This window comes from Vibrio sp. STUT-A11 (assembly GCF_026000435.1).
Lineage (GTDB): Bacteria > Pseudomonadota > Gammaproteobacteria > Enterobacterales > Vibrionaceae > Vibrio.
The window spans coordinates 1786726-1844396 of the sequence record NZ_AP026764.1 but is presented as its reverse complement, the minus strand read 5'-3'; the positions used below and the strand labels follow the sequence as shown (position 1 = coordinate 1844396).

Here is a 57671-nt window from a genome sequence, read left to right as displayed (position 1 = left end):
TTTTAGAAAAACGATTCCAGTGGTGATGTTAGCTGGGGCTATTGGTGGGGCATTTGAAGCAACGATGAAAGTGAAAATGGTTGGTTTTGCATTCCACAGTATTCCAGGTATTCCTTTATTTGAGCCTGTAATCCCTTATGTCATCGGTATTTCAATCGGATTCGGCTTGTCGTTTATCGGCACACTGCTTCTAAATCCAGAAAAGCAGAACGGCACGAGTGCAGCCACAGCAAAAGCCTGAAACTAAATCCAACACAATTATTTTCGCGCAGCGAGGTAATCGACTTACCGAGGTCATTGTATCGGCCTCGCTGCCTTAAACAGGTGACGAGCGAAGTAAGCGCTAATCACTGATTTTTATAACAAAACAATGAGAGAGAGATCGTTATGAGTTTTCGTTTTCCAGATTCTTTTTTATGGGGCGGCGCGGTTGCTGCAAACCAAGTTGAAGGGTCTCACGTTACTGATGGTAAGGGGTTATCAACCTCAGACGTTCAACCTAAAGGCGCATTTGGTGACCCAGTAGAAAGGGTTGATGGAGACTTTAACATCAAGGATGTCGCTATCGACTTTTACAACCGCTATCCGGAAGATATCGCGATGTTTGCAGAAATGGGCTTCACGACATTGCGCCTTTCGATTGCCTGGACACGTATTTTCCCTAATGGTGATGATGCGGAACCAAACGAAGCGGGTCTGGCACATTACGACAAGTTACTTGACGAGTTGGAAGAACACGGCATCACTCCATTGTTGACCTTGTCGCATTACGAAATGCCTTTCCATTTGGCTAAAGAATATCAAGGCTGGGCAAGCCGTGACGTCATTCCAATGTTTGAAAAGTATGCACGTACGGTATTTGCACGCTATGGTCATCGTGTAAAACATTGGCTTACATTCAACGAGATCAATGTAACGCTTCACCAACCTTTTACCGGTGCTGGTCTTCCGCGCGAAATTGATGAGCAAACCCGTTATCAGGCGATCCACCACCAACTTGTAGCGAGTGCGAAAGCGGTGAAAGCATGTCATGAAATGATTCCTGACGCGAAAATCGGCAACATGATTTTGGGTGCGGTGTTGTATCCATATACCTGTCATCCGAACGATGTGATGAAAACCCTACAGCAAAACCGCGAATGGCTGATGTTTGGCGATATTCAGGCTCGTGGTTACTACCCAACTTACATGACTCGTAAGTTTAAAGAGCTGGGTATAGAAATCGACATTACAGATGAAGATAAAGAAGCCTTGAAAGAAACCATCGACTTTGTTTCATTCAGCTACTACATGTCTGGTTGTGCAAGTGCTGATCCGGCAATCTCTGATAAAGCGGACGCTAACATGCTAGAGATGGTTCCAAATCCACACTTGAAAGCATCGGAGTGGGGATGGCAGATTGACCCAGTTGGCCTGCGCTACCTGCTGAACTTCTTGTACGACCGTTATCAGTTGCCACTATTCGTAGTAGAAAATGGTCTGGGCGCGAAAGATGTGCTCAACGAAGAAGGCATCGTGGAAGATGATTACCGTATTCAGTACCTCAGTGACCACTTATACCAAATTGGTGAAGCGATCCAAGACGGCGTTGACGTGATGGGATATACCTCTTGGGGCCCTATTGACTTAGTTAGTGCATCAACCGCACAGCTGGCTAAGCGTTACGGCTTTATCTACGTGGACCGTGATGACAGTGGTAACGGCACATTAGAACGCAAACCGAAGAAGAGCTTTTACTGGTATAAATCGATTATTGAATCTCAAGGCGAAAAGCTGGTTCCTACTGAATAGTATTTATTGAATACCAGAAACACTTAGTAATAAAAATAAAGCATTAGGGACGATATAAATAATTAATTTCCCTGATCTAAAGCAGCAATAAATTATTAATCCCCCAGTGTTGAGAGAGCCCCTCCATGTTTATCCTGAGCATGGAGCGGGTTCCTTCAACCCAAATAAAGTGAAATTAAGTGGTAATAATATGAAATCATCTACTCCTTTATATTTGGTCAAACTCCCTCTAATTAAAGCTTTTACCATGACGGCTTTGACATTAGGTTTATGCGGTCATGCAATGGCAGTTGAATCTATGGGCTCTAAGCCGTTGCCAGAATTTACCAATTACGACAACGGAAACACGGTGTATTCAGGTTATTTTCGTGGTGGATGGTCGACGAGTACTCAGGGTTCGCCAAAGCAATACGCTATTGGCTCATTGGGTCGTTTAGGTAATGGTTACACCTTCGCGGGCTGGTATGATCTGCAGGTTGCACACCGTGTTTACAATGAAAATAACCGCACAGTAAAAGCCGTAGCCATGATTGATGGTAACGTTGGTCAGGAGTACGCGTGGGAAGGTTTTGGCTACGATAACCAAAGTATTCTACAATTCTCTGATCTCTATGTTGATGCAACCGGTTTTATTCCGGGAGCCCCGGACGTTTCACTTTGGGTAGGAAGACACAAACAGGTCGATTACGAAATTCAGCTTCTCGACTGGAAAGGTTATAAAGGGACCGGAGGCGGTGGTGTTGGCCTGGATAATATCGACCTCGGTTTTTCAAACTTAGGTATTTCTTTATTACGTGAAGATTTTGATGCAAGTAATAGCGTTATTGATCACTCTTATGTAGATATTAATAACGTTGTGCATGATGTGATGAGAACAGAAAAAGAAACGCTAAATACCAATGCGTTGGATATTCGTTTTAAAGCGATACCCGTTGCTGAGAATATGACTCTTGATTTCTATACCAAATATCAATTGCCTAATGACGAATCAAAAGTCGAAGAGTTAGTTGGCTACGAAGTCTCTGACGCGTTGAGTTCCGTATTAATGCTGACGCAAAACTTTGCTGAAGGTGGCTTCAATCAATATGGTTTGCACTACGCAACAAACTCCATCGCGAGTACTTTTGGTAGTATTGATGGTCCTAACCCAGAATATGTTTTGAATGACAGTAAAGGGGCGAAAGCGGTACGTTTTTTCTCGCAGGGTGAAATGTATTTTGCTGATAAGCAGTTCAGCATGGCACATGCGTTCGTGCTCACTCACGGGGACGATCTTTATACCTATGTTTCCAATGGCGGCGCAGCAAATGTTGAGACGGATAGTGTTCGAGCTGTCGTTCGTCCGGCTTATATCTGGGATCAATACAACCAAACTGGGGTTGAGCTGGGTTACTTCAAGCAGAAAAACCAGCTTGATGGGCAGGATTACCTTGAAAGTGGCTACAAAGTCACGGCTTTCCATACGTTTAAGGTAGCGACCAGTATGCTGCGTTCAAGACCAGATATTCGCTTCTACGCAAACTACATGGAGTCTTTGGATAACGAAATTTCTAACTTTACGTTCAACGATGGGGGTAAGGACCAGCTTAGCTTTGGCGTACAAGCTGAAATCTGGTGGTAATACACCATTAATTCACTACTTTTTATCTTGATTCTTTTGCCACACCAGTTCGGTGTGGCCTTTTTCGTTGATATCTTGCAAAGCTAGAGCAAGTTTTGCGTAGATTCACGCACGATCAACTTACCCGTTAATGATTCTTTTAACGTAGGTGGTGTGTCATTATCCATTAAGTTGAACAGCATGCTTCCAGCTGTATCGATAATCTCATCGACTGGCATGGCGATTGTCGATAGAGGGGGATCGATAAAACTGCTGACATCGTCGTTATCCAGACCAAAGACCGATACCTGTTCCGGTACGGCAATGCCTTTTTCTTTTAACGCTTTTATTGCTCCGATAGCGATTGCATCGCTGAAGCAACAGATGGCACTAAATGAAACGTCTCGCTCTACTAGGCTCTTGCACGCATCATACCCGCCTTGGTATAGGCAATCGAATCCTTCGGCAATCAAAAGAGGGTTGAGATCGATACCCGCGTTTTTGAGTGACTCTTGATAGCCTTGTAGTCTTAAACGAGAAGTTAATAGCTGATACTTACCTGCAATATACGCAATGTCTTTATGACCATGGTCGATCATATAGTCGACGGCCAATCGTGCGGTGGCCACCTGATCAAACCAGACACAATGATCGGGTTTATTGGTTAGATGATGGTTGAGCACAACCAGTGGAATCGGTAGCTCATCAATTAAGCTTTCTAACTTATCACCGATATCGCTGCCTTCAATGCGCGAGCTTTTGTAATAGATAATACCATCACAGCGGCGATCAACTAATTTGTGAATTGATTGAATACTGGATTCGATATCATTGCCATCAACTTGAGATATCATCAGAAACTTACCCGATTTATTCGCAAGTCGCTGAGTCATGTCGATTAAATTATTGATATATTGCGAGGAGTTATGCGCATCAGGAATAATAAGGCCGATCGTGTCGGTCGTCTGTTTTGATAGCGAACGCGCAAGTATATTTGGACGGTAATCCAACTCTTTTACAGCCTTAAAGACCGCTTTTTTTGTTTCTTCAGATACTCGTCCAGTACCATTTAGAACTTTGGAAACCGTGGATTTGGATACGCCAACCCGACGAGAAACATCCAGAATTGTCGCCATGCTGTTTTAGTCTCAAACAAGAAAAGTCACTATTAGATAATTTAAAGGAATACGACCTTAAAAACAATTTTCCATTTGTATCAAGTTGCTATCAAGCGCTTTGCGCTTTTTACGATTTGGGCTGGGGGAATAAAACAAAGAGTCCCCCAGTTATCCGATATTGATGTATTGAGGCGGGTGTTACTGTTTCCACCATTGAGAAAACGTCTGGTTGTTATCTTCCAAACCGACGATTTCTCCTATCATTGGTGTCATGAGGCGGTAATCTTGTCGCTGACTTTCCTGAGTGATGCGATCTAGCGGTTCATACCAGGCGTGTTTAGCCAGCTTGAATTTACTGTTGTGCGAAGGTAATAACGCCTCTGCATTAAGATCGTTAGCCGCCTGAGCAACTTCTTCTGGCATCATATGAATAAATGGCCAGTTTTCGTTGTATTGACCGGTTTCCAGTACAGCGATGTCGAAGCTGCCAAACTCATTAGCGATAGTCTTGAAATGCGCTCCATAGCCACTGTCGCCGCCAAGGTAAATCTTATGCTCACCGGAAACGATGGCAAATGAGGCCCAAAGCGTGCGGTTGCGTTTTAGCAACCGGCCTGAAAAGTGTTGTGCTGGCAGGATATGAATGCGGCCCGCTTGGGTTGGCAGTGAATCATACCAGTCGCCTTCTGTGATCTGATCAGGGCTGAATCCCCATTGAGTGAAATAAGAGCCGACACCGATTGGAGTCACAACCTGATTGATTTTTTCTTTAAGTGCGTTAATTGTTGGGTAATCGAGGTGGTCCCAGTGATCGTGAGAAATCAATAAGTAATCTACCTTTGGGATATCATCGGCGGTGTAAACATTGCTGCCAGGAAATGCCACATTGGTATAGGGAACCGGAGACGCATTGTCACTGAATACCGGATCAATTAAGTAGCGGATGCCGTCCAGTTGAATAAAGTAGCTGGAGTGCCCCATCCAGATCATGACGTTATCCCGAGGATTCAGGCCAAACAAATCTGATTTTACTGAAGGCAAATTGGTGACCGGAACGGCGTCGACAACGGGATCAGTTAAAAAACGGTAGAACCCAATCAAGGCTCCTTCGCTCGACGTTGATACCGGAACATCCTCAATATTGTGAAACTTTCCGTCTAGGTACTTTCCTTGGTAACTATCCACTTTCACGTGAGGGGAGGCGAACTGTGGTTGTAGCATATAGGTGTAGATACCCGCGGCAACAATAGCAAGTAAAGCAACAATAACCTTGAGTAACCTACGTAGTTTTGGCCAAGGCCTTTTGTTTTTTAGGTAGGATAGATCTATGGTTTGAGTTTCAGCTTGGCGCATTGGGTCTCCACGTTCTTAGGCGGTGTGTTTAAGGTGGCGTTACATTGAAATTGCATTGACTCTAATTTATAGATGTGACACTTAATCGAGCACAACTTAGATTCATATGCATAAATTTGAACCGCCTATTCTCATCAATTCACCGCTGAGAATAAAGACCCATTCTTATTTTATTTTTGCCTATTTGTTTTGATATGGCTGTGAACAAAAGAAACTTCATTAAAAAGTCACGGCCTTTAGTAAAAAAGGCCGTGACTACAAGGTTGGGAGTAAGACTCAGATTACAACGTTAATCCAGCTAAGTAGCCTTCCTCAACAGCTTCCATTGCTTTTCTTACCTTTTGCGCATCACCAATAGTGACAATTTCGGAGACATGCTGCTCTAGCTCTTCGACAGAAAAACTAACAGGGCGTGAACCAATTGCCATCACTACGTTATCAATAGCAGCCAGTGTCTGAAGTTGGCCGTTATTATCAACGACGACAGCGTCACTATGGATCTCTTTGACCTGCGTGTTAGTCAGAATGGCCACATTGTGATGCTGCAAATCCTTCATCAGGTAATGTTTGGTTGCTGATGGTGTACCGACAAAGATATCGCTGTTCATTTCAATGATAGAGACATCATGACCGTGGTTGGCTAAGTGTGCTGCGGTTTCAGAACCGACCAGACCACCACCAATCACCACAACGCGCTTACCTGCTTGAGCACTACCCTGGAGTATATCGTTGGCAGTAAGCACATGACCTAGCTCCTTGCCAGGAATATTCGGCACAAACGGTGACGCACCAGTCGCAATAATCACGCTATCTGGTTGGTTATCACGGATCATGTCCAGAGTAAGCTCTGTATTGAGATGAACGATAACCCCTAGCTTATTAAGCTGATTCACTTGCCAAACGGTAAATGAACCCAGTTCTTCTTTTGTTGGTGGGATTGCTGCCAACACCCACTGTCCACCTAAACGGCTATTCTTTTCGAAAATTTCCACCTTGTGACCGCGCTGAGCGGCAACAATGGCGGCTTCCATCCCCGCGATACCGCCACCGATGATGAATACTTTTTTCTCGCGCGATGCTGGTGTGATTTGTCGTTCCGACTCGTGACCTGTCATCGGGTTAACCAGACATTTGATCGGCAGTTGCTGCGCGTTACGCTGAATACAGCCTTGTAAGCAGCCAATGCAGCGAATAATGTCATCAAATTGACCTGCTTGGGCTTTGTTTGGCAGATGTGGATCCGCCAATGACCCGCGACCCATAGAGATCATATCAGCTTGCTTAGAGCGTAATACCGATTCTGCGATTAACGGGTCATTAATTCGACCTACCGCAATAACAGGAATCGACACCACTTTCTTTAATTCTTCACTGATATTTGCACTCCAGGCGTGACCAACAGCCGTTGGTGGTATAATGGTTTCCGTGCTGGCATAGACACCGTTAGAAGCGTGAATAAGATCAATTCCTGCGTTTTCGAGTAGCATGGAGATGACTTTACTGTCTTCGGTTGTTAAACCACCTTCGACAAACTCGTTTACCGACATGCGGTAGATAAGCGGGAAATCCGAGCCAACTTTGGATCTGATATTGGCGATGATTTCGAGCGCGAAACGAGCACGATTGAGAATGGTGCCGCCGTATTGGTCGATGCGTTTGTTGGAAAACGGCGACATAAACTGGTTCACCAGGTAACCATGTGCACCATGAATTTCGACCGCATCAAAACCAGCTTTTTTTGCACGTAGAGCGGTATCACCAAACTGTTCAACCAGCTGTTGAATTTCCTCGACAGACAATTCACGCGGCATGGCGTTGACGACAGGGTCGGGGATAGCTGAAGGAGCGACAGGCTGAACACCGGTGATTTCTGCACTGGTTTCACGTCCCGCATGATAAATTTGCGCCGCGATTTTAGCGCCATGCTGGTGGACACGCTCAGTCAGCTGTTTGTGGCTTTCGATTTGAGAGTCATCCCATAGGCCTGGCAGTTTCACAAAACCGCCTGCTTCAGGGTTAATTTTGTAGTCTTCTACAATAATCAAGCCCCAGCCACCTTTGGCTTTTTCTTCGTGATAGCTAATAAACTGCTCGGTACAAGTTCCGTCCTCGTTAGCGTAATTGGAAACCATAGGAGGCACAACAAGTCGGTTTTTTACCACCATATTACCGATAGAGATCGGTGAAAATACATGATTCAACATAGGATGTTCTCGTAAGAATTAAATATTAATTATTTTGTCTGAGATCAAAAAAAATAATTAATATCTAAAACGTAACAGTAAGAGGGAATATGTTCTTACTTACCCGTTGATGACGTTGACGTAGAAATAATATCCGGCGTCAATAAAACAATCCACATTAATTATATGGTTAAAAAGGAATGGTATTGTTGCTTGTTTGTAGGCGAATGTAATGTGTTAGCTTGTTCAGATTTAATATAAATCATTATTAAACAATATCTTGAGTTTGAATGGCTATCTTTCATAGCATTAACATTTTTGCTGTTTTAATGCTCATTGTGGAAAAATATTCCAGAGTGTTCATCTTTTTAGTTGGGATTAATGTGTGCTAGATGACTGCCTGGTAAATGAAAGATGGAGTGAAACTAGAATGATTTTCAATTAGGTCGTATTAATTTTTTATTATGGATTTTTATTCCAGACAGATAGGAATTTAATTCTCTTTATTTACTTATTAACAATGCTCATAGTGAGGTTAAATAATATTAAAGCGAATCCCATTGGTTAATACCGCAGGGGAGTGGGCTTGATATAGAAAAAGAAAATAACAAAGGATACAAAGAATGAACAACGTTGTTATGGTGACCGGCGGCACCCGTGGAATTGGCTTTGAAACCGCGAAAAAATATCTGACTCAGGGTGACAAAGTCGTCATCGCTAGTATTGATGCTCCAGAAGTGATTGAACAGGCAATGACCGAGCTCTCAGCAATGGGTGAAGCGGTGTTTATTGAGTGTAATATCGCCGATGCAGAGCAGTGTCGCCTGGCCGTGGAGCAGACGGTTGAAAAATTTGGCACCATTGATGTACTTGCAAATGTAGCAGGTGTTGTTGGGCAGCGTATCTCTTTGATCGAAGCTGAACTCAGTGACATTTTTAATACCATTCAGATCAATCTGATGGGTACCATTCAGCTGTGTCACTACGTTGGTAAAGTCATGGCAGCCAATAAGTCGGGTGTTATTGTGAATGTAGGTTCTATTTGTGGTTCGATAGCCAACACGGAAAATATTGGTTACCACGCGAGTAAAGGTGGGGTTCGAATGGTGACACAAGCCCTTGCCAGAGAATTGTCTCCATATGGTGTGCGAGTGGTATCTGTTGCTCCGGGCTGGGTTAAGACTGGCATGATTGACAAGCCTATTGAAGAAATTGGCAGCAAATTACATATGAAAGGGCGCATTATTAACCCGGTTGAAATCGCTAATGCGATATACCTAATGTCGTTACCGGAAGCGAGTGCGATTAATGGTTCCACCATCATGGACGACGACGGCTATTCGTCATTTAAAGGTGTGGATGGTTACCAAGCGTAGAACTGAAATTTCAATCCAGATAAACAAAAGCGGCGCTAAAATTAGCGCCGCTTTCAATTGGGTCGGAAGATTAATGACTTTGGTTTAGATTCTCAATCTAAGCCCATCAGGCTACGGTTTAGATTCTGTTCTTGTGCACCAGAAGCGAAGTCATCAAACGCTTTTTCGGTACGATTAATTAAGTGTTGTTGGATAAAAGGAGCACCCTCAGCTGCGCCTTGTTCCGAGTCTTTAAGGCAGCATTCCCATTCCAGTACCGCCCAACCAGAAAATCCATATTGAGTCAGCTTGCTGAAGATTTGCACGAAGTCGATCTGACCATCGCCCAATGAGCGGAATCGTCCGGCACGATCAACCCAGCTTGCGTAGCCGCCATAAACGCCTTGCGAAGCACTGGCGCGGAATTCGGCATCTTTAACATGGAAGGCTTTGATACGCTCATGGTAACGATCGATGAAGCCTAAGTAGTCCATGCCTTGCAGTAGCATATGGCTTGGGTCGTACAGAATGTTGGCGCGCGGATGGTAGTTAACGCTCTCCAGGAAACGCTCGAAACTGGTGCCATCGAACAGATCTTCACCCGGATGGAGCTCATAACAGACATCAACACCAGCCGCGTCAAATGCATCCAGAATTGGAAGCCAGCGTGCTGCTAGCTCCGCAAATCCTTCTTCAACCAGACCTTGTGGACGCTGTGGCCATGGGTAAACGTATGGCCACAGTAGCGAACCAGAAAACGTCGCATGCGCGTTCAGACCAAGGTTGGCAGAAGCTTGAGCTGCCAACATCAGTTGCTGCGTTGCCCACTCCGAACGCGCAGCAGAATTTCCGCGCACTGCTTCTGGCGCAAACTGGTCCATTAATGGCTCGTAGGCCGGGTGAACTGCCAGAAGCTGACCTTGAATGTGAGTAGAAAGTTCACTGATTTGCAGACCAAACTCAGCAAGAGTCAGTTCAATTTGCTTACAGTAGTCTTTATCTGTTGCCGCTTTTTCCAGATCGAAGATCTCCGGACTCAGCGTTGGCATTTGCAGCGCCTTATAGCCCTTGTCTGCTGCCCATTTTGCCAGCCCTTCAAGTGTGTTGAATGGTGCCTGGTCAGAAATGAACTGCGCGAGGAAAATAGCAGGACCTTTAATTTGTTGCATAATCAATTACCTTAAAATTTAAATTAGGCGTTTGCAGTTTGCGTTGAAGTAGAGCGCTTCTCTTTGAAGAACAGGATGAATAGCAGTGCTACGCCAGCCGCGAACATTGCTGGAATCCACCAGAAGCTTGCCCAGTTATCAGGTGTTAACTGATTTGCGCCTTGTAAGAATTCGTTGTAAACCATGCCGGCGATTTGCGCGCCAACAAGCATACCGACACCGTAAGTCACCAAAACAAGTAGACCTTGCGCCTGGCCGCGGTTGCTATCGTTACATTGTTTATCAATGTAGATTTGGCCAGTGACAAAGAAGAAGTCGTAACATACACCGTGTAGCGCGATACCAGCCATGATCATCCAAACCACTGAGTCAGGAGCGCTGATCGCGAATAATGCATAGCGAAGAACCCAAGCACCCATACCCACAACCAGCATCCATTTCACGCCAAGACGACGGAAGAAGAATGGCATCAGTAGCATAAATCCAAGTTCAGAAACCTGACCTAGTGTTTGAATACCAGCGATATTCGCCATGTCCATAGAGCTTAGGAAAAGCTGAGTAAAGTTGTAGTAGGCTGCTAGTGGGATACAGATTAGGAACGAAGCCAGCATGAAGACAAAGAATGCTGGGCTTGCTAGCTGTTTAAATACGTTGATGCCGGCAATTTCGCTGAATGATGTTTTTGTTCCTTTTGCTGCAGGTTGTGTATCAGGTAGCATGAAGCTAAAGATACCAAGAATCACACTGGCTGTTGCTGCTGTGTAAAGTGGCATTGCTGTTTGCTCTGCGGCTACTCCGAACACTCCGCTTAATCCAAAGCTGATAAACAGACCTGCAATGATCCAACCAATGGTACCGAACACACGGATCGTCGGGAATTGCTTCTCCTGGTCTTCGATATTTCTAAATGCCAAAGAGTTAGACAAGCCTAATGTCGGCATATAAGCCAGGTTATAAGCCAACAGTACCACTATAAACAGGGTTGGATTCTCAATGGTTTGAGGGGCTGCGAATAAAAATGCGGCGCCTAAAAGGTGTAGCGTGCCTAAAACTTTTTGCGTGGCGAAATATTTATCAGCAATCAGACCAATGAAAAATGGTGCAATAACCGCCGCCAGCGGGTTAACTGTGTACGGCCAGTGAGTCAGATCACTCATGCCTACCTGAGACATGTAGACCGCGATAGAGGTGTACCACGCCCCCCAGATGAAGAATTGCAAAAACATCATGGCGCGCAAGCGAGGCAGAATAAAATTGTTGTTTTTCATAATATTATCCTTTTATTGAAGTAGGGGTGTTTCACAAATTGGTATTACTTTTAGTCGATAGTCACCCAACGTCTTTCTTTGGTTGAAGTCAGAGCGGCATCGATAAGTTTGGCGGCGCGAAGACCGTCATCAAAAGTCGGTAAACCTTCTGGTTTCTGGCCGAGTAAGGTGTCATAGAAATCACTAATGAAAGCATCGAAACAGTGGCTGTAGCCTTGTGCATGACCAGCAGGGGTCAATGACAAGCGTTTTTGCTCGTCACTACCTTGAGTCGGATCGCGAACCAGTAAAGTACGCGAGTCACGTCGACCAACCCACAGTTGTTCTGGCGTTTCCTGGTCAAATTCAAGGCTGGCGTTGCTGCCATCAATTTCAAACCAAAGACGGTTCTTACGACCTGCAGAGACTTGGCTTATTGTCAGTGTTGCAGGTGTACTTTTATCGGTAATTAACAGCAAGTTCGCGATGTCTTCAGTGGTTACTGCAGCACTGTCACTGGGTGCTTCTGTTTCAGTACGTTCGCTGAATGTCTCAGTGGCGTTGGTTGAGCGCTCTTTTTGCGCTGTATGGAAATGGCTAGTTAAATCCGTAAAGCGTTCGCCTGTTACCCACTCGATTAAGTCACACCAGTGACTACCGATATCGGCAAACGCACGTGAAGCACCGCCTTGTTTTGGGTCAACACGCCAGTTGTTATCCGTTTGCTCAAGTAACCAATCTTGCAGGTAACTACCATGAATTAAATGCAGTAGACCAATTTCACCGCTTGCAATGCGCGCTTTAGCTTCACGCACCATCGGATGGTAGCGGTAAACAAATGGCACACCTGTGATTAAGTCTTTCTCTTGCGCCAACTGTTGAAGTTCAAGTGCATCTTCTAAGTTAGTCGCGAGTGGTTTTTCACAAATAACATGTTTTCCTGCCTCAAGTGCTTGTTTAGCCATTGGGTGATGAAAACGGTTTGGAGTGCAGATGTGCAGTACGTCTACTTGTTCACTTTGTAACGCTTGCTCTAAGTCGTCGAATACCATCACGCCCCATTTCTCTGCGACCGCTTGAGCTTGTTCTGGGTTGGCATCTACTAATCCAAGTACGTTCACTCCTGCAGTTTTTAGAGATCGGAAATGCACATGGGCAATCATTCCCGTCCCTACGATGACTGCATTAATACTTGATTTACTCATTCTACGCTCCATCTTTTGCTTTGTTGTGTAACATTACATTTGTTACATTAACGCTATATCAAAATGGAACTATGGCTAAATAAATCCAGGATTTTCTGTTTGTTTTTATGTCTTGAATCACAAACCAATAGGAGTTTGAGAGTTAGATCACGGTGGGTTATTGGCCTGAAAACATAGAGTGGAAATGCATTACGTGTTACATTTGTTTCATTACGTTTTATATAGGTATGAAGATCTATGCGTCCATCTGTCGCTGATGTGGCTAAATATGCTGGTGTATCCACAGCAACGGTTTCGCGGGTACTTAATGATAGCCAGTCGATTCGCCCACAAACCCGGGAAAAGGTGAAACAAGCCATTGAAACTTTGGGCTACCAACTGCCTGAAAGTAATCCGGTTATGAAACTGAGCGGGACAAAACTCGTGATGGTACTGGTACCTAATATTGAGAACCCGTTTTATAGCGGTATCGTAAATGGTATTGAAGCTGCTGCCCGTGAACACAACTTCTCTGTCATTTTAACCAATACAGAAGGGGATGGTTGGGAAGAACTCAAGTATCTCGACATGCTGGAACAGAAGCAAGTTGCTGGTGTCATTAGCCTTGATCCAATGATGGCACAGTTAGAGTTACCTGAGCGTATTGTGCACTTGCCTTGGGTTGCTTGCTCTGAGTATGTGCCAGATTCGCAGGTTGCTTACGTGAGTATTGACCACAAACAAGCGGCTGAAGATGCGGTTCTATACCTTGTATCTAAAGGGCATAAACGCATTGCGTTAGTGAACTCTGATGAACGCTATATCTATGCTCAACAGCGTCGCGAAGGCTTTATCAGTGCCATGAAATCATCAGGGTTAACCATCGAAGAAGGTTACGTTCAGTCGATGGGCGGCATTGATTATCCTCTGGGTGAGTTAGCGGCGCGACGCCTGTTGACGTTACCTTCACCACCAACCGCTATTTTTGCTGTTTCAGATATGCTGGCGATTGGTGTTATGAAAGCGCTGTTCCGAATGGGTAAAGCGGTTCCTCAAGATGTGGCTGTGGTTGGTTTCGATGATATTCCAATTTCAGATATGTTTGAGCCATCCCTGACGACCATTCAGCAGCCAACCTTTGAAATGGGCCAGGCGGCAATGAAAATGCTGACTCAACGTATTGAAGGCAACACTGCAACATCGAAAATCATCCACCATTCTCTGATGGTAAGACATTCAGCGTAACCTACCTGCTTCCCTCTGCTATATTTAATTGCAATTATTACGTTGCAACGCTCACGATTCCGGATTGTTGAGCGTTGACGAATTTGTGTTTTGTATGTAACGTTTCATGTTGTTACATTTGGTGTTTTGAGAGCGTTTATCGCCAATAAATACACGTGATTGTTTTTGAGTATTATTAAGGAGAAGTAATGTCGGAACAGTATGCCTTGGTTGGGGATATCGGGGGAACCAACGCTCGTTTAGCACTTTGCGAGTTAGCGACAGGGGCGATCAGCGATATCGTGACTTACCCTGCTGCCGAATATGAAACGCTGGAAATTGTGATTCGCAAATACCTTGATCGTCACGACACTCCAATCTCACCGGCCTGTATTGCGATTGCTTGTCCGGTCACCGGAGATTGGGTTTCGATGACAAATCATCATTGGGCATTCTCTATTTCTGAAATGAAACACAATTTAGGGCTGTCTGAATTAAAAGTGATTAATGATTTTACGGCGGTTGCTTTTGCTATACCGCAGCTAAAAGCGGAAGAGCGTATTCAGATCGGTGGGAAAGACCCGGTAGAAGGTAAACCGATTGCAATCTATGGCGCAGGTACCGGGTTAGGTGTTGCTCAACTGGTGAATATAGAAGGTTTCTGGCACAGTATTCCAGGAGAAGGTGGCCATGTTGACCTTGCGCCGTGTACGCCTGAAGAGGATGAACTTATCCAGTACCTGCGTGCGAATTTTGGCAGGGTATCAGCTGAACGTTGTTTATCAGGGCAGGGCATTGAAAACATTTATCAGTTTGTTGCTAGTCAGAATTCGTCTGCTTTACCGACTTTAGAAGCGAAGCAAATTGCTCAGCAGGCGCTAGATGCAAGCAACCAAGAGTGTGTCCGGACATTGCAGTTGTTCTCTATCCTTATGGGGCGCTTTGGCGGCAACCTGGCATTAACCTCTGGCGCATTTGGCGGTGTTTATATTGCTGGTGGTATTGTTCCAAGATTTATAGAGTTCTTTATTGATTCAGGGTTTCGTGAAGCGTTTGAAGATAAAGGACGTTTTGTTGATTATCTAAAAGATATCCCTGCTTATGTGGTCACGCACAAAGAACTCGGCCTTGTTGGTGCTGGTGCATATTTGAGACAGAGCCTGGCTGGTTCTCCAATGTAAAGTTTCTGATAAGCCTCAGTCAGAGCGTTCGAATCACCTCAGAATGCTAGGTGGGGCTTTTATAACTCCCTTCTACGTATAAAAAACGGTTTAGCGATGAATATTTTTCGCACTCCAACCCAAAATGTTGTGATCAACATATCTATTCCACCTTGTTATTTTGAGCCATTAAACCCTTAGTCCACAGTTTGCAAGGACGGTCATGTAGGGATGCAACAACCGTTATTACGGTATTTAATCGATGTTTTTATTATCTCACTATCGAGATGACTAGGCACTAGACAGTGCCTTTTGGACTCACTAACAATTAGACAGTTATTATAACTTATTGAAAATGGTCGGAATTATGAATATTGATACAAGCAAAATGCAGGATGGCTTAATGGCTGTTATGCAGAAAATCGGGCAAAACAGATATTTGCAATCCATTATGAAAGGCATGATGATGGTGCTGCCTGCTACCATTATGAGTTCTTTCGCAACGCTGCTAAAAGTCTTACCAATACCAGCTTATCAAGACTTCATCTTACGTCACGGACTGGGTCAGTTTTTCGATATTCCAATCAACTTTACCAACAACTTCCTGGCAGTACTTGTCGCCTTTTCTATTGCTTATAATGTCGCTAAAAGCTTCGATGTTGATGGGTTCACGGCTGGTTTGATCTCCATGATATCGTTCTTTATTCTTACCCCGTACGAACTGGGTGAGATGGGACCTCTAGGACAAGCTTACTCAATCCCGAACACCTGGCTCGGTGCGATGGGCTTGTTTACGGGGATCATGGTTGCATTTATTTCAGCGCGTACTTTCGTCTGGATCACTAAGAAAGGGCTGATCATACGCATGCCGGATGGTGTGCCTGAGTTTATCTCTAAATCGTTCTCTGCACTTATTCCTGGCCTGGTGATTTTAACCGCTTTCACTGTGTTGTCGGCAACCATCACTATCAACGATCTTGGTAGTGTACACGAAATCATCTACGGTATTATTCAGGCTCCGCTGACGGATCTTGGTGCTGGCATTGGTTCAGTGATTGTGGTTTCAATCGTTGTACAGTTACTTTGGTTCTTTGGTCTGCATGGTCATGCCATCACGTTAGGTGTTGTTGCTCCAATTTGGTTTGCCATGGACGCAGCTCAGCTAGCGGCATTTTCGTCTGGCGCACCAACGCCAAACATCACTGGCTTCGCTTTCTTTATGACATACACTGCGGGTGATTTGTTACCACTTGCCTTTATGCTTGCGTTTATGGCTCGAAGCCAGCGTTACAAAACACTGGGCCGCATCTCGCTACCACCTGCGGTATTTACTATCGGTGAACCAATGGCATACGGTGTGCCACTGGTAATGAACTTTGCGCTTGCTATTCCTTACATTCTGCTTAATGCCGTTCTTCTTGGCGCTGCATACTACTTAACAGTGGCAGGTATTCTTCCTGCGGTTGCTGGTGTTATGACACCTGCCGGTATGCCAGTTATCGTATCGGGCTTTATGCAGGGTAGCTGGAAGATTGCTGCATTCCAGTTCGTCGCGCTGTTTATCCGCTTCGCTGGCTGGTACTTCTTCTTCAAGATTGCCGATCGCATTGCTTTTGCTGAAGAAACTGAAGAAGAGAGACAAGCTCAGATTGCCGAGCAGAAACGTGCTCGTGAACAATTTGACGCTGAACAGTCATCTGAAGTGAGCGCATAAGTTTTATGATGATGAATAGCCTAACAGTTAATGGAAAGCATGAATTAATGACTATCGATACACTTCCGGTCCAGTGTCGATGGCTGGTGGACTTTAAACAGTCACACTTTACCTTTAAGCTTTTCAGCAATTTTCAAACGGCTCACATCGCAGAAGAGTATAGCAACGAGAGTTGCTATACCTTGTCTGATATAGAGCTAACCGCAAGCTGCTGCTACGATATTGAAGTCACTGTTTATGGTGTTGATGGTGAGGTTCAAGTTCTTAATGCTTCACTAATCAGTGGTAATAAAGGTGAGTTCAACGGGAGTTGGATCTCTGCTAACTCACCGCTTGTCACTGATGAACACTACTATGAAGATTGCCATAATCCAGTATTCAGAAAGCAGTTCACGATAACCGAGCAAACACAGGAAGCATTGATTCATATCGTGGGTTTGGGGTATTACACACTTTTTATAAATGGTCAGAAAGTTTCAAACTATGAATTGAATAACGATTGGACCAATTATGCAGAGTTGGTGTATTACGATTCCTTTGATATTTCAACCTATCTGCACCAGGGTGACAATGAGATCGTCGTGGAACTTGCCAATGGTTGGTATAACCCAGCACCTTTGACTCTGTTTGGTAAATATAACTTACGACAGAACCTGACGACAGGTCAGCCGACGTTACTTGCCGATATCGTACTTAAAGAGCACGATGGTAAATGTGTGGTCGTATCAACGGACTCAAGTTGGGAATGTACCAACGGTCCATATCTCTTCAACAACCTCTATTTAGGTGAGTTGATAGACTTCAGGTTGATCGAACAAGCGAATAATCGTTTGGTGAATCCAGTGTGGGAGCCTACTGTTATTAGTCAAGGTCCTAAAGGCGTATTAAAGCCAAGCAATCTTGATAAGATCTGTCGCAGTGAAGAAGTGAGTGCAAAGCACATTTACTCGCTTTCAGCCACTGATCATATTGTTGATTTTGGCACCATGGTTAGTGGTTTTATTGATGTCGAGTTTACGGCACAAGAAGGTGATGAAGTTGAGTTTTTATACAGCGAACAACTTGCCGCAAACGATACTTTAGACACTGATTCAACGCTGGCCGGCTTTGTTGGTAAAGAAGTCGAGCCAAATGTTATTGTGCCGGGCGGCGCTGGTGCACCTGAGCGTGGTGATCAACGAGACCGTTGTATCTGTCGTGCCGGGAAAATGCATTTCATTAACCGTTACACCTACCATTCATTTCGATATGTTCAGGTGACCGGTATTGCACTTGAGCAGTTACAGCATATCAAGGCGGTGTACGCGAATACCTTGTTGTCATCAACCGGTTATTTTTCCTGCTCGGATGATAATATTCATCGCCTATACCATGCTGCCGAGATTACTAAGCTAAATAACATCCACTCTGTTATTGAAGACTGCGCGCGTGAAAGGCTTGCTTACGGCGGTGATATGGTCGCGTTAGCGCATTCACAAGCGATGATGTTTAACTCAGCACAGCTTTATGAAAAAACCATTAAAGATTTTGTTGCTGAGCAGAGAGTGAATGGTGGATTCCCTGAAACCGCGCCCTTTATGGGCATTCAAACCAAAGGTACGGGCGAGGGCGCAGGACCGCTTGGCTGGCAATTAGCCGTCCCTTATCTGCTCAAAACCCATTATCAATATTATGGTAATGCAGCTTTGGTGACTGAACTGCTTCCTGCTCTAGAGTGTCAAATGGCTCACTTAAATACGCTTGATCAAGAAAATCTTGCTCAATTCTGCTTGGGTGACTGGGGAAGTAAGGTCGCGGATAAGAGTAACATCAAAAACGGCTCACCGGCGCTTTCTTTTACGGCTGCTTGTTTCTATTACTACCATCTTAGGTTACTGGCTGAACTCTGTCAGGTTGCGGGTTGGGAAGAAAAATATGTCAGATACAATCAGCAGGCGTTGGAATATAAAACTAGTCTGATCAAGCAGTATCGTAATGACGACGGCAGCTACGCTGACCGCAGCCAGACCAGTTATGTTTTTGCGCTTTATTTTGAGTTAGAGAGTGAGCCAAGCCAGCTGATTTCAGATCTGAAAGGTTTAGTGCAAGACGCAGGTTTTGATATCGAGTGTGGTATTTTTGGTCAAAGTTTCTTTTACCAAATCGCTAATCTTTATGATCTCAACCAACTGATTTACCCTTGGCTTAATAATACAATCGGCATCCCGAGTATGTTGCAGGATGGTAGTGGCTCGCTGAATGAGTTTTTCGGCGATAACGACAATGGCTCTTGTAATCATGCCATGTTTAGCTCATATGTATCATGGTTCTATAGCGCACTTGGGGGGATATTAGTCGATTCTGACGCCTGTGCGGCAGACCGAGTCACGATCAAGCCATTTTTTGAACCTCAAGTTAGTGGCGTTGACTGTCGCTTCCAATCAGTACGTGGTGAAATCCGTTGTGGGTGGCAACGTGAGCAAAGTGGTTGTATTACCTTGACGGTTCACGTGCCAGTCGGATTAAAATCTGCTCGTTTGATATTACCGAAAGAGTGGCGGGAGGCCGTGCGTCATCTGACAGCTGAACTCGTCGGTGAAAATTACGTACAGTACGACATATCCGAAACGACAGCGTTGCAACTTACATTGAAGACTGGTTTATTATTCATGGACGATTTTTGTTGATCAAAGGCTTATTATGCTTAATTCAAAAGTTCATGAACAATTGCTTTTACATACTGATAAAGAATTAGAGATCCTAGAGAATAAACCTGACTTTACTCCGGTGTTTTTTAAACGGTTAGAAGGTGACTTCTACCGTGACCGGCATATATTTATTGAGAAGCATACTCGTTTTATTGCAGTGCCAATGCACTCTCATGACTATATTGAGTTAGTGTATGTGTATAGCGGTACAATGCGCCAAGTTGTTAATGGAAAAAGTGTCGAGCTAAAAGCTGGTGAGATGTTGCTGCTTAATCAATATGCTCAACATCAAATAGATGTGACGGGTGAAGATGATATAATAATTAATTTTATTATTGAGGCAGACTATATTGCTCGATTAATATCACTATTTGATGATGAGAACTTGATCACTAAATTTATTCTTTCTTCTATTAACGGGAAAAATAAATCAGGTGAGCATGTTCACTTTAAAGTCAGCCATGATCAAGAAATACAGTATTCAGTATGTAAAATTATCAATGAGATATACAGTGATAAAGTACTAAAGCAAATGCGAGTTCACTTTCTTGTTGGCTTACTGATCACTGATTTGTTGTCCAATGTAGATAACACAGATTACTATATCAGCTCTAACTATATTGATTCCTTAGCGTTGACAGTCCTTAAGTACATTGATGAAAACTTTCAAGACGCGAGCCTTAAAGTGATTGCTGACAAAATCAATCAGCCGAACTACAAGGTAAGTCGGTTGCTCAAGAGCTACACTGGGAAAACATTCAGTGAATTAGTTATTGAAAAACGTATCGAGCGAGCTATCTATTTATTGAAGTATACTGATCACTCTATTATCGACGTGATTAATATGACAGGTTATGAAAATGCCTCTCACTTTTATCGCGTATTTAAAGATAAATACAATGTTAGCGTAAAAGAATATCGTGATTCCGTTAGGTCTAGTGACGAAACAGAACCTGTTTGTTAACTTATTTTTAATTGTAAATAAATAAACCAGCTTGAATGCTGGTTTATTATTATTCAATGATTAGAGAAAATAAGAGTAATTATTCTATACGGTATGTATGAAAAACCCACTGTGATTCCTCCTAATTCCATCGAAGTGTGATTTAAATCGTCTTCGAATTCACAATGTGCATCAACCGACAAATACGACTGCAACATCAGTTATAACAATCTTATTCGTTATTCCACATAATAGATCCATTGATTGCAGACTAACTAATAATTCAAAGAGTTAGCGATATTCAATGACACTGAGATAAGCAATTAAATAAATATAAAGGTATCTCGGATAATTAAATATAACGGAGTAACATAAATGAAAAAGTTGAACCTGGTGGTGGCAATTTCAGCAGCGCTTGCCGCAACCGCTTCCGTCCCTACATTTGCTGAAGACAGTTTTACGTTCCATGGTTATGCAATGGTGGCGAGTGACTTCCACGCAGAAACAGGTAAAGCCAAAAACCTAGCATTCCATATTGATCCAACCGGTCCAAACCAAGACCCTCGCGGTAAAATGGGTGACATGGCGAACAGCTACTGGCATGACATGTTCACTGCAATCGCAATGAATAAGCGCTGGGAAGGTGTAGCAGAAGAGGGCCAGTGGGCTGACCTGACTTTTGAAATTGTTGGTTACGGAGACAAAGGGGTCGAAGCGCAACAACTCTATGCACAATACGGCGGCCTAGATTTTCTGCCGAGCGATGCAGTTGTTTGGGCTGGGCGCAAATATACCGGTGAGCGAATTCGCATTTTTGCCTACAACATCCGTGAAATTAATGCAGATGCGGGTTTTGGTTACAACAGTGACAACTTCGACTTAACTATCGGTTACAACCAGGATGAACCATCAGGTTGGAGTGATGAGTTTTACAAAACCGCCGAGCCATCAAGATACCTGGTTGATTTTGCATATCGAATTGGTAACGCAGAATTTGGTGCAACTTACGTAAAAGAACTGAGTGATAGATTTACTTATTTAGATGATAAAGGTGTGCCAAACCTTCCTCATTACGGAACCAAGCGTGACGCATTCAGTGCATTTGGTAAATACAAGTTTGGTTCTTATATGGGCATGGATGGTAGCTCCACTTTTATCGTTCAAGCAGGTAAAGGCGTGATTGCTCCATACTTAAACACCAACCGTATTACAGTACTGAGTGAAGAAGACGATGTATCAATGCGTGCTTCTTACTACGGTATGATTAACCAATTTAAAGGTTTTACTATTGAACCGGCATTAACTTATGAATACACCGATCGCGAAGATGAGCGTGGTGTCACTGAGTTGATGGATATCAACCCATATCTTCCTTCAAAATCATACTACTATGGTGGAGAAACTGAACAAAAAGCGTTTGCTGGTGTAAATGTTTATCAGCCTCTAACCAATCATCTTTCTATGCAGTATGAAGCGATTTATGCACACATGAGTAACCGAAATGGTGTGGAAGGTGATACGGGTAATATGTATAAGATCGCTGTTGGTCCTTCCATTCAGCTAAAAACATTGCCTTGGATTGCACCAATCACAAACTTCAGCGTAGCGTACGTCGGCGGTGACCAAGAAATCACAGATTTAGACGTTGATAATGAATGGCGTATCGGCTTCAGAATGGAAGCTTTCTTCTAAACCGCTATAGATTATAAGAAGAGGCATCACTATTGGTGCTGCCTCTTAAAAGATTCAAAGTGTTCTAATTACTGATATCGACTAGGAATATTCTAATGAAAAAACTTCTTTTGTTGTCTACTTTGGTAATGTCATCGATGGCTTTTTCTGCAAGTAAAGACAGCGTTGAGCTTGATGTAAAGATGACAGTTCCGCCAATCCGTCTTAATGCTGATTTTGTTTACGCCGAAACCTTCAACAACATGGGGCGTCCAATCACACTATCGATGGATGTAATCCAGCCTTTTTCTACAGAGCCATTACCTGCGGTACTTTTTGTTACTGGTGGCGGCTTTATGGATGCGCCTAAAACCAAGTTCATCGGTCAACGAGTGGATATGGCACGGGCAGGTTATGTTGTCGCAAGTATCGACTACCGCGTGGTGCCGATGGTGACGTTCCCGGGCATGCTGGAAGATGTGAAATCTGCAGTGCGCTACATGCGTGCTAATGCGCAGAAATTTGGCATTGATCCAAAGCGTATTGCGATTATGGGTGAATCTGCTGGTGGTTACTTAGCTGCGATTGCTGCGACCACTAATGGTATGGACGAGTTTGATAAAGGTGCAAACCTAGATCAAAGTAGTGATGTGCAAGCGGCCATTGATTTGTACGGTTTGTCAGATTTGACTCGTGTTGCTGCCGACTACGATAAAGAGAGACAGAAGAAGCATGAATCAGAAGCGATTCCGGAAGCGATGCTGGTTAATGGCGTACCGTTTATGGAAGGTGGTGCAATCAAGAGTGACCTTAAGAAAGCCGCTTACGCTAACCCGCTAACACATATCTCTGACAAAACACCGCCATTCTTGTTGATGCATGGTGACAAAGATCCAGTGGTTTCACCAAGTCAAACTGCGATTCTTCACGAAGCGTTAATTGATAAAGGTGTGGATTCTACACGTTATGTGGTGAAAGGTGCTGACCATGCTGGTTTCCTATGGTATCAACCAGAGATCATGGAAACGATTATCGCGTTTTTAGATGAGAACCTAAAGTAACATGATGGGTTAAAAAGCTGCCTGTATTTGTGTTCAGGTAAGGTCTGACTGAACTCTATTGTTATATTGCCGATGTGTTTTACACCAACACATCGGCTTTTTTGGTTTCAATTCCCGACTAATAGGTTGGTTATTTAGGTTGGTATAAGCCCAGTTCATAAGCCATTTCGCTATACTTGGCTTCAACCACATGACGAGCTAGTGTTTCACGAGCACCAGCGGGGGCGATATCGTGTTGGAACTGAACCATTGGTATCGAATCAATTTTTGCTAGCTCTTTGGTTCTCCATTTATCAAGAGAGGACTGTATTTGCTCTGGGGTAAGTGTTTTTTTGATGACCTGAACACCCATCTCCTCCGTTACATTACAAGCCAGCACATTAGCTGATAAAAACAATCCTATAAAAGATAAGCATTTCATTGCACTAGTCATGTCTAACTCCTTTCTGTTGACGCCGATCAAGTTTAGCTCAAAAAATAACCAAGTGTTGACTCGGTAATAATTCAAACGAACAAGCTCCTTCATGGTCCACAGCGTTGCATCTCGTTGCTATGTCTTACTTTGCACCAAACGACATAGTCAATTGCAACAGCAGTTATAACAATTTATAGGCTGGAACCGCATAATGTTTTCAAAGGTGAGCGAACATGTTTTTACCGATAAAAAGAGGGTATTTCTTGGTGATAATCCGGCTAATACCTATCCAATTAAAAGCGGTGTTGTTTGTTCTGCTGTTAGGGAATTAATCCCACAATGACGAAAATTTAAGGTAGAAATTTATGACTAAAATCCTTCTATGTTGTGCTGCTGGCATGTCTACAAGTATGGTTGTTAAGAAGATGCTTCAAGCTGCTGAACAGAAAAATATTGCTGTTGAAATCAACGCAGTTGGTCTAGATGAGTTCGACGCAAACCTAGCGAAGTACGACGGTTTCCTACTTGGCCCACAAATCAAATACAAGCTAAACGATTTCAAAGCTAAGGCTGATGCTGTGAACAAGCCAATTGCTGTAATCAACCAAATGGATTACGGCATGATGAAAGGCGACAAGATCCTTGATGAAGCACTAGCGATGATCGGTTAGTTAATACTGATGCATTTAACGTGGGGGATGAATGTTAAGCCCCCACGATACCAAATAACAAAGTTTAAAAATATTTAGTGGGAGAGGTTATGGATCTCGAAAATACCGTAATGGAACTGATCATCAACGCAGGTGAGTCAAAAAGTTTAGCAATGCAAGCACTAGCTAGTGCTAAAAGAGGTGAGTGGGAAGACGTTGATGGACTTCTTGAAGAGTCAACCGCCGCTGCTAAGCGTGCTCATGGTGTTCAAACTGAGTTAATCGGTCTCGACGAAGGCGAAGGTAAAGTGCCAGTAAACCTAGTGATGGTACATGCACAAGACCACATTATGACATCAATGCTTGCTCGTGAATTGATTGAAGAGCTGATCAACGTACATCGCAAACTTCAAGAGTAAGTAAAATGAAAAAAACATTCCCGGAAAACTTCCTGTGGGGCGGCGCAGTCGCAGCTCATCAGGTTGAAGGTGGCTGGAACCAAGGTGGTCGTGGCCCAAGCATTATGGACGTTTTAAGCGGCGGTGCTGTTGATAAAGAACGTGAAATCACGGACGGTGTATTAGCGGATACTTTCTACCCGAACCACGAAGCTATTGACTTCCATGGTCGATACAAAGACGATATTGCTCTTTTTGCTGAAATGGGTTTTAAGTGTTTTCGTACCTCTATTTCGTGGACCCGTATTTTCCCTAAAGGCGATGAAGTTGAGCCGAACGAGGAAGGACTAAAGTTCTACGACGACTTATTTGATGAGTTATTGAAATTCGGTATTGAGCCGGTTATTACACTTTCTCACTTCGAAATGCCGCATCATTTAGTAAAAGAGTACGGCAGTTGGCGTAACCGCAAAGTGATCGATTTCTTCGTTCACTATTCTGAAACGGTAATGAAGCGTTACGCCAAAAAAGTAAAATACTGGATGACCTTCAACGAGATCAACAACCAGAAGAACCATACATACCCACTATTTGGCTATGCGAACTCTGGTGTTGTGTTCAACGATGATGAGAAACCAGAGCAAACCATGTACCAGGTTGTACACAATCAATTGGTTGCAAGCGCAAAAGTGGTAAAGCTTGGTCGTCAAATCAACCCGGATTTTCAAATCGGTTGTATGATTGCGTTTATCCCAATCTACCCTTACACATGTGATCCAAAAGACGTTTTGTTTGCTAACCAGTCGATGCGTGATCGTTTCCTATTTAGTGATGTTCATGTTCGTGGTGAGTACCCGTCTCACATTGAGAGTGAATGGGAATCGAAGGGCTATCAGATTGAGATGGACCCGCAGGATAAAGCTATCCTGAAAGAAGGTTGTTGTGATTACATCGGCTTTAGCTATTACATGTCAGTTGCGGTATCTGCAACAGATAAGAGCGAAAGCAAAGGCTTAACTGGCTTCCCTGGCAGCCTGCCAAATCCGCATGTCGGTGTTTCAGATTGGGGTTGGCAGATTGACCCTATCGGTCTTCGTTACTCATTAAACCTATTGAGTGAGCGTTACAAAAAACCATTGTTCATCGTTGAAAATGGCTTTGGCGCAGTGGATAAGGTTGAGGAAGACGGCAGCATTAATGATGACTACCGTATTGCCTACCTGGAAGCGCATATCAGTGAAATGAAAAAAGCCGTTGTTGAAGATGGTGTCGATCTTATCGGCTACACTCCTTGGGGCTGTATTGACTGCGTTTCGTTTACGACTGGTGAGTACAAGAAACGCTACGGATTTATTTATGTTGATAAGCATGATGACGGCAGCGGTGATATGTCCCGCTCGAAGAAAAAGAGCTTCCATTGGTATCAGGGTGTGATTGCTAACAATGGTGCAGACCTTTAAATAGGTGAATTAAACCAAGCTATCCCTGTTCAAGCTGCATCCATATTTGGTTGCAGCTTTATTTGTTTTTGCATACTGCATTTTGCTTCTAAGACTTGCTTATGATTTATTTAAAACCGAATGAATTCTTTGTCAGCTCTGAGATTCCAATCGCAACCGAGTTGAGATCGCCTCAGGAGCCATATCCAGAACATGCTCACGCGTTTGAAGAGTTAATGTTAGTGTCCGGAGGATCTGGTACTCACGTTATCAACGATATTCCGATGAACCTGAGTAAAAACTATGTGTGTTTCATCAAAAGGGAAGATCGCCATTTATTTGAGAACGTAGAGGGATTGCATTTAAGTAATGTACTGTTCGATCGAAGTAAAATGACCGTGGACTCGTCCATCGCAAAATGCATTCCGAATACTGACCAGCAGAGCCGGGGTTGGTTTATTAATGATCAAAGCAGCGAGACAGCCAATCGTCTTATCAGCCGTTTGGATAGCGAAATAGGCGCTGAGACGTTTGAATCAAAAATTGTCTGCCAGTCTCTGTTTAACCTGTTGCTGGTAGAGTTATCGCGCGGGCGTATTTATTCACTGGAGGGAGAGTCCGACGAAGATAAGGTCGTGTCTGTGATGGGATACTTACACCAGCATTACGCAGAGCAGTTCAGTTTGCAAGATCTGGCAGAACAAGCGGGCATTTCATCTAGACAGCTATCTAAAATCCTATCCAGACTGACAGGTATGAGCTATCCCAATTACCTGAATCACATTCGTATGAGCAAAGCGCTTGAAGCGCTGAAATACAGCGAGCGCTCAATCACTGATATCGCTTTTGATGTTGGTTACCAGGACTCAAATTACTTCTCAAGCAAGTTTAAAAAGGTATTTAACGCGACTCCGAGAGAGGTTCGCCTGGGTACAGAGATAAGGAATCAGAATGTTTAGTGTAAATTCGATATTCGGCGATCATATGATTCTGCAACGCCATAAACCTGTCGTTATCTGGGGAAAAGGCAGAGCAGGCGATAAGGTAACAGTAAGCCTTCAAGTAGAGTCGCCCGTAGAAAAACAACCCCTTGCCACTCAGGATGTCATTGTCGACCAAAGTGGAGAATGGATGGCGGAACTGCCGGCACAACAGGCAGCGACTGGGGTGATTTTGTTAGTCACTGATGGCCCGAATAAACTCAGCTTCAAAGATATCGGTATCGGGGAAGTCTGGGTTGCGGGCGGGCAGTCAAACATGGAGTATCATGTTCATTTTGATGCCAATAAGTCAGAAATAGTCCAAAATCAAAACAGTCGTCAGATTCGCTTTTTCAATGTTCCGCAAATATCGATTCCTGAAATGGAAGCTCATTTCGACTATAAAGATTTTGGTGTTTGGCGTTGCTGCACTCCGGAAGATCTACTGCATTTCTCCTCTGTGGCTTATTATTTTTCCCATGATCTAAACCTTGTTCTGGATATTCCAGTTGGCATTGTTGGATGTAATTGGGGGGGAACGCCAGCCTGTGCCTGGGTTGAAGAACGTTATCTTAGAAACACACCAGCCCAAGTTTGGCTAGATGAGTATGACGCGAAACTGAAGGGCATCGATTTCGAACAAGATAAGCAGCTTTACCTTAACCACCCTAATAGTGATACCAGCCAGCCTTTAAAAGTTGTCGAAGGTTTAGCGGGCAAAATTATGTATCCCGGATTAAGTGAGTCAGAGCAGTCGGAAATGGTGCGTGAGACAGCCGGTAATCCAGATCAGCAAGCACCAATAAATGGTGGACCACATCATCAGAATCGACCGGGCGGCTTATATAAAAATATGGTGTCCCGTATTACGGCTTTCAAAGTACGCGGGGTTATCTGGTATCAAGGAGAGAGTGATTCGCCACATTCTGATGTGTACTTCTCAACCTTTAGCCAACTGATCCGATGCTGGCGGGATGCCTGGGGAGAGTGCTTACCGTTTCTGTTTGTGCAATTAGCACCGTTCTCACGTTGGCTTGCCCTCAATGGGGGGGCTTTTCCAGAATTGCGCAGGCAGCAGCAAAAAGTGGCCGATGAAATCGAAAATACCTGGATGGTAAGTTCCGGTGATGCAGGTATGGAAATTGATATTCATCCGAAGGTTAAAAAGCCGATTGGTCAGCGTCTGGCTTTGCTTGCTCAACAGCGTATCTATAAACGAGACATTTTGTCGGAAGCGCCCAAGCTTGCACGCGTTGAAAAAAGCAAAGATACGATTTGTATCGAGTTTGAACATGCAGACGGCTTGTACTTAAAAGGGAATAGCGTTAATGCACTCCTGGTGGAAGATATAAGGGGAGAGAGTATTCCCTATAAGTGTTTCAGTTTAGAAGGAGGTTGTCTGAACCTCTATGGTAACTTTGAAAATGCCGTTGCAGTTAAATTTGCCTCAACGCCATATTACCAGGTGAATCTGTATAATCATTCCCACGTTCCTGCCTTGCCTTTTTCAGTTAGGTTTTAACATCATCTGAGTTCTTCTCTTTGATATGTAATTCGAAAGAAAGCGCCCTTAATTCGGGCGTTTTCTCTTTATTGTGAGCTTACACATACATACCTCGACAAAAAAGTCCAAATCACAAGATTAGGGCAGAAAAACAAAGTTATTCGACCTCTGCTTTCGCTTTAATACGTATATGAATTCGAGAGGTGTAAAACACAGATGAAAGCAGTAATCGCAGTAGACCTAGGTGCTTCAAGCGGCCGCGTTATGGTTGGTTACCTTAAAGAAGGTAAAGTTTCTTTAGAGGAATTTCATCGTTTTAAAAACGAACAAGTCACCAATGCCGGGCATTCTTGTTGGGATCTGGATGGTATCTATGCTGAGATTGTAGAAGGTATCAATAAGGTCCGTGCAACAGGTATTCAGGTCGACTCGCTTGGTATTGATACCTGGGGCGTAGACTTTGTTCTTCTTAATAAGGCTGGCGAGTCACTAGGGCCATTTGTAAGCTATCGAGACACCCGTACTGAAGGCATGCTGGAAAAGCTGCTTAGTGACAGTAACCTGACTAAGAGTGATATCTACCAGTCAACGGGGATCCAATTCTTACCTTTCAATACCTTATATCAACTTAAAGCGCTTTCTGAGCAACGACCGGAGTGGTATTCAGACATCGATACGCTGCTGTTTGTACCTGATTACTTAAACTACAAGCTGTCAGGCGTAAAGCATTGCGAATACACCAATGCTTCTACCAGCCAGATGCTGAAGTGCGAGCAAAAAACGTGGGACGAAAAACTGGTCGAAGCGTGCGGCGCAAGCATGGACTGGCTGCTGCCACCTGAAATACCAAATCAAATTGTTGGTGAATACCGTGTTGAAGATAGCGTGATTCCTGTCTGCTCTGTGGCGAGCCATGATACCGCTTCGGCGATTGCTGCGACGCCGCTGGCTCATGACAATATGGCTTACCTCAGCTCGGGTACGTGGTCATTATTGGGTATTGAGAGCGAAACGCCATACACCTCTGAATTGGCACAGCAGTACAACATCACCAATGAAGGCGGAGTTGATGGCCGCTACCGCGTACTAAAAAACATTATGGGTCTGTGGCTTATTCAGCGCGTGCGAGCAGAGAATCCGGAGTTAACTTTCCCTCAGATTGCAGAGCTGGCCGCAAAAGAAACGCCGTTTAAGTTCATTGTTAATCCGAACGACAATGATTTTCTTAACCCGTCATCAATGACTCAAGCCATCAAGCAGTGGTTTATTAAGCGAGATCAAGATGCGCCTGAGACACTTGCTGAGGTTATCCGTTGTATCTATGACAGTCTGACGCTCACTTACGATCAAGTGCTCTCTCAATTGATGACGCTAACGAATAAACCAATTACCGAGCTGCGTATTGTTGGCGGCGGTACCCAGGACAAGTTCTTAAACCAGCTGTGTGCCGATGTTTGCCAAATCAAGGTATCGACAGAGCCTACTGAAGCCTCTGCGCTCGGCAACGTGGTGAATCAATTTATTGCAACGGATGTAATCCATTCACTTGAAGAAGCACGCAGCATTATTGATGCCTCATCAGACGTGCATCTCTTCACTCCGAAACAAATTCGAGGGCTTGACGAAGCAAAAGCCCTGTACAACCAGATCACAAACTAGGATATGACAATGAGTAACGAACAACTAAAAGCAGCCTACGAGCAGGCAAAGCGTGTTTTTGCAAAGCATGGTGTGGATACAGACAAAGCAATTGAACAGCTAAAGACAACACCAATCTCTATTCACTGCTGGCAGGGCGATGATGTAAAAGGCTTTGAATCTCCTGATGTTGCACTTAGTGGCGGTATTCAAACAACGGGTAACTACCCTGGCGCAGCAACGACGCCGGATCAGTTGCGTGCAGACATGGAAAAAGCATTCTCGCTGATTCCTGGTAAAAAGCGCGTTAACCTTCACGCTATTTACATCGACGCTGATGAGTACGTAGAGCGCGACCAAATCAAACCAGAACATTTCTCTCGCTGGGTAGAGTGGGCAAAACAGCACGATCTTGGCCTTGATTTTAACCCAACGCTATTTTCTCACCCTAAAGCGGATGATGGTCTGACACTGTCTAACCCAGATGAAGAAGTGCGTCAGTTCTGGATCGACCACGTTAAAGCATCGCGAAAGATTTCAGAATACTTTGGTCGTGAGCTAGGCTCTCCTTCATTCATGAACATCTGGATTCCGGATGGCATGAAAGACCAACCTGTTGATCGACTATCACCGCGTGCACGTCTGGCAGATTCATTAGACAAAGCACTAAGCGAGAAGATCGACACTGCTTACCACAAAGATGCGGTGGAATGTAAGTTGTTCGGTATTGGGGCAGAAGCTTACACAGTGGGTAGCAATGAGTTCTACCTGGCCTACGCAGCAACTCGTAAAACAGGCCTGTGTCTGGATGCGGGTCACTTCCACCCAACAGAAGTGATCAGTGACAAAATCAGTGCATGTTCACTATACGTACAAGACCTGCAGCTTCACGTAACTCGTCCTATTCGCTGGGACTCCGATCACGTAGTTTCATTCGATGATGAAACACAAGCCATCATGCGTGAAATTGTACGCAACAGGCTGCTTGATCGTGTCTCTATCGGTCTGGATTTCTTTGATGCATCAATCAACCGTGTGGCTGCATGGGTTATTGGTACTCGTAACTCGCAAAAAGCACTGCTCAAAGCGTTACTTGAGCCAGTTGATGCACTTAAAGCCGCTGAAGAATCGTTCGATTACACGACACGGTTAGGCCTGATGGAAGAGTGTCACTCTCTACCTTGGGCGACGGTATGGGATTACTACTGTGCACAAGCGAACGTTCCAGTTGGTTTCGATTGGATGAATGACGTGAAAGATTACGAAGCAACAGTCGTAGCAACTCGTTAATCCATCAGTAGCAATTAGGCAAGGGTGAGAACATCACCCTTGATATTCCTAAGTCGAGAGTAAGAACATGATTGAACTAAATAAAGCAGTACTAGAAGAAATTGAAAAGGTTAGCGAAGTTTCACAATATCTGTGGCAACGTGAATGGGCAGAGCGTAACGGCGGCAATATTTCTGTTGATTTGACGGACATCTTCGGTGAAGTCGCAGAGATCGACGTTCCTGAGAAGCCGCTACCACTTCAATTACCAATGGAAAGTGCAGAGCGTATTTACTATGTAAAAGGTACTGGTCAGCGTATTCGTGAATTGCGTGACCCAGCTTATGCGGGTTGTGTCCTGCGTATTAATGCTCAGGCAAATGGTTTCCAGATTCTATGGGGTGGCGCTGCAAGCCAGGACTTCGCGCCAACGTCAGAGTTTATCAGCCACATTAAGATCTTAGTATCAAAAATGGCATCGGGTTCTAATCACAAGTCGGTTGTTCATACTCACCCATTAGAGCTAATTGCGCTATCGCATCACCCTAAAATCGCCAAGAGCAGTGAACTATTTACTCACACTTGCTGGAAAATGCTGCCAGAAGTACGCGCATTCGTTCCTCGTGGTATCGGTATGATCTCATACTGCCTGCCATCTTCTGAAGAGCTAGCTAATAACACCACAGAGTCGCTGCTGGTTAATGACGTGGCTATCTGGGAAAAACATGGTGCAACCGCATCGGGTGACGATGTGCTGCAAGCTTTTGATTACATTGATGTCGCTAACAAAGGCGCGAAGCTATACCTGATGTGCACCGCATCAGGCTATGAGCCAGAAGGCGTTTCGAAACAAAACATGGAAATCCTGAAGCAAGAATTCAACTTATAAGGTCTGAACATGGCGCATTGGCTGACCCATGTGCGGGTGGTAACCCTCAACCGATGACGAGAGAGCAAGTCATCGAGCTTTACAAAAAAAGCGCTCTAATCTGACGAGAGAGCCGTTTTGTTTGTGGCAAAATCGCTCTCTTTGATGATGTATTTTCCCCAAAATACAACCTCCTGAAACTAGAGGCTACTAGTAGCCTCTGCTTCACCATGAGTAATATTTATGTATTCAAAAAAGTCATCTTCTTATCACTATGATGTTCTGTTGTTGTTGAATGAATTGATGTGTTCACCAAGGGGCTGTTTAAGTTTCCAACAATTACAAGTTACGCTAGCTTCAAGGATCGATACTGATATGCGTCGCTTGTGTTTACACGGCATGCTCTCTAACTATATCGAATTTAAGAGTACTACAATTCAACTCACTGACCGAGGTATGGAGCATTTCCTTCAGGCACAGAATCAGTTATCGGTGTTCGAACAGTGCTCATAGAATTAAGAAAAATGTCACACTGACTAGCGCTATTACGTCCACACTTTTGATATCAATATCTTGTAATTATTGACTTTCCTTACGCACATCATTTTCTCACCACGCTCACGATGTTCGAAAGTTTAGCGTTGTTTCTCATTGGATAAACATTAAAGTTACCCGTCAGTTCATCCACTCTTTTGGACTGGCTACAGCCATTAAATCTACAAACTGATTCTCTTTGGAACCGCTCATTTATGGGCATCCAACCTCCACAGAGCCTATTTATCACATCCCTGAAGTTTCTTTCGGATGGCTCAATACTAAATGGTAATTATTGACAACTAACTATACAGTTGTGTATACAACTAATGGTAACAACAACGACAGAGAGTAACAGTGAACAACTATAGTCATCAGCAATCACTAGGGCATTTAACCGGACTAGCGAGTCGCCTTTTTAACCGTTTATTGACGATGCGCTTTAAGCAAGCCGGCATCGATATGACTGCGGAGCAGTGGGGAGTGATTCTGGTGCTGAAAAACAGTGAACCGATGACTCAAAGTCAGATCAGCGAGCTTTTGTACCTTGAGAAATCCAGCGTCAGCCGTTCTATTGACGGGCTTGAGAAACGCGGATGGCTCGAGCGTCAGCGCTCTCCTCATGATAGTCGCAGTAAGATCGTTATTCTGACGGAGAAATCGCTTGGTGTTGTTGAACAGTGTGAAGCGATCGCGATGAGTGTTTTGCAAGATGCTCAACAGGGCATTGATGATGCGGAACTTCAAACAAGTAAACAAAATTTATCAACAGTGATTACCAGTTTAAGACAACTGAATTGCTGAAAGCCTAAATCGATAAATGTAATGTGAGACAGCCACAAAACGCTGTCATTACCAAGCAACTTCACAAGTAAGTAACTTCAAAAGGAATCAAGATGACAAAACGTAATGCATTAGTTACAGGCGGTGCGCGTGGTATTGGCGCAGCAACGGCAAAAGCGTTGGCTGAAGATGGCTATCGTGTATTCATTAACTATGTGAACAGCTCAGCCGTTGCAGAGCAATTAGCCGAAGAGATTCGTAGCAAGGGCGGCGAGGCATACCCGATTCAAGCTGATGTGCGTGATGATGCGAAAATCGAAGCGATGTTTGCAAAAGTGGAAGAGCATGGTAGTGTTGATGTATTAGTCTCAAATGCCAACATGAACTTTACCGCTAAGCCATTTATCGAGCAGAGCTGGGATGAGTTTGCACAAAAACTGAATGATGAAATGCACGCGGCATATAAGACAGCTCAGCTAGCCGCGAAAAGTATGAAAGAAAAGCAGTTTGGTCGTTTAGTCTTTATTTCTAGCACCTTGTCAGAAGTGCCTGCACCGAACTTTATTGCTCACGGTACAGCGAAAGGCGCGCTAGATAGCTTTAATAAGTATCTGGCTCAGGAGCTTGGTCCACTGGGTATCACATCTAACATTGTGGCTCCTGGTCTGGTTGAAACTGATGCAACGAAAGATGCGCCAGCTGAATTCAAAGAGATGATCCGCTCATTTACTCCTACACAACGCGTAGCGACACCTGAAGATGTTGCCAACACAGTACGTTACCTTGCGAGTGAAGCGAGTTCTCACATTACAGGTACCTATAACCCAGTATGTGGTGGTGCGTACATTCAGTAATCTGATGTGCAAGGTGATCATGAATACGAAAAAGCGAGCGGTTTTTCCGCTCGCTTTTTTTATCTTATAGATAGGTTATATCAACCTAACTTTAATGATAGAACACCAGAAAACAGGCATCGAAAACAAACACGCATCAACCCATCCATGGGGCTTCGATTTGCCATCCATGGCAAATAGAGTTTGTTTATCGAACCCTGTTCCCTGACCAGTTAATTTTCCAGATTGGTATAAAAAAACTATTTTTTAAGACGTTTCACCAGCCGTTTGTTTTTGATTACTTGTCATACGGCTAAACAATAGAACGACTGAGCCAAATAGCGCCAAGACGCCGTAGCCACAGGCGATCTGTAACAGACTAAATTGCTCTGATAACTGACCCGAAATAAAGGTCGGTACTGCGGCACCGATATAGGATGTTGCGTAAATAACGGAAAAGACATTTGCACGTTCGTGTGGTAATAATCCTGAAACCATCGTCCCGATACTACCTGTCAACACCAGACCCTGGGCGATACCCGCACAAATACTGGCGGCTAGAAAAGCACTGAGTATTCCGTACTGCAGAGCTAACAAGATACTGCCCACAAACACGGTAAATGAAAGCATACCTGCAAACTGCGCTTTTGATGGCGCCATACGCCCTGCAAGAGAAGCGCCAATAGAACTTGGTGCCATTATAGAGGCAAAAACCAACGCTGCCGCTACCGCGCTCTGAGAATGCAATTGTTCATGCGCCATTGCGGGACCAAAGGCCTGAAAGAACCCACCCAGAGCCCAGGTACAAACAAATGTCACCGCCGCCAGAGGAAACGCTTTTTTAGCAGAAGCAGGCAGTGTGAAGCTTGGTATAAGTGACAAGAAAGCCCCCGGCTTTCGTTTCATCGTTTCCTGACTTTTCAGTACTAACACTATACAACAGGCAATAAGACAAAAAGCGATAGCGAAAGGTAACAAACGCGGGTAAGGCGCGTACTCGATTAAAAAGCCTGAGCCAACACCACCAAACGTAAGGCCAGTCATTGGTCCACAACTGATCACTGCCGGAGGAATCCAAGACGGGACAGAGGGGGCGTGATCGACCAGCCAGGAAGCCAGCGCTGTCGACGCTAATCCACAAGCAAGGCCTTGTAATAAACGGCCTAAAATGAGTGGTGTCGCGCTATGCACGTTAAGAAACACAACCACGGATAGCGCGGCTAACAATAAAGAGATAATGGAAACGGTCTTTCGTCCCCAGTGGTTAGATAACCGACCAAATAAAACCAGCGCCGTTACTGCACCGATAAAGTAGACCACAGAGCTTAATGAGAGCTCAAGATAACTCACATTGTCTTGAAGCTGGTAAGTACCATAAAGTGGGATGGGTACTGCGGAAGTTACATAGGTCACCATCAAAGACAGTGAAGCTCCCACAAAAGAAAATCGATTAACGTTTTTTTGCACGGGAATATCCTTTCGACAACTTAGATCATCTAAGCCAATGTCGTATGACGAGATAATAGGGTAACGGTCAGGCTAACCGTCAGGTTAATTGTAAGGGGGATGTGTCGATATGCTGTTGCCCGATCTTCCGCAAACCTTGCCAGAAAATGTCTAATCTCAATCTTCGCTTTCTCATGGAAGTGTTCGTGATGCATCATGACTAACTCGTTTTTCAATTTGTGAACTACGGCTCTCCAACCTTAAAAAAATCCCCTTTCTTTCGGAATAGTAAGCAAAAAATCTAAGTTATTCGGCGCAAAAAAACGGTTAAATAACCTTATAAATAAAGCGGGCAAGTCGAAATCAAAGATGGGCACCCTCAATAAGATCTTAACTTATAAGGATAAACACGATGAGCGTATTTAAACTGGCGTTTCCTAAAATCAATTACTCTGGTGTAGGCGCGATTGAAGCCTTAGTCGAGCGTTTAGCGAATGAACACGGCGTGGTAAAAGGCTTACTTATCTGTGACCCAATGCTTGTTGAGTTGGGGTTTGCTGACAAACTGCTTTCGAGTTCGTTAGAGCTGACTTTGTTTAAAGATGTAAGACCTAACCCTGATACCGAGACGGTGAAAAATGCGTATGACATGTATGTGACTTCTGGTGCGCAATACATTATCGGTTTTGGTGGTGGCAGTTCGATTGATACGGCAAAAGCGATCAAGATCCTATCCGCAAACCCAGGACCCATCGCCGCTTATAACGGCGTTGAGAAAGTCGAGCACTTAGGGGCACCGCTTTATGCGATTAATACGACTGCGGGTACGGCTGCGGAAGTTACAAGTAATGCGGTTATTACTGACACCGCAACGCATGTAAAGCACGTTATTATCTCAGATAAAATTATTCCAGAGATTTCAGTCAATGACGCAAGCGTTATGTTGGGTATTCCGAAAGCAACGACAGCCGCAACAGGTATTGATGCATTAACTCATGCTCTTGAATCATACGTCTCTGTTGGCGCGCATAAATTGACCGACTATATCTCTCTGGAAGCGATAAAAACCATTGCGGAAAACCTTCCAGCAGCGGTAGATGATGGTACCGATATTAACGCGCGCGAAATGCTGGCTTATGGTCAGTTTATTGCTGGTCTTTCTTTCAACAGTGCGGGTTTGGGTATGGTGCACGCAATGGCTCACCCAGCAGGTGCGCATAAAGATTTGCCTCACGGCGTATGTAACGCAATCTTGTTACCTATCGTGAGTGAATTTAACCGCCCGTACCGAGTAGAAAAATTTGCCAAGGTTGCTGAAGTATTGGGCGTAGATACCTCTGACATGACAGAAGAACAGGCAAGTCTGGCCGCAATTGATGCGCTTCATGCATTGAACCGTCGAGTCGGCATTCCGGCTGGTTTTGGTGAACTGGGTGTTACTGAGCAGGATATCTTGACTTGGGTCGATGACGCATTAGCTGATCCATGTGCTGGTGGTAACCCGAGCCCGATGACAAAAGAGCAGGTAATTGAGTTGTATAACAAGGCTTTATAATACCAACATTTTTCATTGAGTTATGAACCAGCCTAGTCATTTATGACTAGGCTGGTTTGCATTTCTGCTGCAAGAAAAATAGCTAAGAGAAAAATTAGGCAATAGAAACGTCATGATGAGTGATGTGATACTGAGTGACTACTGCTTTTTGTTTCTGTTAAATCTTAATATAAATCATATATTAACATCTAATTAGCGTGGAAAATGCTATGGGTTTTGAGAGTGACGTCCGGTCGTTATTCCGTGTTACGTTGCTTATATTGGAAGATTGTGCAAGAAATTTGTAGTATCCGGATAACTGATAGTTGGTGATTTGTCGCATTATAAATAGCAGAAACGTCGTTAGGAGGAACACTCTCTTAAACGATGCACGCTCTTAAGCTAGTCATGTTGTCTCAAGTTGGGGATGACTAATTTAAGCAAATTCCGAAACAGAGATGACGAGCTTATCAGGCTTACTAGGAGAAACTAGATGAACAAACACAACGATACCAACAACACGAACGCTGGCAACGACTTGCCAGACGTTAGTCGCCGAAATGCAATGAAAATGGCAGGAGCAAGCGCGGTTGCTTTAGGTGTTGGTGCGCTTTCAGGAGGCCAGGCCATGGCAAGCACGACATTAGAATTAGGTAATAGCTGGGATAAAACTTTCGCTAAAAGCGACAAGGTTGAGCACAAAAAAGTCACGTTCAAAAACCGTTACGGTATTACGCTTGCTGCTGATCTGTATCAGCCAAAAGAAAGCACTGGCAAATTAGCTGCGATCGTCTTGAGTGGCCCTTTTGGTGCAGTAAAAGAACAGTCATCTGGTCTGTATGCACAAACAATGGCAGAGCGTGGGTTCGTTACGCTAGCATTTGACCCGTCATACACAGGTGAGAGCGGTGGTGAGCCACGTAATGTTGCTTCTCCAGATATCAATACTGAAGATTTCAGTGCAGCAGTCGACTTTATCGGTTTGCTAGAAAATGTTGATCGCGAGCGTATTGGCGTTATCGGTATCTGTGGTTGGGGCGGCATGGCATTAAATGCAGTCGCAATTGACAAGCGCGTTAAAGCGGTTGTGGCTAGCACTATGTACGATATGACCCGAGTTATGTCTAAAGGCTATAACGATAGCGTTACTCTTGAACAACGTACTCAAGGACTAGAGCAATTGGGCCAGCAACGCTGGAAAGATGCGGAAAACGGTGAGCCAGCTTACGGCCCTGTGTCTCTTGAATTACAGGGCGGCGAGCCACAATTTGTGGTTGAATATGCGGCTTACTATAAAGATCCGCAACGTGGCTTCCACCCAAGAGCAATCAACTCCAATGCTTCATGGACCATCACGACGCCTCTGTCGTTTATGAACATGCCGATCTTGACGTATATTGCAGAAATATCGCCACGACCTGTTCTGCTTATTCATGGTGAAAAAGCACACTCACGTTACTTTAGTGAAACCGCTTATGAAGCCGCTGCAGAGCCAAAGGAATTGATGATCATTCCTGACGCAAACCATACCGATCTTTATGATCAGATGGATGTGATTCCGTTCGACAAAATGGAAGGTTTCTTTAAGGAGCATTTAGCTTAAGAAAGAAGCCTGCCCACTAAGTAAGCCAAAGTATAAAGGTCAAAATAGAAATATCTGACCTTCAAAATATTGAGGCTGAAAACCAGTGAAACACCCCCTAAAAGAAGCCAGCATCGTGTGACCACAGATGTTGGCTTCTTTGTTTATGTGCCGTTTAGATATATATCCCGTGATGCAATAATTTTTTCGTCAAGAAGGCTATTTATGTGTGCGAATTCACTGAAATCTTGGTTTGTTAACTATATTGTAACCATCGATTAACGTTTAAAACAATGAGTTTACCGTTCTGTTTTGCCAATAGACACACGGATTTTTCTAGCTATATCATTGTTTTAAATGGAACCGAATAATTGTTCTAAGCCTCTACGTTGTAAGGTTTTTATTGGGTCAATTATGTTGAATGTTTGTTTAACTTTGCATCATTCTGGTGCGTGAGGTTGCAGTCGGTTGGTGAAAGGCATCTGTAGGATGTTACGGAGACAAAATTTGTTTTCGGCTTGCCAAAAAATAAGCAAGCTATTCAAGCAGATATATTGACCCTTGTAGTTTTAAACTTGATGTTGCAAAAGTATGCGCTGTATTTGGATATATAGGCATGGTTGTTGCTTAGACAAAAGTGCTCGATTCGGTGTGCTAAGCCAAAACAAAAAAATAGCTAGCACTACCGGTTAATAATAAATCTCCTTTACATTGGAGTGCGCTATGTCAGTCTCAATAAATCAGTTCGATGGCTCGTCGAACAAGGAAGTAAACCGTATTGGTTTTTTGTTGTTAGATAATTTTACTATGCTCGCGTTTTCATCAGCGGTGGAACCGATGCGCATGGCAAACCAGCTGACAGGGAAAGAACTGTATGATTGGTATGTGATATCAGAAGATGGTGATTACGTTGAAGCTAGTGACGGTATTACCATCAAGCCAGATTGTTCAATGGCAGATGCCCCCCAATTAGATACATTGATTGTAGTGGGTGGTGTAAATATCACACGCAGTTTTACGCGTAAGCAAGTGACTTGGTTACAGTCTTTAGCTCGTAAACATGTTGGCCTTGGTGGCGTATGTACGGGGGCTTACGTGTTGGCGGAAGCGGGGTTGCTGGACGGCTATCAGTGCAGCGTGCACTGGGAATGTCTTGCTACGCTTCAGGAGCGTCATCCTCGTGTTAATTGCCTCAACCACTTGTTTGTTATTGACCGTGATCGAATGACATGCAGTGGCGGCTCTGTGCCATTAGACATGATGATTACCATGATCCAGAAAGATTACGGTCGTGAACTTGGTTCAAGCATTTCAGAAATGTTCATTTGCGACAATATTCGCGGTGAAAGTGATACACAGCGCATTCCGCTTAAGCATACGATTGGTACGGCTCAGCCTAAATTAGTCGAAGCTATTATTTTAATGGAAGCGAATATAGAAGAGACCATTGAACTGGATGAATTGGCAGTGTATGTCGGTTTATCCCGTCGCCAATTAGAGCGTCTGTTCCAGAAATATTTGCAATGCTCACCATCAAAATACTACCTCAAGCTAAGACTGAACCGCGCAAGACAGTTACTAAGACAAACATCGATGTCGATTATCGAGATCGCAACAGCATGTGGCTTTGTCTCTTCACCACACTTTAGTAAATGTTACCGCGTTCACATTGGGATTTCGCCGAAAGCAGAAAGGTTGGGGACACATTCTGCTGCTGTGGCTAACGTGAGTGTCGCTCCGCCGGCCTTAGAATCAAATACCATTGTGGATTTGATGCAATTTGATACGCCATTGCGTTCATCGAAAGCGTTATTTGAAGCGCAGCATGAACCCACATACGGCTCAATCTCGATCTAATTCGTTTGTAATAAAAAAAGACCGCCATCCAACACGATGGCGGTCTTTTTTTGTTTGCAGTTTGTCGCTTAGCGTTACGCAAAAGGGATTCGGAATGCCGTTTTTAGAACACTTTTAATCCCCTGTAATACCTATTCTGGAGACTAACGAGGAAAGGGAAGAATAGGGTTTAAAAATGAACGCAACGGACTTACATGATGATTCAATAGTGATTGATGGCCTGGTTATCGCGAAGTGGGACCGAGCACTGTTTGAAGACATGCGCAAAGGCGGCCTCACTGCTGCAAACTGTACAGTTTCTGTTTGGGAAGGCTTCCAGAATACGGTAAACAATATCGTAGAAATGAATAACCTCCTTGAAGATAACAATGATTTAGTTATTAAAGTTCGCACTACCGACGACATCCGCAAGGCAAAGCAGCAGGGTAAAACCGGCGTTATTATGGGCTTTCAAAATGCCCATGCTTTTGAAGACCAGCTTGGCTATGTGCAGGTGTTTAAAGACCTTGGCGTCGGCGTTGTTCAGATGTGTTACAACACACAAAACCTGGTTGGTACCGGTTGTTATGAGCGCGACGGTGGCTTGTCTGGTTTCGGCCACGAGATTGTCGCGGAAATGAATAAAGTGGGCATCATGTGTGACCTGTCGCATGTGGGCGCTAAGACTTCCAAAGAAGTCATTCTGGCTTCTGAAAAACCAGTTTGTTACTCACACTGTCTGCCTAGTGGTTTAAAAGATCATCCGCGCAATAAGTCAGATGAAGAACTGAGATTTATCGCAGACCATGGTGGCTTCATCGGTGTAACGATGTTCGCACCTTTTCTTAAAAACGGCATTCATTCAACGATTGATGACTACGTTGAAGCGATCGCTTACATCTTCGACCTGGTCGGTGAAGACCAAATCGGTATCGGTACTGATTTCACACAAGGTCACGGTCAGCCGTTCTTTGAGTGGCTAACGCATGATAAAGGCTATGCACGCCGACTAACCAATTTTGGCGAAATCATTAACCCTGAAGGCATTCGGACTTTAGGTGAGTTCCCTAATTTAACAGAAGCACTGTTACGTCACGGTTTCTCTGAAACTCAAGTTCGCAAGATCATGGGCGAAAACTGGCTTCGCGTACTAGGCGAAGTCTGGGGTGAATAACCCCAGCGTCACACATAAAAATATAAATATATAACGAGTTAGTTAATTGTATAAAAGGAAGAATACGATATGAGTACACACGCACCTGAAATGCCAATCTTGGTCGATGACGAAACAGGGGTTTGGACAACGGATGCCTTACCAATGCTGTATGTACCGCGTCACTTTTTTGTAAATAACCATATGGGTATTGAAGAAGAGATCGGTGCGGAGCGTTACGCAGACATCTTGTACAAAGCAGGCTACAAGTCAGCTTACTACTGGTGTGAAAAAGAAGCCGAAGAACACGGCCTTTCTGGCGATGCCGTATTTGAACATTACATGAAGCGCCTATCTCAACGCGGCTGGGGTTTCTTTGTCACTGAGCACCTTGACATTGAGAAAGGTGAAGCGCGAGTTCGTTTGGAAAATTCATGTTTCGTATACCAGTACGGAAAAGTTAACCGCAAAGTGGATTACATGTTTACAGGCTGGTTCGCTGGCGCAATTGACCAAATCGCTGAGAGCTTGGGTCTGTCAGTGAAAACCAAAGCAGTACAAACACAAAGTGGTGCTGAGGAAGGGTGCGATTACGGCGTCTTTGAAGTAACACCAATCGCCTAAACACCAACATCAATCCATTTGTAAGTCAGTCAAGGAAGACAGCCTTGCTTGTTCGCAAGCGAGGCTGGTACAGGGGTAAACCATGTCTCAGTTCGATATTCTATTCCAACCATTAAAAATTAACAAAACGACCATTCGTAACCGTGTTGTCAGTACTGCACACGCAGAAGTTTATGCCACCGACGGTGGTATGACGACTGATCGCTACGTAAAATACTACGAAGAAAAAGCCAAAGGTGGCTGTGGTCTATGTATCTGTGGCGGTTCAAGTGTGGTTTCAATTGATAGCCCACAAAGCTGGTGGAGCTCAGTTAACCTTTCAACCGATCGCATCATTCCTCATTTCCAAAATCTAGCCGATGCTGTGCACAAGCATGGCGGCAAAATCATGATTCAGATTACTCACATGGGACGTCGTTCTCGTTGGGATGGTGAGCATTGGCCAAACCTGATGTCTCCATCTGGCGTACGTGAGCCGGTTCACCGCGCAACATGTAAGACTATTGAAGAAGAAGAAATCTGGCGCATCATCGACGACTTCGCGAAAGCGGCAGTTCGCGCAAAAGAAGGTGGTCTGGACGGCGTTGAGCTATCTGCAGTTCACCAGCACATGATCGACCAATTCTGGTCGCCACGTGTTAACAAGCGTACTGACCAATGGGGTGGAAGCTTTGAAAACCGCATGCGCTTTGGTATGGAAGTACTAAAAGCGGTACGTGAAGCGGTTGGTCCTGACTTTGTTGTCGGTATGCGTATTACGGGTGATGAGTTCCATCCTGATGGTTTGAACCATGACGACATGAAAGAAATCGCGGCGTACTACGATGCAACTAAGATGGTCGATTACTTCGGCGTTGTTGGTTCTGGTTGTGATACGCACAACACGCTAGCAAACGTTATCCCTAACATGAGCTACCCGCCAGAGCCATTCCTTCACTTGGCGGCTGGTATTAAAGAAGTGGTTTCAGTACCAGTTATCCACGCGCAAAACATCAAAGACCCAAACCAAGCGAAGCGTATTCTTGAAGCGGGTTACGTTGATTTTGTTGGTATGACTCGTGCGCATATTGCGGATCCACACTTGATCACCAAAATTAAACTAGGTCAAACCGATCAGATTCGCCAATGTGTTGGCGCGAACTACTGTATCGACCGTCAGTACATGGGTCTAGATGTATTGTGCATCCAGAACGCGGCGACATCCCGTGAGCACATGGGCATGCCTCACCTGATCGAAAAAACAACTGGATCTATCCGTAAAGTTGTTGTGATTGGTGGTGGCCCTGGTGGTATGGAAGCAGCACGTGTTGCGGCTGAGCGTGGTCATAAGGTTACTCTAGTCGAAAAAGCGAGTGAGCTAGGTGGACAAATCACCATCGCAGCGAAAGCACCGCAACGTGATCAGATGGCTGGTATCACACGTTGGTTGGCAATGGAGTTAGACCGTCTTGGCGTTGAAGTTATCCTAGAGACTGCAGCTAACGCGGACATGATTCGTGAACTTAAACCTGATGTTTGTATTCTTGCAACTGGTGGTACGCCATTCATCGAACAGAACCCAGACTGGGGTGCAGAAGAAGGCTTGGTTGTGTCTTCTTGGGATATCCTTAACGGCACAGTTGAACCGGGTAAGAATGTTCTGGTTTACGACACAATCTGTGAATTCTCTGGTATGTCGGCGGCAGATTACCTGACTTCTAAAGGCTCACAAGTTGAACTCGTTACTGATGATATCAAACCAGGTGTTGGTATCGGTGGTACGACGTTCCCAACTTACTACCGTAGTTTGTATGAGAAAGAAGTCATCATGACTTCAGACCTTGCTCTGCTGAAAGTATACCGTGAAGGTGACAACCTAATCGCTCTGCTAGAGAACGAATACACGGGTGCGAAAGAAGAACGCGTTGTTGACCAAGTGGTAGTAGAAAACGGCATTCGTCCAAATGAAGCGCTTTACTACGAGTTGAAAGCTGAGTCAGTAAACAAAGGCCAAATCGACGTTGAAACCTTGTTTGCATCACAGGCGCAACCAGTCCTATCTCAAGACAATGACGGCATGATCCTATGGCGCTTGGGTGACTGTGTTTCACAGCGTAATACTCACGCTGCACTCTACGATGCACTACGTCTATGTAAAGATCTGTAAGGGGGGCTTATGGTCCTAGAGTCACTACTTCCTATCTTACTTATAACAGCCGGAGCCCTGGCTGTTATAGGGATGCTCCGCCGCATTATGATGTGGCGGAGAGGGCAAGCCGAAAGTGTTGCCTTTTTTGCAGGGTTAGCAGCCATGCCTCGCCGTTACCTTGTGGACTTGCACCACGTGGTAGCGCGCGACAAAGTGATGTCTAACACTCACGTTGCAACGGCAGGCGGTTTCGTCCTGTCAGTTGTGCTCATCTTCGCGGTTCACGTGTTTAACCTGGAGCCGCAAATCTTATCTTGGGTACTACTTGGCTCACTTGGCTTAATGTTTTGCGGCGCGTTGTTTGTCGCAAAACGTCGACTAAATCCACCATCGCGCCTGTCTAAAGGCCCTTGGATGAGACTGCCGAAAAGCTTGATCATGTTCTCGGTGAGCTTCTTCCTTGTGACACTGCCTGCGACTCAGTTGGTTGGCGATGTGTTTAACGTGGTTGCTGCGGTTGTCCTACTTGCTGCTATCGTATGGGGCGTCGGTGAGATGTTCCTTGGTATGGGCTGGGGCGGACCAATGAAGCACGCGTTTGCTGGTGCATTGCACTTAGCATTTCACCGTCGTCCGGAGCGCTTTGGTGGTGGTCGTTCAACCGGCTTAAAACCAGTAGATCTTGATGCTAAAAAGCTGGGCGTTGAAAATCCAAGTGATTTTAAATGGAATCAGTTGCTGGGCTTTGATGCGTGTGTTCAGTGTGGTCGTTGTGAAGCGGTATGTCCGGCATTTGCTGCAGGGCAGCCTCTTAACCCTAAGAAGCTTATCCAGGACATGGTTGTGGGACTAGCTGGTGGTACGGATGAAAATTACGCTGGTAGCCCATATCCAGGTAAAGAAACCGGTTGTGCAAAAGGTGACCCACACAAACCAATCGTTGGTGGTGTTCTAAACGCAGAAACACTATGGTCATGTACGACTTGCCGCGCGTGTGTCGAAGAATGTCCGATGATGATCGAACACGTGGATGCGATTGTTGATATGCGTCGCTTCTTAACGCTTGAAAAAGGCGAAACACCAAACAAAGGTGCGGAAGTACTGGAAAACATCATCTTCACTGATAACCCGAATGGTCATAACCCGAACAAACGTTCTAACTGGGCAGCAGACCAGGATCTGAAATTGATGTCTGAAGTCAAACGTGCAGATGTGCTGTTCTGGGTGTCTGATGGTGCGTTTGATATGCGTAGCCAACGTATCCTCAAGTCGATGGTGCAAATTCTTAAAGCAGCCAAGATTGATGTTGCTATCTTGGGCGATGAAGAACTGGACTGTGGTGACGTTGCACGCCGATTAGGTGACGACGTAACTTATCAGCGTTTAGCAAAACGTAACATCCAAACGTTGATGAAGTACGATTTTGACTGCATCGTGACAACCGATCCGCATGCATTCCACTGCTTGAAGAACGAATACCCGGACTTCTACCCTGAGAATGAAAAACCGACTTACCAAGTTTGGCACCATACCACTTTCATCAACCAGTTGGTTGAAAAGGGTTTGATTGCTCTAAAACCATTGTCTGTTGGTAAAGTGACGTACCACGATCCTTGTTACCTAGGTCGTTACAACGGTGAATATGAAGCCCCTCGTTCGGTACTAAAACACCTCGGTGTTGAAATTGCTGAAATGGAACGTTCTGGATTCCGCTCACGTTGTTGTGGCGGTGGTGGTGCGGCTCCGATTACCGATATCCCTGGCGAACGTCGTATTGCGGATATGCGTATGGACGACATCCGTGAAACAGGTGCCGATCTTGTGGCAGTAGGTTGTCAGCAATGTACTGCGATGCTTGAAGGTGTTGTTGAGCCAAGACCTGAAGTGAAAGACATCGCTGAGCTTGTGGCTGAGATGCTGATTGAGATTAACGATGACCAGGTGGACGTATGGACGCCAGAGTCTGAAACCGTCGGTGTGTAGGAGAAGATCATGGGAGAATTTATTTTACGCCGTGACCCTCGTGTCGAGTGGATTAGACGCAATAGGCTACACCCACAGCATGAAAGCTTGATGGTACAGCCAGTTGAAGAGATTGGACCAAGCGGCTTAACTAGACGTTATCCACATCGTGTTGGCTTTATTGGGCCAAATGGCATTAAGCGTATTGACCGTCTTAACAATAATGCCGCAACCTCAATGATGGGTGCTCGCCAAAGCAGCCAAGCAAGTGTTGAATTGCCGTTGCACAAGGTTGAGTCTCCAGACTTTTACATTGTGGTTGTGCCAGATATGCCAGGTGGTCGCTTGAGCAGTCATGATAAAGACGTTCTTGGCCAAGCCCATCAGCTGGTTAAACAGTCTGACGGTGAGGGCGCTGTGATGGCAGTGGTATTCGGCACCCACAAAGAAGAACAGTTTGATCTTGCAGGCGTCGATCGATTGCTAACGATTCCGGATGAAGTGTTTGATCACTACAGCCCAGAACAGCGAGCAGAGGTTCTGGCGAGTATCGAAACGCAATATTCGCCTAAGCACTGGCTATTCCCGGATAGCATTCAAGGTGGATTTGAACTTGGCGCGCGTTTGTCTGCGGCGATTAATGAACGTCCTGCAACGCAAGCGTGGCAAGTCGACAGTGAGCATGCGGTATGTCGAGCAGCAGGCCTTCGTCACGACATCAAACGTGTGACACCACGAGTGCTTCTGCTGGCTCAAGAATGTGCGCTACCAATTGATGAAACCAGGCACGAAGTGCTGCCGGTTGAATTTGAAGGCACATTCAGCATTGAATCTCGTATCGAAGATCTTGGTCCAGTCGCGGTGGATCCTCAGGCAATACCACTTACTGAGGCAGAGTTTATTCTGTCGGCAGGTAACGGTATTCATGATTGGGACAAATTCCACGAAGCGGCCAATGTACTGGGTGCAACTGAAGGTGCAAGCCGCGTAGCGGTTGATGATGGCTTTATGCCTCGTGACCGTCAGGTTGGTGCTACCGGTAGCTGGGTGACTGCTCGAGTTTACGTCGCCGTTGGTATCTCGGGAGCCATTCAACACCTACAAGGTATTGGTGCTTGTGAGAAAGTCATCGCAGTAAACACGGATGCGGGTTGTGACATGGTCAAGCGCGCGGATCTGAGTGTGATTGCTGATAGTAATGAGTTTTTAAGAGAGTTGATTGCTCTTATTCAACTCCACCAATCAAAGGAGTTGAAGGATGCCGCATAATCAAACCGACACACTGCGTGTCAGTACGTTAGTTTCCATTGGTGCGCACCCGGATACCGGACGTGCGCGCCGTTCAGCGACCGATGCACGTGCCGTCGAACTGGCGATGAACTTAGAGGGTTGTGAGTTAGAGGTACTTCACGCAGGTAATCCTCAGGATCCAGCTCTGGGGTATTACAGCGGGATGGGCCTTTCTCAAATTCGTGTTTTGTCCCAGGACGAACAGGACGATGCGGTCAACACATTGTCTTCGTACTTTCGAGATGACATGCCCGACATCGTTCTGACAGGAATGCGCGCGGAAAATGGCGAATCTTCAGGCACACTACCTTTTTTTCTTGCTCAAGAGTTGGGTTGCCCGATTGTTATGGGCGTCGCAGAAATTCTGTCTGTCGAAAATGGTACAGCACGCGTACTGCAAGCGTTACCACGAGGACAACGCAGAGCGATTAATGTTTCTCTGCCATTTATTGCCAGTGTGGATTTCGCCGCTCAAGAGCCACGACAAAGTGCTTTTGGTCGCGCACGTCGTTGTGAAGTCGTCGCAGAAGAGGTCGATGGTAAACAATTAGACAAAGAAAGGATGACTTGGGAAGTCAGTATCGCTAAGCCGAAAGCGAAACGCTTGAAAGTCGTAAAAGCAAAAAGTGCAGCTGATCGCTTTAAAGCAGCGACAGCAAAAGCAGAATCGACTGGAGGTAAGGTTCTTAAAGACCAACCTGTCAGTGAAATGGCTCAGGTGGTGTTTGACTTACTTCTAGAAGAAGGGGTGGTAAGTAAATAAATAGGGCGTGTTGACCATAAAGGTTAACACGCCCTAAAAACATTTATTTTATTCGTCAGCAGTTCAACGTATTGAACCACGTTCATGGTACCGACAATTTACGGAAAATTTCGGTACCTGGCGTGATCAACCAACAACAAAAAAACGATTCAGAGAAAGGAATTACTGAACCGAATTATATGTTAATCACTAAAGAGGGATCGCATGAAAAGCATAGTGAGTAGCCGAAGAAGATATAAATCTGATCATACCGCTAAATATGAAACAGACTACTGTGCAGGGCAAGATAACGTCAAAATTTTGGGGATGGATATACACAACCCGGTTTTTGGTATCAGCGCTAGTTTAATTTTATTGTTCATCATTTTGACGCTCATTTTTCCTGAAGGCGCAAAAGATGCACTTATGGCAGCTCGAACTTGGTCAATCACAAATTTTGACTGGTTCTTCATTGTCGGATGTAACCTATTTGTCGCTTTCTGTTTAATACTACTGGTTTCACCACTTGGTAAAATTCGCTTAGGTGGATTAAACGCGACGCCAGAATTTTCAACGGTCTCATGGTTTAGCATGCTGTTCGCGGCTGGTATGGGTATTGGTCTGATGTTCTGGAGTGTGGCTGAACCTGTCGCCTACTATACCGATTGGTACGGTACGCCTTTGAATGTGGAAGCAAGTACTGAAGAAGCCAGAAAAATGGCACTGAGTGCAACGATCTACCATTGGGGTTTACACCCTTGGGCGATTTATGCCGTAGTCGGCTTGGCCTTAGCATTCTTTACACATAACAAAGGCCTACCGCTCACTATCCGTTCTGCTTTTTTCCCAATTCTTGGTGAGCGTTGCTGGGGCCCGATTGGTAACTTCATCGATATTCTTGCCGTTCTCGCCACTATCTTTGGCCTTGCGACGTCTCTTGGTTTTGGCGCGCAGCAAGCTGCTGGTGGTCTTAGCCATCTATTCGGTGTCTCAAGTGGTATTTCTACTCAAATCGCATTTGTTGTAGTAGTAACGGGTATTGCGGTAATTTCAGTCGCACGAGGACTGGATGGCGGAGTGAAAATATTGAGTAACATTAACATGCTCATCGCGGCAGGTTTAGTTGCTCTTCTTGTGGTCATTGGACCGACTCTATCTATTTTAAATACGTTTGGTGATATCGCGGTAGGTTACGCCGATAACTTCGTGCCACTTTCAAATTGGATTGGACGTGAAGATTCAGACTGGTTCCATGGCTGGACGGTATTCTACTGGGCGTGGTGGGTATCTTGGTCACCTTTTGTAGGTATGTTTATCGCACGTGTATCAAAAGGACGTACTGTTCGTGAGTTCGTCACCGCTGTACTACTTATCCCAACTTTGGTCACTATGGTTTGGTTAAGTGTGATGGGCGGCACGGCGATGGAACAGGCGACGACTGGTGTCGGTGAGCTAGCAAATGGTATCAGCGATGTTTCTCTGGCAATGTTCCAAATGTTTGAAAACTTGCCATTGTCTACGTTGCTATCAGTGGTTGGTATCTTGCTCGTACTGGTCTTTTTTGTGACGTCTTCAGACTCGGGCTCATTGGTTATTGATAGTATCACTGCGGGTGGTAAAGAAGATGTACCAGTTGGACAGCGTATCTTCTGGGCAATTGTTGAAGGCTTTATTGCTATTGCACTACTGCTTGGAGGTGGCTCAGAAGCACTAACAGCGTTGCAAGCTGGTGCGATTACGACTGGCCTGCCGTTCACGCTCGTATTGGTGTTGATGTGTTGGAGCTTATACAAAGGGCTACTATCTGAAATCCACTTATACCGCAAAGCATAATTGCTACGCAGCTAACATTTTTGGCTGTGTGAAATAGAAATTGATCACAGCCATTTTTTGAATCGTCTATTTTAGACTTGTTGGGGGAAGGACTCCCCCTTATTTGGTAAGGAGTATGTGATTATGATGCACGTAGATCTTGTAGATATGGATGACTTTATTAGTGATCTCGATCAGCTTGGAATTGAATGTTCAAATTCAGATGTGGATAGCGTAAAAAGTAGTATTGATGAGTGGCTACAAGGCGTTGATAGTACGCAACGTGATCGGTTTTCCAAACTCTTGTTCTGTATTGAAGAGAAAGGGATATTGTTACCAGATATTGAGAATGTTGTTCGGTGGGGCGCTCAGCAATTACCGCGATAAGGTATCTTTTGTTATCCAAATACGAAACTAATATGAGAACTGGTAAGGTGCGTTAACCCGATGTCACTTTTTAAGCTCGTGTGCCACTAAAATGCAGTTCTATTTGCCAGAAGTGTTTAGACACACACCACTGGCGATGTGTGTCTAATCAATTACGTGACTAACCAGAATTAGTCGTGAATTTTCACGCCGAGACAGCCGCGAACAAAATCAGGATTGAAGTGCTTAACCGCTTCGCCAACGTAACCTAAATCAAGGCTGCTGATTTTATCCATCTCTTCTTCTGAAAGCGTGAAACCCCAAATATCGAAGTTTTCTTCAATGCGTTCTTGTTTAACCGATTTAGGAATCACAGTGACACCGCGCTGTAAATTCCAGCGCAGAATAACTTGAGCAACTGTTTTGCCGTGTGCTTGCGCAATGCCCTTTAGCATCTCATCTTCAAAAGGTCTATGACGACCACCACCTAATGGTGCCCATGCTTCAGGCTGAACGCCGTAATGCTTCATTGTTTCTAGCGCGCCCGGCTGAGCATGATAGGGGTGTAGCTCAATCTGGTTAACCATGGGTGTGATTTTTACTGTCTCACAGAAGTTCGCCAACACATGTGCGTAGAAGTTAGACACGCCAATCGCTTTGAGCTTGCCTTCTTCGTAAGCATCTTCCATCGCGCGCCAAGCACTAAAATAGTCTCGCATTGCCTGGTGTAGTAGATATAAATCGAAATACTCTAGACCAGACTTTTCAAGTGACGCTTCGATACCCGCTTTAGCCGTATCGTAATTCGACATGTCTTGAACCCACAACTTTGACGTGATAAAGAGATCTTCGCGCGTACAAAGCCCTTCTTCAATGGCTTCACGTACTGCGTCACCGACGGCATCTTCATTACCGTAGACGGCGGCAGTATCAATGAGGCGATAGCCAGCACGGATAGCACTGAGTACTGACTGTTTGCATTCTTCTTTATCGGTAACCTGAAAAACACCAAAGCCTGCCATCGGCATCTCTAGGTTGTTACTTAATGTTGTATATTCCATTGTAGAATATCTCCATTGCGCTGATTGGACGTAAGACAATGAACTCTATTGGCGCTTAATCCTTTAAAATCAGTGGAGCTCATGCTGTTTCCGCTATCACGGGGTGGAGAAATTATGGCATGCAATAGCCAACATCGAATTGTTCAATATTCGCTATTGTTTGCCTAAAACTTCAATTTTCCCTGCTTTGGTAGGGTAAGAATAGACAAACAACATCGGCTAGATTAGGTAAGTTTAAGCATTCTGCTTGCGGTAAAAGTCACGCATGGTTTTGATGAACAGCGAACGTACTTTATTGATTGAAAGGGTCTTTTTGGTGATCGCCATTATCTCTACAGAATAGTGTCTTTTATCTGGAGCGACAGGCACAAGCTGTCCACTCTCTACATACGGCTTAGCATAGTTTTCCGGCAAGTAGCCAATAAATCGGGACGAAAGTATTAGTGCCATCCGAGATTCATAGTTATAGGCGGTGGCTTTTAAGTTCATTTTAGACAAAGGAGAATGCAGTAGCTCTTGCGGCTTTAATCCCGCATAAACGACAGGGAAGCCGTTGATGATGTCCTCAGAAAGCTCTTTCTTAGACAGCTTGGCAAGCGGGTTATCTTTACTGGCATAAAGGTAACAAATATCGGTATAGATGTGTTCGTATTCCAGGCCATCTAGCTCACGGTGAAAAGGGATAAAGCCGATATCTGCTTCTTCTTGTAGCACTTTACGTTCTATTTCCGTCATGCGAGCCACTTCAGCCGTTAAGTAAACTTCTTTGGCGATGCTGGAGAAATTACGAATCACCTCGGGCATCTTAGCCCTATTATCCAAACTGATGTTATCGCTAAACAGCACTTCTAGGCTGCCCGAGGGCTGAATGTCGAGATGGTTAATGGTGTTACGAAAGTCCTCTAGCTCACCCAGTAGCTTTACTGTGGCCTCATAGACGACGGCGCCTTCTTCCGTCAAAGCAAACCCGGAACGTCCGCGACGACATAGTACAAGGTTTAATCGAGATTCGAGATTGGATATGTGAATACTGATTGTTGAGCGGCTCACGTTGAGCTCAGTTTCAGCTGCGGAAAAACCACCACAATCAGCGACGACTTTAAAAATTTTAAGTTGTTTTATTTCGTAGTCACCAATGTGACCAATAGGTACGGCGTTTCTGGTCATTGTTTTATGCTCGTAAAACTTTATGTTTATTGAGGAATATTTATGTGCCTCAATAGATTGTTATCATTACGTTAAGTTCCATCGCTATTTTGCGCGATATGGTTTTTTAAATCTTTGACATTGTTAATGTTTAGAACAGTAGGAATAGAACTAATGACAGATTTGATCTTATCCCGTGGTTTTATCAATGGGGAGTGGGTTGAAGCGCGCGATGGCAAGCAAGTCGATGTAATAAACCCATCCACGGGCGAGTTAATTACTTCTGTCCCAGATATGGGGAAAGAAGAGTCGCAAGCCGCCATCATGGCCGCTCATTCAGCATTTAAAGAATGGCACACTACCACCGCGAAACACCGTGCTGGATTACTTAAAAAGTGGTTCGATTTAATTATCGAAAACGCAGAACAACTCGCTAAGATACTCACTACAGAGCAAGGTAAGCCTTATAAAGAAGCTTACGGTGAAGTGCTTTACGGCGCATCGTTTATTGAATGGTTTGCCGAAGAAGCGAAGAGAATGTACGGCGATGTGATCCCTTCAGGCAATCCGAACAACCGTTACATGACTATCAAGCAACCTATTGGTGTGGTAACGGCGATTACGCCATGGAACTTTCCAGTTGCGATGATCACTCGTAAGGTCGGCCCAGCTTTGGCCGCGGGTTGTACTGTCGTGATTAAGCCGGGTGAAGACACACCGCTATGTGCGTTAGCAATGGTAAAACTTGCCGAGCAAGCGGGTATACCAAAAGGTGTGGTTAACGTTGTGACAACCTCTCGTCCTGCTGAAGTCGGCGATGTACTGTGTTGCCACCCTCTAGTAAGCAAAATCTCTTTCACAGGTTCAACGCCTGTTGGCAAACTGATTCTTCGCCAAGCAGCTGATACGGTCAAAAAAGTTTCGTTAGAGCTAGGGGGAAATGCACCATTTATTGTTTTTGACGACGCCGATATCGATAAAGCGGTTTTGGGTGCAGTGATTTCTAAATACCGTAATGCAGGGCAAACCTGTGTCTGTACCAACCGTTTCTACATTCATGATGCCGTGTACGATGAGTTCATGGATAAATTCACTTCAGCAGTGAAAGCACTCAAGATAGGTGATGGTTTAGTCGAAGGTACCGAGATCGGTCCGCTAATCAATCAAAAAGCGTTTGAAAAAGTATCGAGTTTGGTAGAAACAGCAATAGAGCAAGGTGCAACGTTAGCGTTAGGTGGCCAGGGGCTGGAGAGCGGTCAGCAGTTTTATCAACCAACCATCTTAACGGATGTGACTGAAGCGATGGATATTGCTCATCAGGAGCTGTTTGGTCCGATTTCAACCATCTTCCGATTTAATGATGAGCAGGATGTGATTCGTCGTGCCAACGACACGCCTTATGGCTTAGCGGCTTATTTCTATACACGAGATCACAGCCGCGTGTGGCGTATGAGTGAAGCGCTTGAGTATGGGATTCTGGGCATCAACGAAGGCATTATTTCGACGGAAGTTGCGCCATTTGGTGGTGTGAAGGAGTCGGGATGTGGGCGTGAAGGCTCCAAATATGGCATTGAAGACTACCTAGAAATCAAATATCTATGTCACGGAATATAAAGTGTCCTCTAGTTGAAGTAAGAGGCTCTCTGTCTTTATTTTGACTGATTTACCCTAAGAAGTTCTTTTCCCTTATATTTGATAAAAATATTTTGCAGCACCTCGAGTGCTGCTTTTTTTGTTTTAAATATCGTAAATCGCCGTGATTTTGTTAACTCAACTGGTTGGTTTGATGGCTATAAAACTTTAGGTGAAAAAATATAAATTTAACGGATGTGATTAAAACGTAACAATGATTAACGTGACTGTAACAAGGGGTGAGGGCCACTTCGCATTGTTTCTGGTTGAGTCATAACAAAAAATAATCCAAGGAGAAAGTTTATGTTTAAAAACTTAGGAAAACTGAACAAAGGAAGTCTAGCCAAAATTGTTGCTGCTTGTTCTCTTGCAATATCAAGCACGCTATTCACGGCTCCTCAAGCGTTTGCAGCTGAACATAATTGGCGCTTTGTAAACCTTTATCCTCGCGGTACGGCATATGGTGAAGTGTACAAAGACTTTGCGAGCAACATTGAAGCGATGTCAAACGGCCGCATTTCTGTTCAAGTCATGTATTCAGGTGAAGGTGTTGGGCAAACAGGTGTACTTGGCTCAGTGAAATCAGGTTTGATCACAATGGGCGCTCCGTTCCAGCCAATGCATGCAGGTGAGTTCCCAGCGGGTGTTGTGGAAGTTGGTTTGCCAGGGATGACGGATGATGTCGGCGAGCTAAGTGCGCTGTTTCATGAAAAAGGCTGGGGAGAAGTCCTGGAAGAAGCTTACGACAAGCAAAACTTAGTTTGGCTTGAACCTTACATCCAGCTACCCGTTTATGTACTGACGAAAAAACCAATCAACTCAATTGAAGATTTCCAAGGTCTTAAGATTCGTGCTCCTGGCGCGTACGGAAAATTCTTACGTAATTTGGGCGCATCGCCTGCGTCACTCTCTTACAGCGAAATTTATACCAGTTTAGCAACGGGCGTTATTGATGGCTCGATCGGCAGTAATATTATTGACCACCGTGATGGTAACCATGTTGAAGTAGCGAAATACATGTACCGCCTACCAATTGCTGGCGCACAAACTTTACCGATTGTGGTTAACAAGGGGGCATGGAACAAACTATCTGACGATTTGAAAGCGATTGTTCGAGCGGCAAGTGCTGTACATGCCCGTGAGCAGATGACTAAGTCTCGTCTATGGGAATCACAAGCTATCGCTGAAATGGAAGCGAAAGGTATGGAGTGGAGTCCTGAGCCAAGTGAGCAGGATAAAGCCAAATGGAACGAAAGTGCTGGCTCACTTTGGAAAGAATATGCAGATTCTGACAAGTACAGCCAACGCCTAGTTAAGATCGTTCAAGACACCCAATAACACACTTTAGATGATTTCGCTGGGGGGAGCTCTCCGGCTGAATCAGTACTTAAGGGGGAGTTGCCTTCCCCCCTATCTCTTTCATGTTGTTATAGGTGATGTCTATGTTGATTAGAGTATTAAAAATCTACTGTCGCGGTATTAATCAGATAATTTATTGGATTGGCCTTTCTGCCTCCATCTTAATGCCTGTTCTCGCTGCTACCGTTGCCTTTGAAGTCTTTTCTCGTTATGTGCTCGGCACTCCAACTATCTGGGCGTATGACGTTTCACTTTTCTTATTCGGGTATATAGCGGCGTTGGGTGGGGCTCTGGCACAACAAAATAAAGCCCATATTAATGTGGATGTGCTGTACCTGTCGGTATCTAAGCGAGTCCGTTCACTATTTAACCTTGTGTCTTATTCATTGGCCATTTTCTTTCTCTGTGTGGTTTTAATGATGGCACTGGGTAAATTTGAAGAAGCTATCGAGTTTAATTATCGTCGCCAGTCTGAGTGGGCGCCTTCGATGGCACATTTCTGGGTAATGATGATTGTCGCTTGCGGGGCGTTTATCGTCCAGTTTACCAGCGACATTATTCAAGACCTGTACTACCTGGTGACAGGCAAAGCGCTTATCGAACAAGCTCCTGAAGAGCATGAACAAACAGAGACATTAGTAGACTCAGCGGAGGGCATATGAGTATTGAAGTTCTGACGCTGTTACTGGTTGGTTGCATTCTGTTCACCTTTGCATTGGGTGCACCCGTTGGTCTTGCTCTGGGTGGTATCGCAATGGGAATGGGTTACCTTACTTGGGGTGAAGGGATCTTCAACCTGGTTCCAACAACCATTGAGAGTAACTTTTTTAGTTTTATTCTGCTGGCGATTCCTCTGTATATCTACATGGGTCAATTGCTGACTCGCTCCGGAATTGGCGATGCGATGTTTAACGCCAGTCAAATGGTCATTGGCCGTATTCGTGGTTCACTTGCGGTCAGTGTGATTGGGGTGTGTTCCATGATTGGTGCCATGGTCGGCATTATCGGTGCAGGGATCATGACTTCGGGTAGCATCGCGCTCAAGCCAATGTTAGAGCGTGGCTATGATAAGCGACTGGCTCTGGGTGTGATCATGGCCGGCGGTGGCTTGGGAATTTTGATCCCGCCGAGTATACCGATGATCATGTATGCGGCGACGACCCAAAATTCGGTTGGGCGGATGTTTTTAGCGGCACTCATTCCAGCTCTGATCTCAATCGTTTTGCT

Annotated in this window: 47 protein-coding genes (2 of these 47 only partly in view); 36 read left to right on the top strand and 11 right to left on the bottom strand. The window is 44.7% G+C overall.

Annotated elements, in window-relative coordinates; translation table 11 throughout:
* The 3 genes from OO774_RS23815 to OO774_RS23805 form a co-directional block, all read left to right on the top strand.
* Positions 1 to 241 carry the end of a PTS transporter subunit EIIC gene (locus OO774_RS23815; RefSeq protein ID WP_264907281.1) on the top strand. Its footprint begins 1139 nt before the window's first position, so 241 of the gene's 1380 nt are visible here — the last part of the coding sequence; the start codon falls outside the window, past its left edge; its stop codon occupies positions 239 to 241.
* Between the two features lie 146 nt (positions 242 to 387).
* Entirely contained in the window at positions 388 to 1791 is a 1404-nt protein-coding gene (gene ascB / locus OO774_RS23810) for a 6-phospho-beta-glucosidase (RefSeq protein WP_264907280.1), read from the top strand.
* Positions 1792 to 1981: 190 nt separating this feature from the next.
* Positions 1982 to 3412 carry a carbohydrate porin gene (locus OO774_RS23805; RefSeq protein WP_264907278.1) on the top strand — a complete coding sequence of 477 codons (1431 nt, stop codon included), beginning with the start codon at positions 1982 to 1984 and terminating at the stop codon, positions 3410 to 3412.
* A gap of 83 nt (positions 3413 to 3495) precedes the next feature.
* Here the strand turns inward: OO774_RS23805 and OO774_RS23800 are convergent, their stop codons facing one another.
* The 3 genes from OO774_RS23800 to OO774_RS23790 form a co-directional block, all read right to left on the bottom strand.
* Positions 3496 to 4527, bottom strand: coding sequence for a LacI family DNA-binding transcriptional regulator (locus OO774_RS23800; protein WP_264907277.1), 1032 nt, complete (start codon positions 4525 to 4527; stop codon positions 3496 to 3498).
* Between the two features lie 180 nt (positions 4528 to 4707).
* Positions 4708 to 5862, bottom strand: coding sequence for an MBL fold metallo-hydrolase (locus OO774_RS23795; protein ID WP_264907276.1), 1155 nt, complete (start codon positions 5860 to 5862; stop codon positions 4708 to 4710).
* A 281-nt stretch (positions 5863 to 6143) separates the two neighbouring features.
* Entirely contained in the window at positions 6144 to 8066 is a 1923-nt protein-coding gene (locus OO774_RS23790; protein ID WP_264907274.1) for an FAD-dependent oxidoreductase, read from the bottom strand.
* Positions 8067 to 8668: 602 nt separating this feature from the next.
* Between OO774_RS23790 and OO774_RS23785 the strand changes: the two genes are divergently transcribed.
* Entirely contained in the window at positions 8669 to 9421 is a 753-nt protein-coding gene (locus OO774_RS23785) for an SDR family oxidoreductase (protein ID WP_264907273.1), read from the top strand.
* 92 nt (positions 9422 to 9513) lie between these two features.
* On the opposite strand, the gene OO774_RS23780 is transcribed toward OO774_RS23785, so the two are convergent.
* The 3 genes from OO774_RS23780 to OO774_RS23770 are packed head-to-tail and all read right to left on the bottom strand — an operon-like array spanning position 9514 to position 13021.
* The gene (locus OO774_RS23780) at positions 9514 to 10569 is read right to left on the bottom strand and encodes a sugar phosphate isomerase/epimerase (protein ID WP_264907272.1); all 1056 of its coding nucleotides are present in this window, start codon (positions 10567 to 10569) and stop codon (positions 9514 to 9516) included.
* Positions 10570 to 10592: 23 nt separating this feature from the next.
* Positions 10593 to 11837 carry an MFS transporter gene (locus tag OO774_RS23775; protein ID WP_264907270.1) on the bottom strand — a complete coding sequence of 415 codons (1245 nt, stop codon included), beginning with the start codon at positions 11835 to 11837 and terminating at the stop codon, positions 10593 to 10595.
* 50 nt (positions 11838 to 11887) lie between these two features.
* Positions 11888 to 13021, bottom strand: coding sequence for a Gfo/Idh/MocA family oxidoreductase (locus OO774_RS23770; protein ID WP_264907269.1), 1134 nt, complete (start codon positions 13019 to 13021; stop codon positions 11888 to 11890).
* 237 nt (positions 13022 to 13258) lie between these two features.
* Here OO774_RS23770 and OO774_RS23765 point away from each other — a divergent pair, with 237 nt between their 5' ends.
* The 7 genes from OO774_RS23765 to OO774_RS23735 all read left to right on the top strand — a co-directional run bounded on the left by OO774_RS23765 (position 13259) and on the right by OO774_RS23735 (position 23460).
* On the top strand, positions 13259 to 14245 hold the full coding sequence (locus OO774_RS23765; RefSeq protein ID WP_264907267.1) for a LacI family DNA-binding transcriptional regulator: 987 nt from the start codon (positions 13259 to 13261) through the stop codon (positions 14243 to 14245).
* A 188-nt stretch (positions 14246 to 14433) separates the two neighbouring features.
* On the top strand, positions 14434 to 15405 hold the full coding sequence (locus OO774_RS23760) for a glucokinase (RefSeq protein WP_264907265.1): 972 nt from the start codon (positions 14434 to 14436) through the stop codon (positions 15403 to 15405).
* 346 nt (positions 15406 to 15751) lie between these two features.
* The gene (locus OO774_RS23755) at positions 15752 to 17098 is read left to right on the top strand and encodes a PTS transporter subunit EIIC (protein WP_264907264.1); all 1347 of its coding nucleotides are present in this window, start codon (positions 15752 to 15754) and stop codon (positions 17096 to 17098) included.
* 47 nt (positions 17099 to 17145) lie between these two features.
* Complete coding sequence (locus OO774_RS23750) at positions 17146 to 19764, top strand: glycoside hydrolase family 78 protein (RefSeq protein WP_264907263.1); 2619 nt, start codon at positions 17146 to 17148, stop codon at positions 19762 to 19764.
* A 13-nt stretch (positions 19765 to 19777) separates the two neighbouring features.
* On the top strand, positions 19778 to 20749 hold the full coding sequence (locus tag OO774_RS23745) for an AraC family transcriptional regulator (protein ID WP_264907262.1): 972 nt from the start codon (positions 19778 to 19780) through the stop codon (positions 20747 to 20749).
* Between the two features lie 354 nt (positions 20750 to 21103).
* A complete protein-coding gene (locus OO774_RS23740; protein ID WP_264907260.1) occupies positions 21104 to 22420 on the top strand; it encodes a carbohydrate porin in 1317 nt (438 codons plus the stop codon).
* 95 nt (positions 22421 to 22515) lie between these two features.
* On the top strand, positions 22516 to 23460 hold the full coding sequence (locus tag OO774_RS23735; RefSeq protein WP_264907258.1) for an alpha/beta hydrolase: 945 nt from the start codon (positions 22516 to 22518) through the stop codon (positions 23458 to 23460).
* 130 nt (positions 23461 to 23590) lie between these two features.
* On the opposite strand, the gene OO774_RS23730 is transcribed toward OO774_RS23735, so the two are convergent.
* Positions 23591 to 23893: a hypothetical protein gene (locus OO774_RS23730; protein WP_264907257.1), complete on the bottom strand. Its 303-nt coding sequence runs from the start codon at positions 23891 to 23893 to the stop codon at positions 23591 to 23593.
* A gap of 347 nt (positions 23894 to 24240) precedes the next feature.
* Here OO774_RS23730 and OO774_RS23725 point away from each other — a divergent pair, with 347 nt between their 5' ends.
* The 10 genes from OO774_RS23725 (at position 24241) to OO774_RS23680 (ending at position 34792) form a co-directional block, all read left to right on the top strand.
* Positions 24241 to 24546: a PTS sugar transporter subunit IIB gene (locus OO774_RS23725; protein WP_264907256.1), complete on the top strand. Its 306-nt coding sequence runs from the start codon at positions 24241 to 24243 to the stop codon at positions 24544 to 24546.
* Between the two features lie 89 nt (positions 24547 to 24635).
* Complete coding sequence (locus tag OO774_RS23720; RefSeq protein WP_264907255.1) at positions 24636 to 24944, top strand: PTS lactose/cellobiose transporter subunit IIA; 309 nt, start codon at positions 24636 to 24638, stop codon at positions 24942 to 24944.
* A gap of 5 nt (positions 24945 to 24949) precedes the next feature.
* A complete protein-coding gene (locus tag OO774_RS23715; protein WP_264907254.1) occupies positions 24950 to 26383 on the top strand; it encodes a 6-phospho-beta-glucosidase in 1434 nt (477 codons plus the stop codon).
* A 101-nt stretch (positions 26384 to 26484) separates the two neighbouring features.
* A complete protein-coding gene (locus tag OO774_RS23710; RefSeq protein ID WP_264907253.1) occupies positions 26485 to 27321 on the top strand; it encodes a helix-turn-helix domain-containing protein in 837 nt (278 codons plus the stop codon).
* Complete coding sequence (locus tag OO774_RS23705; protein WP_264907251.1) at positions 27314 to 28864, top strand: sialate O-acetylesterase; 1551 nt, start codon at positions 27314 to 27316, stop codon at positions 28862 to 28864. Before OO774_RS23710 ends, OO774_RS23705 begins: the two co-directional genes overlap by 8 nt.
* A gap of 198 nt (positions 28865 to 29062) precedes the next feature.
* Positions 29063 to 30505 (top strand): rhamnulokinase, encoded by a 1443-nt coding sequence (gene rhaB / locus OO774_RS23700; protein ID WP_264907249.1) that lies wholly within the window; start codon positions 29063 to 29065, stop codon positions 30503 to 30505.
* A 9-nt stretch (positions 30506 to 30514) separates the two neighbouring features.
* Entirely contained in the window at positions 30515 to 31774 is a 1260-nt protein-coding gene (locus OO774_RS23695; protein WP_264907247.1) for an L-rhamnose isomerase, read from the top strand.
* 67 nt (positions 31775 to 31841) lie between these two features.
* On the top strand, positions 31842 to 32642 hold the full coding sequence (gene rhaD, locus OO774_RS23690; RefSeq protein ID WP_264907246.1) for a rhamnulose-1-phosphate aldolase: 801 nt from the start codon (positions 31842 to 31844) through the stop codon (positions 32640 to 32642).
* A gap of 870 nt (positions 32643 to 33512) precedes the next feature.
* Positions 33513 to 33959, top strand: a complete 447-nt coding sequence (locus OO774_RS23685; RefSeq protein ID WP_264907245.1) for a MarR family transcriptional regulator — start codon at positions 33513 to 33515, stop codon at positions 33957 to 33959.
* Positions 33960 to 34051: 92 nt separating this feature from the next.
* Positions 34052 to 34792, top strand: a complete 741-nt coding sequence (locus OO774_RS23680; RefSeq protein ID WP_264907243.1) for an SDR family oxidoreductase — start codon at positions 34052 to 34054, stop codon at positions 34790 to 34792.
* A gap of 246 nt (positions 34793 to 35038) precedes the next feature.
* Here the strand turns inward: OO774_RS23680 and OO774_RS23675 are convergent, their stop codons facing one another.
* Both OO774_RS23675 and OO774_RS23670 read right to left on the bottom strand, forming a co-directional pair.
* On the bottom strand, positions 35039 to 36238 hold the full coding sequence (locus OO774_RS23675; protein WP_264907241.1) for an MFS transporter: 1200 nt from the start codon (positions 36236 to 36238) through the stop codon (positions 35039 to 35041).
* 29 nt (positions 36239 to 36267) lie between these two features.
* A complete protein-coding gene (locus OO774_RS23670; RefSeq protein ID WP_264907239.1) occupies positions 36268 to 36435 on the bottom strand; it encodes a hypothetical protein in 168 nt (55 codons plus the stop codon).
* A gap of 194 nt (positions 36436 to 36629) precedes the next feature.
* On the opposite strand from OO774_RS23670, the gene OO774_RS23665 reads away from it, so the two are divergent.
* The 11 genes from OO774_RS23665 (at position 36630) to OO774_RS23615 (ending at position 51267) form a co-directional block, all read left to right on the top strand.
* The gene (locus tag OO774_RS23665) at positions 36630 to 37772 is read left to right on the top strand and encodes an iron-containing alcohol dehydrogenase (protein WP_264907237.1); all 1143 of its coding nucleotides are present in this window, start codon (positions 36630 to 36632) and stop codon (positions 37770 to 37772) included.
* Between the two features lie 472 nt (positions 37773 to 38244).
* Positions 38245 to 39354 carry an alpha/beta fold hydrolase gene (locus OO774_RS23660; RefSeq protein ID WP_264907236.1) on the top strand — a complete coding sequence of 370 codons (1110 nt, stop codon included), beginning with the start codon at positions 38245 to 38247 and terminating at the stop codon, positions 39352 to 39354.
* Positions 39355 to 40056: 702 nt separating this feature from the next.
* Complete coding sequence (locus tag OO774_RS23655) at positions 40057 to 41190, top strand: GlxA family transcriptional regulator (RefSeq protein WP_264907234.1); 1134 nt, start codon at positions 40057 to 40059, stop codon at positions 41188 to 41190.
* Between the two features lie 175 nt (positions 41191 to 41365).
* Positions 41366 to 42343 carry a dipeptidase gene (locus OO774_RS23650; protein WP_264907233.1) on the top strand — a complete coding sequence of 326 codons (978 nt, stop codon included), beginning with the start codon at positions 41366 to 41368 and terminating at the stop codon, positions 42341 to 42343.
* 69 nt (positions 42344 to 42412) lie between these two features.
* Positions 42413 to 42946 (top strand): DUF5943 domain-containing protein, encoded by a 534-nt coding sequence (locus OO774_RS23645; RefSeq protein WP_264907231.1) that lies wholly within the window; start codon positions 42413 to 42415, stop codon positions 42944 to 42946.
* A gap of 82 nt (positions 42947 to 43028) precedes the next feature.
* The gene (dgcA, locus tag OO774_RS23640; protein WP_264907229.1) at positions 43029 to 45092 is read left to right on the top strand and encodes a dimethylglycine demethylation protein DgcA; all 2064 of its coding nucleotides are present in this window, start codon (positions 43029 to 43031) and stop codon (positions 45090 to 45092) included.
* 9 nt (positions 45093 to 45101) lie between these two features.
* The gene (locus tag OO774_RS23635; RefSeq protein ID WP_264907227.1) at positions 45102 to 47057 is read left to right on the top strand and encodes a (Fe-S)-binding protein; all 1956 of its coding nucleotides are present in this window, start codon (positions 45102 to 45104) and stop codon (positions 47055 to 47057) included.
* A gap of 9 nt (positions 47058 to 47066) precedes the next feature.
* Positions 47067 to 48305: an electron transfer flavoprotein subunit alpha/FixB family protein gene (locus OO774_RS23630; RefSeq protein WP_264907226.1), complete on the top strand. Its 1239-nt coding sequence runs from the start codon at positions 47067 to 47069 to the stop codon at positions 48303 to 48305.
* Positions 48295 to 49089: an electron transfer flavoprotein subunit beta gene (locus OO774_RS23625; protein ID WP_264907224.1), complete on the top strand. Its 795-nt coding sequence runs from the start codon at positions 48295 to 48297 to the stop codon at positions 49087 to 49089. Before OO774_RS23630 ends, OO774_RS23625 begins: the two co-directional genes overlap by 11 nt.
* Positions 49090 to 49293: 204 nt before the next feature.
* Positions 49294 to 50901, top strand: a complete 1608-nt coding sequence (locus OO774_RS23620; protein WP_264907222.1) for a BCCT family transporter — start codon at positions 49294 to 49296, stop codon at positions 50899 to 50901.
* Between the two features lie 123 nt (positions 50902 to 51024).
* Entirely contained in the window at positions 51025 to 51267 is a 243-nt protein-coding gene (locus tag OO774_RS23615; RefSeq protein WP_264907220.1) for a hypothetical protein, read from the top strand.
* A gap of 170 nt (positions 51268 to 51437) precedes the next feature.
* Here the strand turns inward: OO774_RS23615 and OO774_RS23610 are convergent, their stop codons facing one another.
* On the bottom strand, positions 51438 to 52307 hold the full coding sequence (locus OO774_RS23610; protein ID WP_264907218.1) for an aldo/keto reductase: 870 nt from the start codon (positions 52305 to 52307) through the stop codon (positions 51438 to 51440).
* A 234-nt stretch (positions 52308 to 52541) separates the two neighbouring features.
* The gene (locus OO774_RS23605; protein WP_264907216.1) at positions 52542 to 53474 is read right to left on the bottom strand and encodes a LysR family transcriptional regulator; all 933 of its coding nucleotides are present in this window, start codon (positions 53472 to 53474) and stop codon (positions 52542 to 52544) included.
* Positions 53475 to 53627: 153 nt separating this feature from the next.
* On the opposite strand from OO774_RS23605, the gene OO774_RS23600 reads away from it, so the two are divergent.
* The 4 genes from OO774_RS23600 to OO774_RS23585 all read left to right on the top strand — a co-directional run.
* Positions 53628 to 55067: an NAD-dependent succinate-semialdehyde dehydrogenase gene (locus OO774_RS23600; protein ID WP_264907214.1), complete on the top strand. Its 1440-nt coding sequence runs from the start codon at positions 53628 to 53630 to the stop codon at positions 55065 to 55067.
* Positions 55068 to 55388: 321 nt separating this feature from the next.
* Positions 55389 to 56423, top strand: coding sequence for a TRAP transporter substrate-binding protein (locus OO774_RS23595; RefSeq protein ID WP_264907212.1), 1035 nt, complete (start codon positions 55389 to 55391; stop codon positions 56421 to 56423).
* 104 nt (positions 56424 to 56527) lie between these two features.
* Positions 56528 to 57106: a TRAP transporter small permease gene (locus tag OO774_RS23590; protein WP_264907210.1), complete on the top strand. Its 579-nt coding sequence runs from the start codon at positions 56528 to 56530 to the stop codon at positions 57104 to 57106.
* Positions 57103 to 57671, top strand: partial view of a TRAP transporter large permease subunit gene (locus OO774_RS23585; RefSeq protein WP_264907209.1) — the start only. It continues 754 nt past the right edge of the window; the window shows 569 of its 1323 coding nt (coding positions 1–569); the start codon lies at positions 57103 to 57105; its stop codon lies beyond the right edge, outside the window. The genes OO774_RS23590 and OO774_RS23585 overlap by 4 nt, the downstream gene beginning before the upstream one ends.

Coding starts and splice junctions, on each gene's coding strand:
- OO774_RS23735 (WP_264907258.1), top strand. CDS start 22,516: ATGAAAAAACTTCTTTTGTTGTCTACTTTGGTAATGTCATCGATGGCT.
- OO774_RS23650 (WP_264907233.1), top strand. CDS start 41,366: ATGAACGCAACGGACTTACATGATGATTCAATAGTGATTGATGGCCTG.
- OO774_RS23645 (WP_264907231.1), top strand. CDS start 42,413: ATGAGTACACACGCACCTGAAATGCCAATCTTGGTCGATGACGAAACA.
- OO774_RS23595 (WP_264907212.1), top strand. CDS start 55,389: ATGTTTAAAAACTTAGGAAAACTGAACAAAGGAAGTCTAGCCAAAATT.
- OO774_RS23720 (WP_264907255.1), top strand. CDS start 24,636: ATGGATCTCGAAAATACCGTAATGGAACTGATCATCAACGCAGGTGAG.
- OO774_RS23710 (WP_264907253.1), top strand. CDS start 26,485: ATGATTTATTTAAAACCGAATGAATTCTTTGTCAGCTCTGAGATTCCA.
- OO774_RS23715 (WP_264907254.1), top strand. CDS start 24,950: ATGAAAAAAACATTCCCGGAAAACTTCCTGTGGGGCGGCGCAGTCGCA.
- OO774_RS23795 (WP_264907276.1), bottom strand. CDS start 5,862: ATGCGCCAAGCTGAAACTCAAACCATAGATCTATCCTACCTAAAAAAC.
- OO774_RS23695 (WP_264907247.1), top strand. CDS start 30,515: ATGAGTAACGAACAACTAAAAGCAGCCTACGAGCAGGCAAAGCGTGTT.
- OO774_RS23605 (WP_264907216.1), bottom strand. CDS start 53,474: ATGACCAGAAACGCCGTACCTATTGGTCACATTGGTGACTACGAAATA.
- OO774_RS23805 (WP_264907278.1), top strand. CDS start 1,982: ATGAAATCATCTACTCCTTTATATTTGGTCAAACTCCCTCTAATTAAA.
- OO774_RS23670 (WP_264907239.1), bottom strand. CDS start 36,435: ATGATGCATCACGAACACTTCCATGAGAAAGCGAAGATTGAGATTAGA.
- OO774_RS23770 (WP_264907269.1), bottom strand. CDS start 13,021: ATGAGTAAATCAAGTATTAATGCAGTCATCGTAGGGACGGGAATGATT.
- OO774_RS23785 (WP_264907273.1), top strand. CDS start 8,669: ATGAACAACGTTGTTATGGTGACCGGCGGCACCCGTGGAATTGGCTTT.
- OO774_RS23775 (WP_264907270.1), bottom strand. CDS start 11,837: ATGAAAAACAACAATTTTATTCTGCCTCGCTTGCGCGCCATGATGTTT.
- ascB (WP_264907280.1), top strand. CDS start 388: ATGAGTTTTCGTTTTCCAGATTCTTTTTTATGGGGCGGCGCGGTTGCT.
- OO774_RS23745 (WP_264907262.1), top strand. CDS start 19,778: ATGCTTAATTCAAAAGTTCATGAACAATTGCTTTTACATACTGATAAA.
- OO774_RS23610 (WP_264907218.1), bottom strand. CDS start 52,307: ATGGAATATACAACATTAAGTAACAACCTAGAGATGCCGATGGCAGGC.
- OO774_RS23755 (WP_264907264.1), top strand. CDS start 15,752: ATGAATATTGATACAAGCAAAATGCAGGATGGCTTAATGGCTGTTATG.
- OO774_RS23680 (WP_264907243.1), top strand. CDS start 34,052: ATGACAAAACGTAATGCATTAGTTACAGGCGGTGCGCGTGGTATTGGC.
- rhaD (WP_264907246.1), top strand. CDS start 31,842: ATGATTGAACTAAATAAAGCAGTACTAGAAGAAATTGAAAAGGTTAGC.
- OO774_RS23765 (WP_264907267.1), top strand. CDS start 13,259: ATGCGTCCATCTGTCGCTGATGTGGCTAAATATGCTGGTGTATCCACA.
- rhaB (WP_264907249.1), top strand. CDS start 29,063: ATGAAAGCAGTAATCGCAGTAGACCTAGGTGCTTCAAGCGGCCGCGTT.
- OO774_RS23615 (WP_264907220.1), top strand. CDS start 51,025: ATGATGCACGTAGATCTTGTAGATATGGATGACTTTATTAGTGATCTC.
- OO774_RS23600 (WP_264907214.1), top strand. CDS start 53,628: ATGACAGATTTGATCTTATCCCGTGGTTTTATCAATGGGGAGTGGGTT.
- dgcA (WP_264907229.1), top strand. CDS start 43,029: ATGTCTCAGTTCGATATTCTATTCCAACCATTAAAAATTAACAAAACG.
- OO774_RS23665 (WP_264907237.1), top strand. CDS start 36,630: ATGAGCGTATTTAAACTGGCGTTTCCTAAAATCAATTACTCTGGTGTA.
- OO774_RS23705 (WP_264907251.1), top strand. CDS start 27,314: ATGTTTAGTGTAAATTCGATATTCGGCGATCATATGATTCTGCAACGC.
- OO774_RS23625 (WP_264907224.1), top strand. CDS start 48,295: ATGCCGCATAATCAAACCGACACACTGCGTGTCAGTACGTTAGTTTCC.
- OO774_RS23590 (WP_264907210.1), top strand. CDS start 56,528: ATGTTGATTAGAGTATTAAAAATCTACTGTCGCGGTATTAATCAGATA.
- OO774_RS23780 (WP_264907272.1), bottom strand. CDS start 10,569: ATGCAACAAATTAAAGGTCCTGCTATTTTCCTCGCGCAGTTCATTTCT.
- OO774_RS23655 (WP_264907234.1), top strand. CDS start 40,057: ATGTCAGTCTCAATAAATCAGTTCGATGGCTCGTCGAACAAGGAAGTA.
- OO774_RS23760 (WP_264907265.1), top strand. CDS start 14,434: ATGTCGGAACAGTATGCCTTGGTTGGGGATATCGGGGGAACCAACGCT.
- OO774_RS23800 (WP_264907277.1), bottom strand. CDS start 4,527: ATGGCGACAATTCTGGATGTTTCTCGTCGGGTTGGCGTATCCAAATCC.
- OO774_RS23790 (WP_264907274.1), bottom strand. CDS start 8,066: ATGTTGAATCATGTATTTTCACCGATCTCTATCGGTAATATGGTGGTA.
- OO774_RS23740 (WP_264907260.1), top strand. CDS start 21,104: ATGAAAAAGTTGAACCTGGTGGTGGCAATTTCAGCAGCGCTTGCCGCA.
- OO774_RS23635 (WP_264907227.1), top strand. CDS start 45,102: ATGGTCCTAGAGTCACTACTTCCTATCTTACTTATAACAGCCGGAGCC.
- OO774_RS23725 (WP_264907256.1), top strand. CDS start 24,241: ATGACTAAAATCCTTCTATGTTGTGCTGCTGGCATGTCTACAAGTATG.
- OO774_RS23660 (WP_264907236.1), top strand. CDS start 38,245: ATGAACAAACACAACGATACCAACAACACGAACGCTGGCAACGACTTG.
- OO774_RS23750 (WP_264907263.1), top strand. CDS start 17,146: ATGACTATCGATACACTTCCGGTCCAGTGTCGATGGCTGGTGGACTTT.
- OO774_RS23620 (WP_264907222.1), top strand. CDS start 49,294: ATGAAAAGCATAGTGAGTAGCCGAAGAAGATATAAATCTGATCATACC.
- OO774_RS23630 (WP_264907226.1), top strand. CDS start 47,067: ATGGGAGAATTTATTTTACGCCGTGACCCTCGTGTCGAGTGGATTAGA.
- OO774_RS23730 (WP_264907257.1), bottom strand. CDS start 23,893: ATGACTAGTGCAATGAAATGCTTATCTTTTATAGGATTGTTTTTATCA.